Source organism: Desulfosporosinus sp. BICA1-9 (genome assembly GCF_000802135.1).
The window spans coordinates 1-57671 of sequence record NZ_JUEE01000249.1 but is presented as its reverse complement, the minus strand read 5'-3'; the positions used below and the strand labels follow the sequence as shown (position 1 = coordinate 57671).

Annotated in this window: 65 protein-coding genes (1 of these 65 running past the window's edge); all 65 read left to right on the top strand. The window is 44.2% G+C overall.

Annotation, left to right across the window (positions count from 1 at the left end; genetic code table 11):
* On the top strand, window positions 1-1202 hold the 3' portion of the coding sequence (locus JL57_RS30985; RefSeq protein ID WP_034145721.1) for a GspE/PulE family protein. It extends 511 nt beyond the left edge of the window; 1202 of the gene's 1713 nt are visible here — the last part of the coding sequence; its start codon lies beyond the left edge, outside the window; the stop codon is at window positions 1200-1202.
* Window positions 1203-1221: 19 nt separating this feature from the next.
* Window positions 1222-2436 carry a type II secretion system F family protein gene (locus JL57_RS30980; RefSeq protein ID WP_034145720.1) on the top strand — a complete coding sequence of 405 codons (1215 nt, stop codon included), beginning with the start codon at window positions 1222-1224 and terminating at the stop codon, window positions 2434-2436.
* A 53-nt stretch (window positions 2437-2489) separates the two neighbouring features.
* Entirely contained in the window at window positions 2490-2963 is a 474-nt protein-coding gene (locus tag JL57_RS30975; protein WP_034145719.1) for a prepilin-type N-terminal cleavage/methylation domain-containing protein, read from the top strand.
* Between the two features lie 34 nt (window positions 2964-2997).
* The gene (locus JL57_RS30970) at window positions 2998-3339 is read left to right on the top strand and encodes a prepilin-type N-terminal cleavage/methylation domain-containing protein (protein ID WP_291300801.1); all 342 of its coding nucleotides are present in this window, start codon (window positions 2998-3000) and stop codon (window positions 3337-3339) included.
* A gap of 19 nt (window positions 3340-3358) precedes the next feature.
* Window positions 3359-3928, top strand: a complete 570-nt coding sequence (locus tag JL57_RS30965; protein WP_034145718.1) for a type II secretion system protein J — start codon at window positions 3359-3361, stop codon at window positions 3926-3928.
* Between the two features lie 12 nt (window positions 3929-3940).
* Window positions 3941-4891 (top strand): pilus assembly PilX N-terminal domain-containing protein, encoded by a 951-nt coding sequence (locus tag JL57_RS30960; protein ID WP_034145717.1) that lies wholly within the window; start codon window positions 3941-3943, stop codon window positions 4889-4891.
* Between the two features lie 40 nt (window positions 4892-4931).
* Window positions 4932-6089 carry a type IV pilus biogenesis protein PilM gene (gene pilM, locus JL57_RS30955; protein ID WP_034145716.1) on the top strand — a complete coding sequence of 386 codons (1158 nt, stop codon included), beginning with the start codon at window positions 4932-4934 and terminating at the stop codon, window positions 6087-6089.
* Window positions 6090-6632 (top strand): PilN domain-containing protein, encoded by a 543-nt coding sequence (locus tag JL57_RS30950; RefSeq protein ID WP_034145715.1) that lies wholly within the window; start codon window positions 6090-6092, stop codon window positions 6630-6632.
* 49 nt (window positions 6633-6681) lie between these two features.
* Window positions 6682-7293: a type 4a pilus biogenesis protein PilO gene (gene pilO / locus JL57_RS30945; RefSeq protein WP_034145714.1), complete on the top strand. Its 612-nt coding sequence runs from the start codon at window positions 6682-6684 to the stop codon at window positions 7291-7293.
* 156 nt (window positions 7294-7449) lie between these two features.
* The gene (locus JL57_RS30940; protein ID WP_034145713.1) at window positions 7450-8148 is read left to right on the top strand and encodes a PilZ domain-containing protein; all 699 of its coding nucleotides are present in this window, start codon (window positions 7450-7452) and stop codon (window positions 8146-8148) included.
* 115 nt (window positions 8149-8263) lie between these two features.
* Window positions 8264-9007 carry an RNA polymerase sporulation sigma factor SigK gene (gene sigK, locus JL57_RS30935; protein ID WP_034145712.1) on the top strand — a complete coding sequence of 248 codons (744 nt, stop codon included), beginning with the start codon at window positions 8264-8266 and terminating at the stop codon, window positions 9005-9007.
* Between the two features lie 71 nt (window positions 9008-9078).
* Complete coding sequence (locus tag JL57_RS30930; RefSeq protein ID WP_034145711.1) at window positions 9079-9609, top strand: YqeG family HAD IIIA-type phosphatase; 531 nt, start codon at window positions 9079-9081, stop codon at window positions 9607-9609.
* Between the two features lie 169 nt (window positions 9610-9778).
* A complete protein-coding gene (gene aroE / locus JL57_RS30925) occupies window positions 9779-10618 on the top strand; it encodes a shikimate dehydrogenase (RefSeq protein WP_034145730.1) in 840 nt (279 codons plus the stop codon).
* Window positions 10619-10643: 25 nt separating this feature from the next.
* Window positions 10644-11078, top strand: coding sequence for a type II secretion system protein (locus JL57_RS30920; RefSeq protein WP_034145710.1), 435 nt, complete (start codon window positions 10644-10646; stop codon window positions 11076-11078).
* A 119-nt stretch (window positions 11079-11197) separates the two neighbouring features.
* Window positions 11198-12346: a chorismate synthase gene (gene aroC / locus JL57_RS30915; RefSeq protein WP_034145709.1), complete on the top strand. Its 1149-nt coding sequence runs from the start codon at window positions 11198-11200 to the stop codon at window positions 12344-12346.
* Between the two features lie 112 nt (window positions 12347-12458).
* Window positions 12459-12992: a shikimate kinase gene (locus tag JL57_RS30910; protein WP_034145708.1), complete on the top strand. Its 534-nt coding sequence runs from the start codon at window positions 12459-12461 to the stop codon at window positions 12990-12992.
* Window positions 12964-14067, top strand: coding sequence for a 3-dehydroquinate synthase (aroB, locus tag JL57_RS30905; RefSeq protein ID WP_034145707.1), 1104 nt, complete (start codon window positions 12964-12966; stop codon window positions 14065-14067). Before JL57_RS30910 ends, aroB begins: the two co-directional genes overlap by 29 nt.
* 299 nt (window positions 14068-14366) lie before the next feature.
* Window positions 14367-14717: a type II secretion system protein GspG gene (locus JL57_RS30900; RefSeq protein WP_034145706.1), complete on the top strand. Its 351-nt coding sequence runs from the start codon at window positions 14367-14369 to the stop codon at window positions 14715-14717.
* A gap of 63 nt (window positions 14718-14780) precedes the next feature.
* Window positions 14781-15176: a hypothetical protein gene (locus JL57_RS30895; RefSeq protein WP_291300800.1), complete on the top strand. Its 396-nt coding sequence runs from the start codon at window positions 14781-14783 to the stop codon at window positions 15174-15176.
* The gene (locus JL57_RS30890) at window positions 15163-15819 is read left to right on the top strand and encodes a type II secretion system protein J (protein ID WP_291300799.1); all 657 of its coding nucleotides are present in this window, start codon (window positions 15163-15165) and stop codon (window positions 15817-15819) included. Before JL57_RS30895 ends, JL57_RS30890 begins: the two co-directional genes overlap by 14 nt.
* A gap of 68 nt (window positions 15820-15887) precedes the next feature.
* On the top strand, window positions 15888-16199 hold the full coding sequence (locus tag JL57_RS30885) for a hypothetical protein (RefSeq protein WP_034145704.1): 312 nt from the start codon (window positions 15888-15890) through the stop codon (window positions 16197-16199).
* Window positions 16163-17893: a GspE/PulE family protein gene (locus JL57_RS30880; RefSeq protein ID WP_045691099.1), complete on the top strand. Its 1731-nt coding sequence runs from the start codon at window positions 16163-16165 to the stop codon at window positions 17891-17893. Before JL57_RS30885 ends, JL57_RS30880 begins: the two co-directional genes overlap by 37 nt.
* Window positions 17894-17917: 24 nt before the next feature.
* A complete protein-coding gene (locus JL57_RS30875) occupies window positions 17918-18964 on the top strand; it encodes a type IV pilus twitching motility protein PilT (RefSeq protein ID WP_034145702.1) in 1047 nt (348 codons plus the stop codon).
* Window positions 18961-20163 carry a type II secretion system F family protein gene (locus JL57_RS30870; protein WP_034145701.1) on the top strand — a complete coding sequence of 401 codons (1203 nt, stop codon included), beginning with the start codon at window positions 18961-18963 and terminating at the stop codon, window positions 20161-20163. Before JL57_RS30875 ends, JL57_RS30870 begins: the two co-directional genes overlap by 4 nt.
* A 142-nt stretch (window positions 20164-20305) precedes the next feature.
* On the top strand, window positions 20306-20794 hold the full coding sequence (locus JL57_RS30865; RefSeq protein ID WP_034145700.1) for a type II secretion system protein: 489 nt from the start codon (window positions 20306-20308) through the stop codon (window positions 20792-20794).
* Between the two features lie 72 nt (window positions 20795-20866).
* On the top strand, window positions 20867-21631 hold the full coding sequence (locus JL57_RS30860) for an A24 family peptidase (RefSeq protein WP_034145699.1): 765 nt from the start codon (window positions 20867-20869) through the stop codon (window positions 21629-21631).
* Window positions 21632-21635: 4 nt separating this feature from the next.
* Complete coding sequence (locus JL57_RS30855; RefSeq protein WP_034145728.1) at window positions 21636-23114, top strand: competence protein ComA; 1479 nt, start codon at window positions 21636-21638, stop codon at window positions 23112-23114.
* Between the two features lie 41 nt (window positions 23115-23155).
* Window positions 23156-23731, top strand: a complete 576-nt coding sequence (locus tag JL57_RS30850) for a hypothetical protein (protein WP_045691100.1) — start codon at window positions 23156-23158, stop codon at window positions 23729-23731.
* Window positions 23732-23904: 173 nt separating this feature from the next.
* A complete protein-coding gene (locus JL57_RS36010; protein ID WP_291300798.1) occupies window positions 23905-24600 on the top strand; it encodes a LysM domain-containing protein in 696 nt (231 codons plus the stop codon).
* A 216-nt stretch (window positions 24601-24816) separates the two neighbouring features.
* Entirely contained in the window at window positions 24817-25263 is a 447-nt protein-coding gene (gene aroQ, locus JL57_RS30840; RefSeq protein ID WP_034145698.1) for a type II 3-dehydroquinate dehydratase, read from the top strand.
* 56 nt (window positions 25264-25319) lie between these two features.
* Complete coding sequence (locus JL57_RS30835; protein WP_291300802.1) at window positions 25320-26381, top strand: Xaa-Pro peptidase family protein; 1062 nt, start codon at window positions 25320-25322, stop codon at window positions 26379-26381.
* Window positions 26382-26458: 77 nt separating this feature from the next.
* Window positions 26459-27019, top strand: a complete 561-nt coding sequence (gene efp / locus JL57_RS30830) for an elongation factor P (protein WP_034145696.1) — start codon at window positions 26459-26461, stop codon at window positions 27017-27019.
* A 119-nt stretch (window positions 27020-27138) separates the two neighbouring features.
* The gene (locus tag JL57_RS30825) at window positions 27139-28815 is read left to right on the top strand and encodes a ribonuclease J (RefSeq protein WP_034145695.1); all 1677 of its coding nucleotides are present in this window, start codon (window positions 27139-27141) and stop codon (window positions 28813-28815) included.
* A gap of 30 nt (window positions 28816-28845) precedes the next feature.
* Window positions 28846-28971, top strand: a complete 126-nt coding sequence (locus JL57_RS36005) for a hypothetical protein (protein ID WP_291300797.1) — start codon at window positions 28846-28848, stop codon at window positions 28969-28971.
* 41 nt (window positions 28972-29012) lie between these two features.
* On the top strand, window positions 29013-31322 hold the full coding sequence (locus tag JL57_RS30820; protein WP_034145694.1) for a bifunctional diguanylate cyclase/phosphodiesterase: 2310 nt from the start codon (window positions 29013-29015) through the stop codon (window positions 31320-31322).
* Window positions 31323-31463: 141 nt separating this feature from the next.
* Window positions 31464-31706: a hypothetical protein gene (locus JL57_RS36000; RefSeq protein ID WP_291300796.1), complete on the top strand. Its 243-nt coding sequence runs from the start codon at window positions 31464-31466 to the stop codon at window positions 31704-31706.
* Window positions 31707-31892: 186 nt separating this feature from the next.
* On the top strand, window positions 31893-32996 hold the full coding sequence (gene spoIIIAA, locus JL57_RS30815) for a stage III sporulation protein AA (protein ID WP_034145693.1): 1104 nt from the start codon (window positions 31893-31895) through the stop codon (window positions 32994-32996).
* Window positions 32969-33478, top strand: coding sequence for a stage III sporulation protein AB (locus JL57_RS30810; RefSeq protein WP_034145692.1), 510 nt, complete (start codon window positions 32969-32971; stop codon window positions 33476-33478). Before spoIIIAA ends, JL57_RS30810 begins: the two co-directional genes overlap by 28 nt.
* Before the next feature lie 20 nt (window positions 33479-33498).
* Window positions 33499-33696, top strand: coding sequence for a stage III sporulation protein AC (gene spoIIIAC, locus JL57_RS30805; RefSeq protein WP_034145691.1), 198 nt, complete (start codon window positions 33499-33501; stop codon window positions 33694-33696).
* A gap of 11 nt (window positions 33697-33707) precedes the next feature.
* Window positions 33708-34094 (top strand): stage III sporulation protein AD, encoded by a 387-nt coding sequence (gene spoIIIAD / locus JL57_RS30800; RefSeq protein ID WP_034145690.1) that lies wholly within the window; start codon window positions 33708-33710, stop codon window positions 34092-34094.
* 10 nt (window positions 34095-34104) lie between these two features.
* Complete coding sequence (gene spoIIIAE / locus JL57_RS30795; RefSeq protein WP_034145689.1) at window positions 34105-35277, top strand: stage III sporulation protein AE; 1173 nt, start codon at window positions 34105-34107, stop codon at window positions 35275-35277.
* Between the two features lie 13 nt (window positions 35278-35290).
* Window positions 35291-35872 (top strand): stage III sporulation protein AF, encoded by a 582-nt coding sequence (locus JL57_RS30790; protein WP_034145688.1) that lies wholly within the window; start codon window positions 35291-35293, stop codon window positions 35870-35872.
* 35 nt (window positions 35873-35907) lie between these two features.
* Window positions 35908-36471: a stage III sporulation protein AH gene (locus tag JL57_RS30785; RefSeq protein ID WP_034145687.1), complete on the top strand. Its 564-nt coding sequence runs from the start codon at window positions 35908-35910 to the stop codon at window positions 36469-36471.
* Window positions 36471-37049: a SpoIIIAH-like family protein gene (locus tag JL57_RS30780; RefSeq protein WP_034145686.1), complete on the top strand. Its 579-nt coding sequence runs from the start codon at window positions 36471-36473 to the stop codon at window positions 37047-37049. Before JL57_RS30785 ends, JL57_RS30780 begins: the two co-directional genes overlap by 1 nt.
* 161 nt (window positions 37050-37210) lie before the next feature.
* Window positions 37211-37570, top strand: coding sequence for a response regulator (locus tag JL57_RS30775; protein ID WP_034145685.1), 360 nt, complete (start codon window positions 37211-37213; stop codon window positions 37568-37570).
* Between the two features lie 256 nt (window positions 37571-37826).
* Window positions 37827-39713: an acetyl-CoA carboxylase biotin carboxyl carrier protein gene (gene accB / locus JL57_RS30770; RefSeq protein ID WP_034145684.1), complete on the top strand. Its 1887-nt coding sequence runs from the start codon at window positions 37827-37829 to the stop codon at window positions 39711-39713.
* A 12-nt stretch (window positions 39714-39725) separates the two neighbouring features.
* The gene (gene accC / locus JL57_RS30765) at window positions 39726-41072 is read left to right on the top strand and encodes an acetyl-CoA carboxylase biotin carboxylase subunit (protein WP_034145683.1); all 1347 of its coding nucleotides are present in this window, start codon (window positions 39726-39728) and stop codon (window positions 41070-41072) included.
* Between the two features lie 286 nt (window positions 41073-41358).
* Window positions 41359-41754, top strand: a complete 396-nt coding sequence (locus JL57_RS30760) for an Asp23/Gls24 family envelope stress response protein (protein WP_034145682.1) — start codon at window positions 41359-41361, stop codon at window positions 41752-41754.
* A gap of 51 nt (window positions 41755-41805) precedes the next feature.
* On the top strand, window positions 41806-42321 hold the full coding sequence (gene amaP, locus JL57_RS30755) for an alkaline shock response membrane anchor protein AmaP (RefSeq protein WP_034145681.1): 516 nt from the start codon (window positions 41806-41808) through the stop codon (window positions 42319-42321).
* 32 nt (window positions 42322-42353) lie between these two features.
* Window positions 42354-42566 carry a DUF2273 domain-containing protein gene (locus JL57_RS30750; protein ID WP_366557141.1) on the top strand — a complete coding sequence of 71 codons (213 nt, stop codon included), beginning with the start codon at window positions 42354-42356 and terminating at the stop codon, window positions 42564-42566.
* Between the two features lie 72 nt (window positions 42567-42638).
* Window positions 42639-43070 (top strand): transcription antitermination factor NusB, encoded by a 432-nt coding sequence (gene nusB / locus JL57_RS30745; RefSeq protein WP_034145679.1) that lies wholly within the window; start codon window positions 42639-42641, stop codon window positions 43068-43070.
* Window positions 43071-43341: 271 nt separating this feature from the next.
* Complete coding sequence (locus JL57_RS30740) at window positions 43342-44184, top strand: sulfide/dihydroorotate dehydrogenase-like FAD/NAD-binding protein (protein ID WP_034145678.1); 843 nt, start codon at window positions 43342-43344, stop codon at window positions 44182-44184.
* Complete coding sequence (gltA, locus tag JL57_RS30735; protein WP_034145677.1) at window positions 44184-45596, top strand: NADPH-dependent glutamate synthase; 1413 nt, start codon at window positions 44184-44186, stop codon at window positions 45594-45596. Before JL57_RS30740 ends, gltA begins: the two co-directional genes overlap by 1 nt.
* Window positions 45597-45609: 13 nt before the next feature.
* Window positions 45610-46461, top strand: coding sequence for a bifunctional 5,10-methylenetetrahydrofolate dehydrogenase/5,10-methenyltetrahydrofolate cyclohydrolase (locus JL57_RS30730; protein WP_034145676.1), 852 nt, complete (start codon window positions 45610-45612; stop codon window positions 46459-46461).
* Window positions 46461-47096, top strand: a complete 636-nt coding sequence (locus tag JL57_RS30725; protein WP_034145675.1) for a cyclodeaminase/cyclohydrolase family protein — start codon at window positions 46461-46463, stop codon at window positions 47094-47096. Before JL57_RS30730 ends, JL57_RS30725 begins: the two co-directional genes overlap by 1 nt.
* A gap of 220 nt (window positions 47097-47316) precedes the next feature.
* A complete protein-coding gene (gene xseA, locus JL57_RS30720) occupies window positions 47317-48519 on the top strand; it encodes an exodeoxyribonuclease VII large subunit (RefSeq protein WP_034145674.1) in 1203 nt (400 codons plus the stop codon).
* Window positions 48520-48523: 4 nt separating this feature from the next.
* Window positions 48524-48868 carry an exodeoxyribonuclease VII small subunit gene (xseB, locus tag JL57_RS30715; protein WP_366557140.1) on the top strand — a complete coding sequence of 115 codons (345 nt, stop codon included), beginning with the start codon at window positions 48524-48526 and terminating at the stop codon, window positions 48866-48868.
* Between the two features lie 5 nt (window positions 48869-48873).
* The gene (locus tag JL57_RS30710) at window positions 48874-49740 is read left to right on the top strand and encodes a polyprenyl synthetase family protein (RefSeq protein WP_034145673.1); all 867 of its coding nucleotides are present in this window, start codon (window positions 48874-48876) and stop codon (window positions 49738-49740) included.
* 14 nt (window positions 49741-49754) lie between these two features.
* Complete coding sequence (locus tag JL57_RS30705; RefSeq protein ID WP_034145672.1) at window positions 49755-50195, top strand: divergent PAP2 family protein; 441 nt, start codon at window positions 49755-49757, stop codon at window positions 50193-50195.
* A 44-nt stretch (window positions 50196-50239) separates the two neighbouring features.
* A complete protein-coding gene (dxs, locus tag JL57_RS30700) occupies window positions 50240-52126 on the top strand; it encodes a 1-deoxy-D-xylulose-5-phosphate synthase (protein ID WP_034145671.1) in 1887 nt (628 codons plus the stop codon).
* Window positions 52127-52158: 32 nt separating this feature from the next.
* Entirely contained in the window at window positions 52159-52968 is an 810-nt protein-coding gene (locus JL57_RS30695) for a TlyA family RNA methyltransferase (RefSeq protein ID WP_034145670.1), read from the top strand.
* Window positions 52969-52972: 4 nt separating this feature from the next.
* Window positions 52973-53791, top strand: coding sequence for an NAD(+)/NADH kinase (locus JL57_RS30690; RefSeq protein ID WP_034145669.1), 819 nt, complete (start codon window positions 52973-52975; stop codon window positions 53789-53791).
* Window positions 53792-53931: 140 nt separating this feature from the next.
* Window positions 53932-54384, top strand: a complete 453-nt coding sequence (argR, locus tag JL57_RS30685) for an arginine repressor (protein WP_034145668.1) — start codon at window positions 53932-53934, stop codon at window positions 54382-54384.
* A 10-nt stretch (window positions 54385-54394) separates the two neighbouring features.
* The gene (gene recN, locus JL57_RS30680) at window positions 54395-56065 is read left to right on the top strand and encodes a DNA repair protein RecN (RefSeq protein WP_034145667.1); all 1671 of its coding nucleotides are present in this window, start codon (window positions 54395-54397) and stop codon (window positions 56063-56065) included.
* 464 nt (window positions 56066-56529) lie between these two features.
* The coding region (gene spoIVB, locus JL57_RS30675; RefSeq protein ID WP_034145724.1) for a SpoIVB peptidase at window positions 56530-57671 on the top strand (1142 nt) is incomplete at its 3' end.

Sequence of the window (57671 nt, the reverse complement as noted above, 5' to 3'; positions counted from 1 at the left end):
CGTCCTTAAGCGTTTCTGAGGGGGAAGATATCGATGAAGAAGCAACACCGATCATTCGATTCTTAAACACGATTATCGAGAATGCGGTCAATAACCGGGCCAGTGATATTCACATTGAACCCATCGAAGAAGAACTTCGGGTGCGCTTTAGAATTGACGGTGTGTTACGAGAGATTATGCTTACCCCTATCAGTATGGCCAATCCCGTGGTTAGCCGGGTGAAAATTATGGCTGACCTGAATATTACGGAACGTCGTCTGCCCCAAGATGGCCGAATTTCCTATCTTGTCGGGGGGAAGATGATCGACCTGCGGGTGTCAACCACTCCTACCATGTATGGTGAAAAAGTTGTTTTGCGTATTTTGGATAAAGCCAGTGTTATTCTAGAGAAGGAAGCTTTGGGGCTGGTCGGGAAAGATTTAAAAACATTTGAGGAATTAATTTCTAGGCCTTATGGAATCGTACTGGTTACGGGTCCAACGGGAAGTGGCAAGACGACCACCCTTTATACAGCCCTGCAACAATTAAATGTGCCGGAAAAGAATATTGTGACCCTGGAAGACCCCGTTGAGTTTAACTTTAAAGGGGTCAATCAAATGCAGGTCAACCCTAAAGCGGGGCTTACATTTGCCGCAGGACTGCGTTCAATTTTGAGGCAAGATCCGGACATTATCATGGTGGGGGAGATGCGGGACAATGAGACAGCTCAAATTGCAGTGCGCTCAGCTTTAACGGGTCATTTAGTGTTATCGACCATTCATACCAATGACGCAGCCAGTTCTATTACCCGTCTCATAGATATGGAGATTGAGCCTTTTCTGCTTTCTGCTTCTATTTTAGGAATTATCTCGCAACGGCTTGTTCGACGCATCTGTCCCCAATGTACGCTTAAGTATGAGGCGAGCCCCATAGAACGTACTTTACTTGAGATTCCTCAAGAAACTAAGGTTGCCATAAAAAAAGGGCAGGGCTGCACTTACTGCAATAAGAGCGGCTATAAAGGGCGGATTGCGATTTTTGAGATTATGCCGATTTCGGGAGGGCACAGACAACTGATTGACAGGAGGGCAACGGCGGACGAATTAAGAAACTATGCGATTGAACAGGGAATGTCAACCCTTAAACATGCGGCAATAAGACTGGTTTTAGAAGGAGTCACAACTGTGGATGAACTCCTGCGGGTTACTTATGTGAATGAATAGGTTGAGGTGAACGGCAGGAATGCAATTTCGCTATCGAGTGATCAATGAAGAAATGCGCGTGACAAATGGCGTACTGGAAGCTGTTGATTTGGAGGCCGCCAGGCGACAAATTGTGGAAAACAAATGGCAAATTATTTCTCTAGAGAAAGAATCCGGACTCAGTAGTTTGCTCACGATAACATTTAACAGTAAAGTTAAGTATGAATCCATTGCCGCTTTTTGCTCACAAATGGCGATGATGATCCGATCTGGAGCTAATTTAGTGAGGGGATTGGAGATTCTTCGAACTCAGATGGAGGATAAACGGCTACAAGAAGTTGTGGGTACGATTCACCGAGGTGTGAGCCGTGGAGATTCTTTGTCAGCGGCCATGAGAGAATGCCAAGGGGCTTTGCCCGAGCTGCTGATAAATTTGGTCAGCGTCGGTGAGGAAAGTGGAAATTTGGACTCTGTCCTGGTGAGTATGGCAGAGTATTATGAACGAGAGAATTTCATTCGCAAGAAAATTACTAGTGCGTCAATTTACCCAATAATTCTGACCGTCGTTCTGATCGGTCTGGTGATCTTGTTTATGAATTTTATTCTGCCGGAAATCACGGATCTTATGAAGGGCAACGGCCAAAGTTTACCCGCTCCTACTCAGATGATTGTGGATACTGCTGATTATCTTAATAACAACGGACTATATCTTTTACTCAGTATTGCTGCACTAGTAGGTCTGATGATACGGATTTTCAAAATTCCAAAGTACCGCTTTTACCTGCATACGTTTCTGCTAGGTGTCCCTCTTTTGGGTAAAAATACGAAAGACGTGGTTATTGCTCGTTTCTCCAGAACTCTGGCCTTATTCTTACATTCCTCTCTGCCCATCGTACCAATTTTAAATTCCTTAGAGAACATTGTGGGTAATGAAGTCCCTCGTTTAGCGGTTGCCCGAGCTAAAGACCGGATTATTCGTGGAGAAACCATGGCCCTGGCTTTTGGTGTGGAGCCCTTCTTTGATCCACTTGTCATCCAAATGATGTCCATTGGGGAAGAAACTGGTCGTATGGAGGAATTAATGGTCGAAGTGGCGAAACACTATGATAAACGGGTGGAGATTGGACTGGCACGTTTAGTGGCCTTGGTGGAACCGTTCTTTACGGTCATTATCGGGATTTTTGCCGGGGGTTTAATTATTGCTATAGCCTTACCCATCTTCAACATGGCTAGTGGGGTAAGTGGGGCAAGATAAATGGCAAGTCAAGAAAAGTGGTCGATGTATAATAAGATATTGAGTGAGGTAGTATGAAGCAAATTCTCTCTATAGAGGGCAATGATGAAAACCTGGGGTTTACTCTCATCGAAATAATGCTGGTAATCGCAGTCATTGGTATACTGGCTACTGTAACTGTCCCTAAATATCGTTCTTTAACTGATTATTATCATCTTCAGTCTTCGGTCCAGACCACAACGTCCTTTATCCGGTATGCTAAACACCGAGCAATCGAGGGACATACCAGAAATGATGTGCTAATAACTAATTCGTCTTCATCACAGGCGAACACTGTCCAAATTCTTAGTCCTCTTCTAATACAATTGAAATCTCTTGATGCTGGAGTTACTTTAGTTGGTGGAGGTGACTGTGTTATATCCTTTGACAAACGTGGTTATTTAATAAATCCGCCCAGTAATACAGTTAGTTTCACGCTTAAGGGCTCATCCCGTACAGTAAACGTTGACGTTGATTTTCTTGGAAATGTCACAACTGTTTGGAATTAAGAGATATTTGTACAATCGGAAAGAGGGGGAGCTTTTGAGAAAGTCTGATCAAGGAATGACTATACTAGAAGTTGTATTTGCGATAACAATCCTGCTCATAGGAGCAGGATTTGTGGCTCAAAGTAATGCAGTCACCTTTAAATATAGAGCTCAAAGTACTGAGTATAAACAAATGCTTTTTTATGTTGCTGGCCAAATGGACGCGGCTATCGCCAAACAGACTGTTTCAGAGAGTATCTATATGCCCTTTAAATCCTATGATGATTTTACGACTACTGATGTTACTGTTGAAGATGATTATCTTGAGAAAGTGAAAGTTGAAATGTCAATTCCCGGTGGAAGATCTATCGTATTATACTCATATCGATTAAAATGAGAGTTGTAGGACAAAGCAAATGTTGACAAACCCAAAAGCGGATAAATTAAGATTTAACAAGCCTTCATGCTGCGGTTTTACACTTTTGGAAGTAATGATTGCCGTGTCGATTTTTGGTTTTTTAATGATCTATGTAAGTCAATTTATGCGTCTTGAAACCCGGGTATTTGATAAAGCAACTCGTGAAGATGACCTTGAGCATGCAGCTCGTTTTGCCATGCTGCACACAATCGATCAGATTCGAGTGATCCCTAATCCAATTCTTAAACTCAATCAAGAAAATGCCGGGATTTATTCGGGTGAAACGTGTAAGATTAATCTAAATCCCCCGGATCCAGCGACTCTGCCTGATGGAACGATCTATTATGATGAAGCTCAAAGCAAGCTAATGCTGAAGGAGACCGATCATTATCTAATTGCAGATCACATTGAGTGGATTAAGTTCGAATCAGCCGGGACTCGTCTCTTGAAAATCAATATTTTAGCTAAGAATTATGATCCTTCCAATCCAAACGATTCGAATAACCCCGATGATCCAGAATTTCTAGCAGTTAATGTATTCCAGTTAATCACCTGGGTGCGTTTCTAGTGAGGAGGAAAAATGCGCGAACGTGGTTCTGCTTTGCTAGTAGCTATAGTGTCAGTAATGATTCTGCTGTTAATCTCGGGAATGTTCTTTTTCTTAATCACTGATCAGATGCAATCTAATGATTACGAAGAGAGAGCGATTAAGGCATATTATTTGGCTCAAGCTGGGATATTCGATGGAGTAGCGAAGATAAAAGCTAATCTTGTTCCAGCGCCCGATGCGACGGGTAAAAGCATACAACCTGTTATCCCAGATCCTTTTGATGTTGATGATAGTGGTCAGTATTATCTAGAATGGCAAAAGAATGACTTGTATTATACCATTACTAGTACGGGGTCATATGGAAGTGGTACAGGAAAAGTTGTTCGGATTCTACAGGCTTATTATAAAGCTGGTTCCGGTGGTGGATCGGAAGAAGAGATTCCAGAAGAATATATAATCCAAGAGCTTATAGTGGGTGGTGTCTATGGGAATGGATATGGGAACGGAAACTCGAGGTTTTTTTTTAGTAATGATATGAATTTAGATGATACTACTTCGCCAGTAGACTTAAACCACGGTATTTATATATTTATACTCAAGAAAAATTTAAGTGATCGGGAAAATAAGTATCCTCACAATGTACTGCTTAGTCTACAGAATAGGGAGAATAACCAGACCATCGATTTGACAGGCAAGATTACATTGAATGGTGTTAGTTTACCAAGATTTGAGGATGACCCGGAAGATCCGGAAGATAACGAATATAAGTATTTGATCGACTTTAATGATTATGATGGTGATGAGAGTAGGTCAGAAGAAATTATTATTTCTTACACTGGTAATGAGCCACTTCGTTTAGTGGTGGACGGCTACCTTAGCAATAAAGTTGATAGTTATAAGGATGATCATAGGACAGCGACTATTTCCAATATTTACGTTATATCAACAGATGATGGTTTAATCTGGCAAATTGAGAATTAAGTTTGGAATAGTTTATAAATAAGCTTGAGGAGATTACAACGTGTTCAAACAAAAACAATGGCTGGCCGTAGTACGGGGGGACCACTGGGTTGTTGCCAAAGTGGCCCGCCGTAAATTAAAACTAGATATTCTTCACTTGTCTGAATTTCGCGTTGTACCTGAACCTGAACCTGTATTTGAATTCGAAGACGGTCAAGAACAACCTGAGGAGAATTTACTCGTTCAGAAAGAAGGTCTCCAAGAAGACAAGCGCTTGACTGGTGGGAAAAGGTCGGACTTACTGAAAGCCTGGTTACATAAAAACCATGTGCCTCTCAAAAAACTTCAGCTTGCAGTCTCTTGCCCGGGAGTGATTACCCGGATGATCACTCTTCCAATTATGGCTTCCAAAGATCTTGATAAACTTTTAACAGAACAAGTGGAACAGTATTTTACCTTGAATATTTCGGATTACGTGGTAGATTATAGGGTGTTGGATCGATTAGTAGAAGACGGGGAAATACGTCAACGGGTTCTGCTGGCTGCCCTGCCAAAGTACCAATGGGAGACTCTGTGGTCGGAGTGGGAAGAGATAGGATTTAAACCGCAAGTGGTGGATTTAGCCGCAGATGGTTTGGCACGGTTATACTCGAAATTGACACCGAATACTTCGAAGGGAAAAAGTACAACGGAGTTGGAGGCTCCGCTGGATTTGGCGATTATCGAATTGAGTGCAGACCGGGTGGAATTTATTCTCCTTGAGCAGGGCGTGTTTTTCTTGTATTCTGACCTAGAGGTTTCTTTGGACGTCTTGGACCAAGTTAGGATTGCCGTGAATAGTACTTCCAAAGGTGTTGGGGATGGACAACCGGAAGAAAAAGAAGAAACGGAAGCTATGGATCTGCAGACCGCAAAATTACATGCTTGGGCTAAAACGGAGGTTGAAGCGAGTTTGGGAAATGTTCTCCAGTCGCTTTCTGAATTCTTCGGCTTTTTTGCGGCACGACATTTTGGTAAATCCATTGATCGCATTTATCTCACTGGGGACTATGCAGATCTTCCTTTTATTCAAGAGATTATCCAGTCTAATTTAGAAATATTTACCCAGGTAGGCTTCCCGAATGCTTGGCGTCCTCGTTTTAGCAGTAGGGCCAAACCACTACAGAAAAACTGGATGAAATATGGCAGCCTTTATGGTTTGGCAATGCGGGAGGGCTAAATGAAAGAAAAGAGAGAGTTTAATTTTGCCCAACGCTGGATTGAAGGACAGGCTAGAGAGAGTGAGAGTCCTTCGAAATTGAAAACTCAAGCCTTAACCTGGGGAATAGGCGGTCTAGTGTTCTTGGGAGTTATCGGCAGTACTCCCTGGCTTTGGGAATATAAACTAAGTAGAGACCTCATCGTGGTTGAGGATAAAATCTCCTTGCTTAGAGAAATCTCAAATCAGGTTAGCCAATTAAAGACCCTAAAGTCTAAAGTAGAAGAACAAGAAAAGTTACAAAATCTCATGAAAACAAGTACGCGCGATCCTGGTCCTATTTTAGAAAAACTGAAAAATACCTTGCCGATTGGGGCGGTAGTCAATTCGTTTTCGTTACAGGAAAATAATGTATCCCTAAGTGTTAGCCTTCCGACACCGGTCGATGTGGCGCGCTTATGGGTTAGTTTGCGCGATTCGGGGATGTTCTTGGTGGTTGATATTCAAACGGTTTCGTTAAAAGATCAAACACAGACTATGAATTTTAATCTGACATTAAAATAGATGCTCTTCTGCCAAGGATATGCTAGAGGAGTTAAGGAGTAGAAAGGGTATGAAAAAGGAGAAATCACAAATAATCATACTTGTTTTGGTTATAATGTTTGGACTTAGTTATGCTTATGCTAAATTCCTTTTTCTACCCCAGTGGACGGTCATTCAAGATACTAAGAATCAGCTGCTCTCTCGGAACAATTATCATCAGGAATTGCTGAGCTACCAAAAGAATCAAAGCGGACTTCAACAGGATATTAAACGGTTGGAAACAAAAGTCCTTGAATTAAATGCTCAGCTTCCAACCCAGCTTGATAAACCCCAACTCATGGTTGGGCTCTACACCTTGGCTAAACAACACAAAGTTAATCCTCAATCGGTCTCCTTTGAGCAAGTTCAGACTAAAGGTACCTATCAAGAGATGGGGATGAGCTTTAGCTGTTCTGGTAAAGCGGTGGATTTACTCGCCCTGATTCATGCTTTGCAATTCGGAGGGAGTCAACGATTAGCGATCAATAGTATAAAGCTTACAGGTTCGCAAAGGGACATGCGAGCAGAGTTAAAGTTGACGGCTAATGCCAGCCTGGGAACTTCAAATGTCGCAACTCAGAAACCAGCCTTTATGAATTTCCCCTTCGGCGTGGATTCTCCTGAGAAAATGTTTCAACCCTAAACAAATCCGCCTCCCAAAGACAACCGGGAGAGCGGATTGTTGTTTAGTGGCGAAAAATGGCTTATAATAACCAAAATATTTGAGTCGCCGAGGTAGGAGAAATGGAGATCCATCTAGAAAGTCTTATAGACAGAAAGATATTTTGGGAGTAAAGAAATGCAGAAAAAAAATAAAAGACAACACTTCCGGGTGGATTTATTAAAAGAAGTCTCGGCTTTTGCTAAGATTCACTCAGTCTACAATCAATCTATAGACGTCGATAAAACCATGCCTGTTTCCATACTTGATCTTAGTGCCGGGGGCATGCGGGTACGAATGGCTTATAATTTGCCCACCGAGATTATGATACTCAACGTGAAATTCGAATTTGAAAATGAGCAATATGATTTACGGGCTCAAGTACTACGAAAGATATCTAAAGGGGATTATTATGAATATGGCTTAAAATTCCTTTCAACCCGAGATCAAACCAGCATGATACACTGTTTGAATATGTACAAAATAAAAAATACTAAATTTAGAAAAGTTGAGTTGGATTTAAAAGTTCAAAAATATATTGGCTGCTTTGTTAAATTTTTAGAACTCATTGAAGAACCAGCTTATCTTATTACTGATAACAGACTAGTGGTAGCTTCAAATTTCCAGGCACAAGCCAAAGGGGTTAAATTGGGCGAGCGTTGTTACAAGACAATATCTAAAGAAAATAAAATTTGCTCACATTGTAAATTGGAAATAGCTATCAAGGAAAATCAAGTTATTGAAGCGGATGCCTTCGTATCCGGTAAAAAATGTACTGCACGATGGCTCTACACTGAAGAAGGACTGATCATTCATTATCATAAAAGATTAAGTTAGCGATATCCGTCTCCCAAAAACAATCGGGATGACGGATTTTTTATTATAATGTGGATAAGCAAAATTCCCTCCTCTGAAGCATAGGTATTAGAACAGTGCGAAAGGGGTGGAGAAGATGTTCGTGGAACTTTTTTTTGTCAGTATGGCCCTCTCTGTTCTGAAGGGAGTTTCATTACTAGTCTCCTATATTAACAACAATGCCTTTCCTCAGCCCTTAAATGAGCAGGAAGAAGCGCGTTATTTGAAAATTCTTAGTGAAAGTAAAACAGAGTCCTTTACCTTAACCCCTGAAGTAGAGAACGCCCGCAATACCTTAGTAGAGCATAATTTACGGTTGGTAGCTCATCTTGTCAAGAAGTTTGACGGAACAGGGGAAGATGGTGATGATTTAATTTCCATTGGCACGATTGGTTTAATCAAGGGGATTAATACCTTTGATCCGGGGAAAGGGACGAAGTTGGCCACCTACGCTGCCCGTTGTATTGAAAACGAGATCTTAATGCATTTGCGATCTTTGAAAAAATCTCGCGGCGAGGTTTCAATTTACGATCCCATCGGAATGGATAAAGAGGGCAATGAAATTTCTCTGATCGATGTACTAGGGTCGAACGAAGAGGATATCTCGTTGAAGGTCGAAAATGAATCCGAACAAAAGGCCTTGCTGGAACTCGTTAAAAAACTGACTAAAAGAGAAAAATTAGTACTCCAATTGCGTTATGGGTTGATGAACAGTCCGAAACGCACTCAAAGGGAAATTGCAAAAGCTTTGGAAATCTCCCGATCGTATGTGTCTCGGATCGAGAAGAAAGCTATTCAAAAATTGATGGAAGAGATGGGGAAAATTGATTCAAATAGATAAGTCCTTTACTTGCTCTCATGGCATCCTCTAGGGTATAATATATAATAAACTTTAGCACTTTGGAGGATTCAATGTTTGAGTATTTTCGACCCACACTTCAAGCTACCTCACTAGATCTCATTTCAGTAGAACAACTTGTTCAAGATGGGATCCGAGGGCTAATTATCGATTTAGATAATACCATGACTCCATGGAACAATGTCGAAGTAGGTCCTAAAGTGGAAGCATGGTTTATAAAAGTCAAGGCAGCAGGAATTGGCGCCTGCGTGGTGTCCAACAATAGTAAGCGACAGCGTGTTGCGGTGGTCGCCGACCGTTTGGGTATACCCTTTATTTTCGGGGCGACAAAGCCACGTCGAAGAGCTTTTCGAGCGGGAATGGATCTTTTAAAGACAGGGCAGAAGGATACGGCTGTGATTGGAGATCAGTTGTTTACGGATATACTGGGTGGAAATCGGCTTGGTCTTTATACGATTTTGGTTACACCCATCAATGACCAAGAGTTTATCGGAACCCGGATTATGCGTCAGTTGGAGAAAGTGCTTGTCTGGCTGATGAAACATTTTGCTTCGGCGAAACCGTTTAGCCCTAAAATTCATTGAGCATCTAGGAATGGCTTAGCCATTCCTTTTCGTTATACGCACGAAACTCCGTAGTGTGCCTATAGGCAACTTGGCTGTACTAAAGCAAATCGGGGGTATCAATTAAACGTTTATGATATCTTTGACCAGAATGCAAGAGGAGTAAAAAATGGAAAAACAACATAATGACTTGGAAAAACATTATGCAGTACTCGGTGACCCGATTCAGCATTCCCTTTCCCCTGGGATGCACAATGCTGGGTACAAGGCTCTAGGAATAAAAGCGGAGTACCATCGTTTTCGAGTTAAGCCCGGTCAGTTGGCGCAGGCCGTGGACGGACTTTGTGCTCTGGGGTTTTCGGGCTGGAACGTCACGATTCCCCACAAGGAACCCATCGTTTCCCTGCTTGATAGTTTGACTTCGGAAGCCCGCCGCGCTGGTGCTGTTAATACAGTTAAAATCCATGAGGGGCAGCGAATTGGGCACAATACAGATGGGGCTGGGTTTGTGCGTTCTGTAGAAGCGGAATTAAACGGTTTTCAGGCAAAAAAGGCGGTCCTTCTCGGCGCTGGCGGGGCAGCAAAAGGAATTGCCTTGGCGCTGGCAGAGCAAGGGATGGAGTTACATATTCTTAATCGGACTCCTGAAAAGGCCAAGGAATTAGTTCAGGTAATTCAACGCTGGGGAGGAACAGCGACAGCAGGGGAGTTTGCTCCCGGAGCGTGGTTAGAGGATGTAGACCTTTTAGTTCAGACAACCTCCCTTGGGTTACTTAATGAGTCTTTTCCATTTTCTATTCAAGGGATCTCCAAGGGGGCCCTCGTGGTTGATATTATCGTTAATCAGAGGGAGACAGCTATTTTAAGAGAAGCTAAAGGTCTGGGTTGTCGTACGCAAAACGGACTAGGGATGCTGCTTTATCAAGGGGCTTTGGCTTGGGAATTTTGGCTCGGTGGACAGGCTCCTGTCGAGGAGATGAGTCAAGCCTTGAAAGGTCAATTCTTTGAGCGGCTGTTTGCTAAAGGATAACTAAGAGTTAAAGAGGACGAAGAAAATGCCAAATCAGCAGGGTAAGGATTTCGGATTTACACTTCTGGAAATGATCCTTGTATTAACGCTCTTAGCTGGTGCGGGGTTTGTGCTGCTTATTAAGCTTCCTATAAATTTCGAAAAACAACATTTAGCCTTGGCGACAACCCAATTGTTAGAGGAAATTCGTGATACTCGCCAGGCGGCACTTGCGGAAAATAACTGGTATGCCATTAAGTTTTACTATCAAACGAACCATCATTATCAGATTTTTCGTCAAGGGACCAGGGTAAAGGACGTTTATTTCCAAGATGGGGTCCGATTTTTAGGCAGCCCGCCAGAATTACAATTTAATGCTTCTGGTCGAAGTGTCGGTTCAACGATTATCTTGACGACCCCTTCGGGTAAGCAAAGCCGCGTTATCGTGGCTCCTGTAGGGATGCGAATAAGGGAAGAATGACCTTCGGTGCAAGTCGTGTACCAAACAAAAACTATTGATTAGTTTTGCGCTGACCAAAATTTATGGTCTATACAATAGATCAATTTTTACGAATACGGAATAGAGAGAAGGGACATGAGATGCGCTTTTTAACGGCAGGAGAATCACATGGTCAAAAGTTAGTCGGTATCATCGAAGGACTTCCGTCTGGAATGAAGATTTCCAGAGATAGTATTGATATTGCCTTAAGGCAACGTCAACAAGGACCTGGCCGTGGTGGACGAATGGCTATTGAACAAGATGAGATACAAATTATATCCGGGGTACGAGGAGGATTAAGTACGGGCGCTCCAATCGCCTTAGAGATCCTCAACCGTGATTGGGAAAATTGGCAGAAAATCATGGCTTGGGGAGAAGAGGCTGACTTAGAAAGCCGAAAAGTGCTAACCCCTCGGCCGGGGCATGCGGATTTAACGGGTTCTCTTAAATATCGAACAGAAGTCCGGAATATCCTCGAACGGGCGAGTGCCCGAGAGACTGCCATGCGGGTAGGGATAGGAAATCTAGTAAGGCAAGCTTTGGCCGCCCTCGGAGTGGAAATCAGAGGGCATGTCCTGGCGGTGGGCGGCGTTCATGCGGAGCGTTCAGACAAGGAAGAGTATTGGCAACATGTAAAAAAATCCGAGTGGTCTGTAGGAGATCCTCTTGCTGAACAAAAGATGGAGGATCAACTCCTGATTGCTCGGAATCAGGGAGAATCCTTGGGAGGACTATTAGAGGTACAAGTGTATAATATTCCGGCAGGATTAGGCTCCCATGTGCACTGGGACCGCAAGTTAGATGGAAAGCTGGCCCAAGCAGTTCTCTCAGTGCAAGCGATCAAAGGGGTTTCCTTTGGGCTAGGCTTCGAGGCAGGGGAACGCATGGGTTCGCTAGTTCATGATCCGATCACTTATCGTCAGGGGCAAGGCTTTGCTAGGGCTTCCAACCATGCGGGAGGAATTGAAGGGGGAATGAGCAATGGGGAACCCATTATCCTTCAAGCGGTTATGAAACCCATCCCGACCCTCTATCAACCTTTAGATACGGTGCATCTGGAAACCAAAGAGGTGGTCAAGGCCAGTGTGGAGCGTTCAGATGTTTGTGCCGTGCCAGCCGCCTTAGTCGTTTTGGAACATGTGGTAGCTTGGGTGATTGCTGAAGCGGTCCTGGAAAAGTTCCCCGCAGATAACTTTGCCGAATTAAAAAGCAGCTGGGAAGCTTATCAAGAAAATTTGCGTATGATGTAGCTTTTACCTAATCTAGGTATAGCGGACTTACTTATAACTAGGGATATTTGTGCGAATTGCGGTACTCGGAACGATTGTAATTATTACTTTATCATCGAGAGGATTGATCACCATGCAAAACATCGTTCTCATTGGATTCATGGGAACTGGCAAAAGCACGGTTGGTAAGCGGTTAGCCCAGGCGCTCGCTTGGGATTTTGTCGATACTGATAACGAAATAGGAGAAATCACCAACCTAAGTGTGACAGAAATTTTCCGTCGTCATGGAGAGACGCGTTTTCGTTCAGAAGAAAGCATTGTGGTCGCTAGGCTCAGTCAATTAGACCATATCGTCATAGCGACAGGCGGCGGTACAGTCTTGAATCCCCTCAATTGGAAGGCGCTGGCTCATAAGGGGACTGTAATCGGTCTTCATGCTTCGCTGGAAGAGATTCTTAATCGGATTGGCCATAAAAATGATCGTCCGCTTCTCAAGGGCTCAAAAGAGGAGATTGAGAAGTTATGGTCGGAGCGTCAAGGCTGCTACGCTCAGGCTGACTATATGATTGATACATCTCAAAAAAATATTGATGAAGTGGTAAGTGAGATTCTTACCATACTTAGGAGGCTTAATAACAATGAGTTTAGCGGAATTGCAAACGATTGAAGTCAGCTCTGATAAACCGTATCCGGTATTTTTAGGAGCGCCACTCGAAGCGCTAGGGGAGTATCTTCATTCTCAAATAAGCGATGTGGAGCACATCCTGATTATTACTAATAGGGAAGTCGGAGAGCTCTATGCGGAACGTCTCCAAAAAGGCCTTGTTGACTATCGTGTCAATCTACTGACAGTCCCTGCTGGAGAAGCAGAAAAATCGCTGGAACGTTTAAGTCAGCTCACGACAGCGGCACTACGTTGTGGTGCAGACCGCAAAACTCTCGTTATTGCTCTGGGAGGCGGGGTAATTGGGGATTTGGCCGGTTTTTTTGCCAGTGTCTTTATGCGGGGAATTCGCTTTATACAAGTTCCGACAACCCTGTTAGCGCAAGTTGATAGTAGTATAGGTGGAAAAGCGGCCGTCAATCATCCGGCTGGGAAAAATATTCTGGGTACCTTTACTCCACCGTTGGCAGTCTGGACAGATTTCAAGACACTAGATAGTCTGCCTTGGCAAGAAGTTGAAAACGGGTTAGCAGAAAGCATAAAGCATGCCATAATTGCGGATTTAGACCTATTTGAGTTTTTCGAACAACAAGAACTTAAGATTAAACAACGAGATCCCCTGATTTGGAGCGAAATGGTAACACGGTCTTCGGCGGTAAAGATAGGTATAGTTTCCCAAGATGAACACGAGCAAGGGATACGTGGTCTGTTGAATCTAGGACATAGCTTCGGGCACGCCTTAGAGACTGAGATGAACTATCGCGGAGTGACTCATGGGCAAGGGGTTAGTATTGGTCTCGTGGCAGCTTCATATTTAGCAAAGACTAAAGGGCTAATGACTTCCGTAGAAGTTAGTAGAGTTGAGCAGTTACTGACTAAATTTGGTTTACCGACCGCGGTCGATGTAAAGCAAGACCCTCTGGCCTTGTTACAGCGCATGCAAGCCGATAAGAAAAACCAAGGGGGACGAAAAATCCTAATTCTCCCCAAAGGAATCGGACAGGCGGTTATTTCTAAGGAATGTACCGACCAAGAAATATTAAGTGCCTGGGAAGAGGTAATTACATCAGACAAGTAAACTAACACTGGGATTAAATAATCTGGCATAGATCGAGAGATCTTTGTCAGATTTCTTGTTTTAAGAGGAGAAATCGCAAGTGTTTGCGCGATATACTGCGAATTAATAAGAGAGAATGACAATCGAAGGTATTTATAAGAAAGATATGTCGAGTCGAAAGGTATTTAATAATGGATGGAGAAATCAACAGGAATTAGTTGAAATAATCTGATCTATGTTGAGATCGTGAATTTGTGAATCGTAAATAGCGTTTTGTAATTTGTGCATTTTATAGGATTTTAGTGGAAAGGAGTGAGGCCTTGAAAAGAGGGGAAAACACGCAAAGAGGTTTTACATTGTGGGAACTTCTGCTTGTACTTTCATTGATAGGAATTCTCCTAGTCCTAACACCTCACTTCGGTTCAGCTGTGAGTCAGGTTCAGAACCGCGTGGATCTCGCGAATGTACTAAAGATCGAAGGGGCAGTCCAGCTTTATCGGATTGATGTGGGAACGTTTCCCAGGAGGGTTTCGGATTTGGTTCACTCTCCGATCGGCGTGAGTGGATGGCGCGGTCCATATTTAGAGGAGATTCCAGAAGATCCTTTCAATCCAGTCTTGAGTTATCAGCTCGATGCCTTGGGACGGGTCAAAGCACGAACAGCTTTATAGATCAAGAAAGAAAATACGAAAAATATTCAATAAGATTATTAAGCGCTTGAAGAAATTCAAGGAGTGATTAGAACGAAACTAGTAAACGCTTCTTTGGGTTATGTATTGTTTGATGTGTTACTCGCCTTGTTTCTTTTTTCCCTCGGGTTTGCTGTTCTCTTTGGCTTGACGGAGAGCGCTGTTACCCAGTCCCGTCAAGCCACTACCCTTATGGAGGGAGCGAATCTTGCTCAGAGAATCATGGATCGGTTAGCGAACCATGATTGGAGGGATAATCTTGCCCGACAAGCCTGCATACCGGGTGGGATCCTAGAAGGAAACGAAGGGAAATTCCAGTATATTATTCGTGCGGATTGGTACGATATGCCGCAGCTTCTGAGAGTTAGTGTGGAAGTCTTCTGGAGAGGCAAGGGGAGTGATCCCCAATATAAACTGGAGAGTCTTTATGCTGTTGAATAGTCGTAATGCTAATCGTAATCGTAATCGTAATAGTAGTACTGCTGGACTAACGCTCATGGAAGTTTTATTTGCCCTATTAATCACCGGAATTTTTTTAATCATAGCCCTGCGATTTTTAACGGATCAGTGGCGGGGAGCGCGTTCTCTCAAAAATCATTTAGAAGCTCACTATTTCGTGATGACTGCTGGGACAACTGTCTCTGATGTGATTCGCACGGCTCAAACTGTAGAATGGGTTCCGGATCCTGGGGTATTAAAAGTTTTGCCCTTACCGGATGACGTAAATCTCGCACCGTCTCTTGATATCTATTTCGTCGGTGATTTAGATCATGACGAGACGCGAGACCTTTATTGGAGACACTTAGGTGCTTCGCAGCCAGTGGCGAGCTATGTAACTGGATGGGAATGTAGGGAGGTGGAACCGGGACTGTGGGAGATCTTCTTGCAAGCAAGTGTAGAGGAGCAGACGGTTATTTGGCAGAGTATGATCCGACAACGTGCGCATTCTACAATATCTCACGGCTCAAGGCCTACTTCAGGGGTTGCATTTACTACGTTAAATGCAGAACCTCCCCTAGTTGCAGTAAATACAGCAATAACTTCAATAACTTCAATAACTCCTATAACTCCTATAACGACTTAAAGCACAGATCAACCGGGTATGTCAGTCTGCTTATCCTCCTTTTATTTACGACTTTAGCCGGACTAGGGATGGAAGTCTATCTGAAGGCTAATGCAGAAAATCGTATGGTAAAACGGGAAACCCAGAGCAGGCAGGCTCTCTACGTTGCTGAGGGAGGAATTGAGTGGGCGAAAGCTCATCTACTAGTGAATCCAGGACTTAGTGAGGGTAACGTTTCTTTGGCAACCGGACGTGCTATTATTGTTATTGAGTTAAATGGAGGAGGGTATAAAGTGATTTCTGAGGGACAGTCAGGCTTAGCCATTCGAAAAATTGAACAAACACTGCAGTTGGACGCGGGAAAGTGGGTCATGACGAGTTATCAGGAACTACACCGCTAACCATGGAAAAGCAGCTTGAATTTAGTCAGTTTTTGCTGGTTAAGGGGTATATTGACGAAAAGGGCTTGGCAGAGGGGTTAGATTTTGCCTTGGAAAGAAGAGAGCCCATCGGTGATATTCTTGTGCGGATGGGTGTGTTGTCCAAAGCCAAGTTATCAGAAGCCGTACGTAGATATTTGGGCATCCCGGAAGTTTCTCTGACCAGGGTCATAATTGACCCAGAAATTGCAGGGCAAATTCCCGAAGCAATGGCTCGCCGCTATACCCTTATACCATTTGAGCGACGATCGGGAGTCTTAAGAGTAGCCATGTTAGAACCCACCCATGAACGAGCTCTACGGGATGTTCGAATGTTTACAGGCTTAGAGGTTGAGCCAGTATTCGCTAAGGCTGAGGAAATCCAGGCTGCAATCCGCCAGTACTTAACCGTGGAACAGTCCGTCGCCCGAATTACGCATTTTGAAGATCATTTCTTTGAGGATCAGGGCGTTTGGTCGAAGGAATCTCTTGAATCTGTTGAATTCGATTCCTTAGTAGACGATTCGCCCACGCTCAAATTAGTTTACTCAATTTTGCATGAGGCCGTTTTGCAAGGCGTAAGCGATATTCATTGGGAACCCCGTAAGAATGATTTCGTCGTGCGTTATCGCATAGATGGTAAACTTCTGAAGAAACACGTGCTCTCTGCAAAAACTGCCCGAAGTATAGTTTCTTGTTTAAAAGTCATGGCCCAAATGGATGTTGCAGAACGACGAATCCCTCAAGATGGTCGAATGGCGTTCAACGCAGGGGTGCGACAGGTCGATTTTCGCATGTCTTCAATGCCCATTGTTTATGGAGAAAAGGTTGTTGTGCGTATTTTAGACCAAGAAATGGCACAGCGTTCGCTTAATGGCTTAGGTATGCGTTCAGAGGTAGAAGCAGGGGTCAAATCCTTATTGACACGTCCGAATGGCTTAATATTGGTAGTAGGACCGACGGGAAGTGGCAAGACCACAACCCTTTATGCACTGCTGAGGGAATTGAAGGCTGAAGAGCAGAACATTATATCCATTGAAGAACCGGTTGAATATCAACTTTCAGGGGTAAACCAAGTACAAGTCAATCTTCCGGCAGGACTCAGTTTCGCTGTTGGGTTGAAACATATCTTACGACAAGACCCGGATGTGATTATGGTTGGGGAAATCCGAGATGAAGAAACAGCGAGAATTGCCATAACAGCTGCACTTACAGGTCATTTAGTTTTATCAACCCTTCATACTAATACGGCGGCAGAGGCCTTAACTCGGCTTGTAGATATGGGGATAGAACCTTATCTTTTAGCGGCAGCAGTCAGTGGGGTTTTGTCCCAACGCCTGGTACGCCGGTTATGCGAACATTGTAAGACAACGTATAGGTTAACGGAAACCGAAAAACGGGCCCTCCGCTTACCTGCATCGATTAATTTGTTCTATCGCTCAACTGGATGTCCGGAATGTTTTGGCTCCGGGTTTCGAGGTAGGATTGGGATTCATGAATTTTTGCTTTATAATCAAGAAATTAAAGACCTTGTGTTGACGCGACATAATTCCAGAGACATTGAGCGACAAGCGTTAGTTTCTGGTATGCTTACAGTATTCGAAGATGGTCTGTTAAAAGTAACCCAAGGATTAACCACCATGGAGGAATTACTCCATGCGGCATCTGGTATTTGAGGGTAAGAGGGGAAGTTAAAACACTTGCTAACACTTAAAGAATTATTAATCATAGCTGGGGAAAGAAAATCCTCGGATATTCACTTAACTGTAGAGAGTCCGCCCGTCTTGCGTATTGACGGTTCCATGGTTCAACTTCAAGCGGATAAACTGTCCCAATCTGATTTAGAAACCTTCGCCCTTTCCCTGATGAATGAGACACAAGCCAAACGGTTTGCCGAATCCGGTGAACTCGATTTATCCTACAGTTTGCCGGGAATCGGACGATATCGGGTTAATGTTTTTCGCCAGCGAGGCTCGATTGGCGTAGTCATTCGCTTGATACCCTTTGTTATTCCTAGTCCTGAGAGTTTGGGTTTGCCAGCTGTAAGTATCGAGTTAGCACGCTTACACAAAGGGTTGGTGCTAGTGACCGGGCCAACCGGAAGTGGAAAATCGACGACTCTTGCTTCATTAGTGGACTATATTAATCGTACGCGGTCTTGTCACATTGTCACGATTGAAGACCCTATTGAATATTTGCACCGACATAATTTAAGTTTGGTCAATCAACGAGAAGTTGGTAATGATACCATGTCATTTACCAATGCCTTACGCGCGGTCTTGCGGCAAGATCCCGATGTTATTTTAGTCGGAGAGATGCGAGACTTAGAAACCATTGCCACGGCTGTTACAGCGGCTGAAACAGGACACTTAGTTTTTAGCACGCTTCACACAAATGATGCGACCCAATCAGTGGATCGGATGATCGATGTTTTTCCACCTCATCAACAACAACAAATTCGAGTGCAGCTGGCAGCCGTTTTACAAGGGATAATGTCTCAACAATTATTCCCTAGGGCAGATAAAAAAGGGCGCGTGGCCGCCATAGAGGTCATGTTGGCAACCCCAGCAGTTCGCAGTCTTATTCGTGAGGGTAAAACTCATCAACTGCCGACAGTCATTCAAACCAATGTTAAGCTTGGCATGCAGACCATGGATAAAGCTATACTTGACTTAGTTCAAAAGGGTCTGATCTCAGCTGAGGTCGCCCAGGGGAAACTGCAGAGTCCTGATAGTCTGAGAAGATGAAGCAGCAGCGTTTTGTCTGGAAAGCGGTTGATTTGAATGGAATTCTTAAGCGCGGAGTTTGGGAAGGGGCTGGAATAACTGAAGTTCAAGCTCGCTTAAGGAAAGAAGGATACTTTCCAGTCTGGGTTCGAGCTAAAAAGATTTGGAAAATGCCTCTGTTGCCCTTCGGTGGCATCCAATGGAGTCCCTTCGTTCGCCGACTTGGGACGCTGCTGGAGGCTGGGATCCCGTTGCTTCAAGCCTTGGAGATCATGACTTTCCACGGGGAAAAGTTATCCTTGGAGCAAGAATTATGGAAAAGGGTTAAAGATCGAGTGGAATCAGGAAGTGATTTATCAGAGGCCTTAGCCCTTTTAAATCCATGTCCCAACTCATTTGTGCTTTCGATGATTAAAGCTGGGGAATACACAGGGACGTTAGGGAAAGTTCTAAGTGAAGTGGCTGAAGAATTAGAACAGGAACATGAATTACATAAAAAAATCAAAGCAGCACTTGCCTATCCCCTACTTCTGTCTTCAGGGGTAGTGGTCGTGCTATACGTTCTCTCTGTCTGGGTGCTCCCTATGTATGAAAAACTCTTTCTGAGTATGGGCAGTACAGAATTACCGATTGTGACTAAAGTCATTTTTGCCAGTGGTCGAGCACTTCCAGCCTTTTTATGGGGTATGCTGGGATTGGTCACAATTCTTATGATAATTGTCAGAGTTTCAAGAACTTATGATTGGAAGTTACGCTTAGAGCATTTACTGGGACGGGTACCCATCATCGGAAGGGTTTATCGTCTCCGCGATTTGGTTCAATTTAGTCGGATGTTGGGTCGTTTAATAGCGGTCGGAATCCCTTTACTAGAAGCGTTGCGTTTAACGGCAGGAACGCTACGCAGTCCTGTGATGCTAGAGTTGACAAACCAGCTTGTGCTATCTGTTCGGCAGGGAAAACCTATGGCTCCCCTACTCCGCTCGAGTCGCATCTTTCCCAAAGAGGGGGCAGAAATGATCGCGATTGCTGAGGAAACCGGACAATTGGATCGAATGTTAAACTATGTTACCGAACTGTTTCGTCGAGAACTCGAGGATCAGCTTGTGCGATTACTGCGTATGATCGAGCCAACACTTATTCTTGCTTTAGCAGGGCTAATCGGCCTAGTTGCCAGCGGGGTAATGATTCCTATTTTTGATCTTAGTTCACATCTAGAATGAACGGTTTGGACTAAAGCGGAACATCCACTAATAGAATTAGGGTATTTTGAAAGTGATCTAGTGGAGAACTTATGGCTTCAGGCCAAGAATGGCTAAAAAACAGAGAGGTTAAAGAATATGAGGAAAGGAAAGGAGAATTGAGATGAATCATCTCAAGGAAAAGAACGGGTTTACGCTCATTGAGGTCATGGCAGTGATTATTATACTAGGTGTCTTGGGTGCTATCGTAATTCCTAAATTGACATCAAGCACAACAAACGCACGGCGAAAAGCGGACATCGCAACTGCACACGAGGTAAAAGCCGCCCTTGATCGTTATCAGATGGAAAAGGGAACCTATCCTAAAAATACAGAGTTGACAGCCTCTGAAGGTACGGTGACAAGTTCAAGTCTCATACCTAAATATATTAGTAAATTGGACAAATCAACGACCCAGCAAATCGTCGCTGAGGGAAACAAAGGATTTGGAGTGGTTAATATTGTGGCAGATGCTACAGATCCCACGAAATTTACTATTCCAGACACGAAGACCAATACGATCATGATTTATTTATTTGGAGATGGTTTGGGAGCGGAAGTTCGAGTGTATGATGAAGGTCTCAAGGATTTTCTGTGGACGTCCGCAAATTAGCAAAAAAACTCTAAGCAGAAAAATCATGTCTAACATTTGTAGTGCAGGAGAGTACTGAAAGGGGAAAGACCATTGTACCTAATAAGTATAATTAGCGGATTTTTTGGAATCTTGATCGGGAGTTTTTTGAATGTGGTCATTTGTCGTGTCCCACGTGGGGAGTCCATTGTTTCGCCTGGTTCATATTGCTATACTTGTGGACACTCCTTACGAGCTTGGGAACTCATTCCTATAGTTAGCTTTCTAATCCAAAAAGGACAGTGTAGTAACTGCGAGGCTCGGATCTCATGGCGTTATCCAGCAGTTGAAGCTCTGACAGGGATTCTCTTCTTTCTTACTACTTTATTGAGCTTCGATTCTGGGATGCACCCTGCACGAATACTCTTGAACCTTTCTTTTGTAGCAACGCTTGTGGCATTATCTTTTATTGACCTTGATACATTCCGTTTGCCAGATGTGCTTACCCTTCCTCTCTTGGGAATAGGACTTATAGGAGCTTTTCTCATCCCAGGGAATCCTAGTGGATGGGAAAGTGTGCTTAGTGCCTTGGGTGCGGGAGGAGTATTCTGGATTATCGCCCGAGTTTACCCGCAAGGAATGGGTCTGGGGGATGTAAAGTTGGTTGCGGCAATGGGCGCATTTTTGGGGTTCCCTGCTATCTTCATCTCTATTTTTGTAGGAAGTTTTGTCGGCGCAGTAGTGGGAATCTTCCTTCTCCGTACGGGCAAAAAAAGCCTTGGTCAACAGATCCCCTTTGGACCCTACTTGGCGTTGGGGGCGATACTTACCTTATTATGGGGAATCCAAATCTTTGAATGGTATTGGGCGTGGATATAATTCGATGCGAAATGGTACGGTAGTCTTCGAATTGACTGATGGAGAAATCCGGGCGCTTTGGTTTTCTGTTCCCATTTTTTCCTCAGTTATCAAGCCAAAAAATAGATCAAGATTAGTCAAATTTGACCGCATTCCAATACCGACTGGTATTATCGAACAGGGCAATGTAAGGAATGAAGGTCTATTAATTGATCTTTTGTCAAGGTATCGCTCACAACTCCCTAAGAGCAGGCCAAATGCCTATTTAACGATTTCACTGCAACAAGGCTTTATTCGGGCTTATCCGTTACCGTGGCTCCCAAAACGCGACAGAACTTCGGCTTTGGCTCTGTTAGTCGATGAAGAAATTTCGATTGCTAGATCGGATTTGCTGTATGATTTCCTAATTATTTCCGAAGAAAAGCCCAAAAGTTTACGCGTTTTACTGGGCGCAACTCGTCAGAGTATACTCGAAGGGTATGTATTTATCTTTGAAAAAGCGGGGTTTAAAGTAAAAGGTGTTGATTTCTCGTTCTCTGTCTTAGGGCAAACACTTGGGTTTGATCCTAACGAGGATGTTCTTTATCTACAAGGGGAAGCTGGCTGTTTTCAAGTAGCTTTATTTCGTGGAGAGGTTCCGGAAAGTGTGCGAATATTGCCTCCTCTGCCTTCGATTGACGGTTGTGATTGTTGCGAAAGCGAGCAGATCGAAGAAGGGGTAAAAGAGATCCAACGCTTTCTTTTATATTATAAAACACAACAGGCAGATCTAAACTTGAAACGCTTAGTTTGGAGTGGTGATTCAGTTACAGAGAAGCTGGCACAGAGGTTACTAGCGTCAAGTCATGTTTCAACAGGTGACCAAGCCACTTTAAAATGTGTTCCAGATTCCTGGCAGGAGATTCTTAAGGCACATGTGGGTCGGAGCGAGGTAGTGGTAGGGTATGCACAGAGGATCTTGGCGCATGATCCTGTGCTCAACCTTTGGTACCAACCAGCCCGGGCGGAAAAGATTAGGCGGAGGTACCTTGGGCTGGCATCTTTCCTCGGGTCGCTTTTAGTGATGGGAATAATCTTATGCTTTTCACTCCAGCGAATAACGATGTCTTTACAACAAGAGGTACAAGTACTTTCACCTCAAGGCGTTGAGATTGAGGGGCAGGCCAAATATGAGCAAGCCCTTGAAACAGCTTGGAAGGGGGCACTGATTCGTACCGAAAAGGTTGGAGAAGCATTAGCCGAAGTGCAGGCCTTGTCGGGGAACGGGCTGAGGATAGAACAGGTGGTGTATAAGCAAGGCAGCATGTCTTTAAGCGGAATAGCTGAAGATGCCAGCAGTGTTCAAACGCTAATCCATACGCTGCGGACCAAGGGGTGGGAACAACCCGCTTTGACGAGTTACAAATTGACAACCCTTAACAATGTCGAATTCTCTATGAGTGCTAGACATCGAAGAATTGGCAGGCAACCTGTGAAGGCGAGTGAAGCTAATCAAGTGAACTAGCAAGGAATAGGGTGGACTTATCAAGGAAGGAGTGGATATATTTGGCTTTCTTCTCAAGTGAGATAAGGGACAAAACTATCCTGGATTCTTTGAAAATTTCCCTATTACCTCTTTCGCTGCGCGGTATAAAAGGAATTGCAGCGGGTTTAATTGCCTGTATAGTCCTGGCGTTTCTTCTTCTCTGGCAACCGGCATATATAAAGTATCAATCCTTACAAAAGGAAAAAGACTATTGGTTACTGATGAGCTCTGAGATGAAACACACACAACCGAACTTAAAGCTGTCCGTCATTCCAACCCTTGATCAGTTACCCGATATGATCGAGAGGTGTCGTAGTACCTTTGAAAAGGAGGGTATAGACGTGGCTGCCTTCAATGTTGAACGGTTTGGGGAGAAACAAGAAACGGGAAAAGTAGCAAGTTTGGATTATGCTCTAGTTCGTTTGAATCTACATGGCCAATGGAATGGAATAGTATCGTCTCTCAAAGCGCTTGAGGAAGTGCAGGAGGCCGGCATTCATGTTAAGGAAGTCGTTTTAGCATCCCAAGGTGGAGAGGTGCTTCTCCAGATTTATCTACGTCAGCAAAATAAGCCTGACTTCAAAACACCTCAGTGATTAAGAGGGTTATCCGCATCTTCGCCAGTGGCTTAAGCGTCCTTAACCGGGCCATATGATGGCTTAAACCAACCCTCTTAAGAGTGATCAAGTAAATGATGGCTGGTTATGATAAATTTGGGTAACAGGACATTCCCGTTCTTCCATAATCTAAGGAGAGGAGGGGATATGTAATGGGTGGTAAGGAGTATTGTATTCAACCTGGTGATAATTTTCATGACCTTGCTCAGCGTTGGGGAGGAACTTGTGAAGACTTCCTTTTGGTCAATCCCAGCGTTGATCCCATGAAACTTCAAATAGGGCAAAAGATTGTTCTTCCCGAATTTAAAAGCGCTCTCCAAGGGCAAGAGCAATTTGCAGATATACGTAAAGATCAGGGACAAGGGTTTGTTGGGGATTATCTAGATGAAGTCGAAATGGAAGTCGAGGGAGTTCGTGTTCGGTTACGACGGATTGGTGAACCAAGAGTCCCTCATGAAATTCACTTTATTCTCCCTAGAACCGAGATCCGTAAAATCCAACCCGCAGGGGAATGTGGGCCGACTGATGTACAAATTATGTTAAGTAATCTGGATGTTGTACTCTCCCCTCGATTAGTGAGCGGTAACGGAGACCGCGCGGAACAGGGCAAACTAGTTGTATCGCCAGATGGTCAGACTCAAGCTCAACCGCAAATCCAGGCACAGCCTCAAGCTCAAGCCCAGTCTCCAACTCAAAAGACGGTCCAAGGTGAGAACGAGTCTCCACAGTTACAATTTGGTGCAACCCCTCCCTATGATCTGAGTGCGCAAACTGCGACGCAACCCTCTCAAGGACTTATGCAGGGCAAAAATCAACCGCGATGGCGCATGTCCTTCCCCTTTAATTAATGTATCTGACTATCGGAGTTATAAATAGAACGTTCAAATGAGGAAGAGCTTTTTTGATTATGAAGGCTCTTTCTTAATTGTGATTTACCACTTGTAGCTAATTTCAATAAGTAGTTTTATATATTGAAATTTCAGATAAGAATTCCTTCAGCTGAAAATACTATGCTATAGTACAAAATTGTGTTAAAATTTCAAGGTAGTTAAGGAAGTGATAAATTGGCAAGTATATGGGTATTTCATGGTCCTAATATAAATTTATTAGGTCTACGTGAACCGGAACATTATGGATCGCGCACCTTGGCAGAGATCAATAAAGAAGCGTTAGAGACTGCGAATCTAGCAGGAATGAAGGCTGAATGTCGGCAAACTAATCACGAAGGGGAGCTCTTGGATTGGATTCAAGGGTTATCACCTGACGACTTCTTAATTTTAAATCCTGGGGCTTGGACACATACAAGTTACGCGATCAGGGACGCTATTAGTGCTGTGAAAGTTCCGACGGTAGAAGTCCATCTTTCAAACATCCATGCCCGTGAAGCATTTCGCACCAATTCTCTTATCGCACCGGTCTGTATAGGACAAGTATCAGGTCTGGGGGCAGACGGTTATGTATTAGCGATGCGTTATGCTGTCGACTACCAAGGCCGTAAGGCAAAGGCATGAATTCGATATTCAAACCACGCACCATGTACTACGTACAACGATAGGGGGGATACATCATCAATCGCATCGAACGAATGCGTCAACGCATGCATGAGGAAAGAATTGATGCTTATATTGTTATTCGTCCGGAAAATGGACGATATCTGAGCGGGTTTACAGGTGGAGAAGCAACTCTGTATATCACCTCAGAAAAAGCTCTTTTATTAACTGATTTTCGTTACATAGCACAAGCAAAGGCCCAGTCTCCAGATTTTGAAATCATTGATGCGGGTCAGGACCACTTTGCTTCTTTAGCAGAAATCGGGGAACATGTCCAGCAAGTGGGTTTTGAAGGAGACTATGTCACTTACGTGGACCACGGAAAACTGCAAGCTGCTTTATCCCAAGCGGAACTTTTGTCTCTGCCCAACCTTATCGGATATTTGCGTTCGGTGAAAGATGATTCAGAGCTCAAGCTAATTCGTGAAGCAGTAAAAATCGCAGATCTTGCTTTTGCCGATGTGTTAAAGACGATCAAAATCGGGCAAACAGAAGAAGAGATTGGTTTAAACTTGGACTTTTCCATGAGACATGCCGGAGCAAGTGGAGGTTCTTTTGATTTTATTGTAGCCTCTGGTGTGCGTTCTGCGTTGCCTCATGGAACGGCCAGCTCAAAGATCGTTCAATCAGGGGAGTTTCTGACGATGGACTTCGGTGCAATCTATCAGGGTTATTGCTCAGATATCACGCGGACGGTTTTTTTAGGCGAACCAGAGGACAAGCAGCGCGAAGTGTATGAAATTGTCCTAGCTGCGCAGAGAGCAGGAATTGAAGCAGTTGCCCCGGGAAGAACTGGCAAAGAAGTGGATGCGGTAGCCCGTAAACTAATTGAAGAAACAGGTTATGGTGAATACTTTGGACATGGACTAGGACATTCCGTAGGTCTGGCGATCCATGAGGGACCAAATCTTAATAAGCGGGAAGATCGTGTGCTTGAACCGGGCATGGTCGTTACCGTGGAACCGGGTATTTATATCCCGGATTGGGGTGGCGTTCGAATTGAGGATATGGTTTTGGTGACCGAAAATGGTTGCGAAGTATTGACCCAGGCACCAAAAGATTTCATAATCATAAAGTGACGTTTTAGAATTTCTTAGTATATAGCTTTAGAAACGGACAAACTAAATAAAAGGATTTTAGGGGGAAAGTGGTAGTTATGATTTCAACGAATGATTTTAAGACAGGTCTAACCATTCAATTAGACGGTGATGTTTTCTCAGTGGTTGAGTTTCAACATGTTAAACCCGGTAAAGGAGCCGCTTTTGTTCGAACAAAATTGAAAAATGTGAAGACGGGTGGAGTCGTTGAGCGTAGGTTCAATGCCGGAGAAAAAGTGGAAAAGGCCCATGTGGAGCGTCGTGAAATGGACTATCTCTATAAAGATGGAGAACATTACGTGGTCATGGATAAGGAAACCTACGAGCAGACCTCTTTGACTCAGGGGCAAATTGGAGACGGTGTGAAATGGCTGAAAGAAAACATGACCTTAGGTGTGCTTTTCTATGATATAGAGGTTATTGGAGTGGATGTGCCTAATACCGTTCATCTGGCTGTTACAGCAACAGAACCCGGCGTGAAAGGGGATACGGCTACCGGTGGGACAAAGCCTGCAACCTTAGAAACGGGTGCAGTCGTGCAGGTGCCTTTCTTTGTCAATGAAGGAGATATGCTGATCATTGATACTCGGACAGGAAGCTATGTTCAACGGGCCCAGTAAAGTCAGAGTTCAGAGGTCAGAAGCTGGAAATAGCAGATTTTAAGTAATATCCTAAATAACATGAAAACATCTCTTATGGGGCAAACTTAATTTTAATTGCGACCATAGGAGGTGTTATTTTGTTATCTCAACAGACTTCAAAGCTTAGCGTGATTCCGCTTGGGGGAACTGGAGAAATCGGAAAAAATTTGCTGGTTTTTGAATATGAAGATTCAATTGTAATCATTGATGGTGGGGTAAAGTTCCCAGACGAAGAACTACTGGGTATCGATTTGGTGATTCCTGACATCGCCTATTTGGAGAAAAACCGCGAGCGAATTAAAGGGCTCTTCATTACACATGGGCATGAGGATCATATCGGTGGACTCCCATTCATTTTACCAAAATTGAATATTCCTATTTATGGTACAAAATTGGCCTTGGGATTGGTTCGAGCGAAGTTTCAGGAGCGAACTGCTTATCCTGAATCTTTAGTGCACATGTTAGAACCTGGTGAACGTATACAGGCAGGGGCTTTTGAAGTAGAGGCATTTCGAGTTACACATAGTATTCCGGATGCTGTCGGATATTCTCTGCTTTCTCCGGTTGGACGCGTAGTCTATACAGGGGACTTTAAGGTCGACTATACCCCCATTGATGGTCAGAACATGGATTTGAGAAAACTGGCAGCTTGGGGTGAGGAAGGAATCTTAGCCTTAATTTGCGACTCCACAAATGCTGAACGGCCAGGGGTTACCATGTCAGAAGGGGCAGTCGGGAAAGCTTTGCGAGACAATTTCGAACGGGCTAAAGGAAAAATCATTATGGCATCGTTTGCTTCTAATGTACATCGAATCCAGCAAGCGATCGATGGTGCTTCTGAGGTTGGTAGAAAGGTTTGTGTCGTCGGAAGAAGCATGGAGAACGTGGTGCGCACTGCACTGGAGTTAGGCTACTTAAAACTGCCCAAAGAGGATATCATTATTGACAGTACAGAAGTAGGAAACACACCTTCTACACAATTGTTGGTTCTGACCACTGGGAGTCAAGGTGAGCCACTAGCTGCTTTGACACGGATGGCCACTCGAAGTCATCGTCAGATTAACGTTCTCGCCGGGGATATGGTCATTATCGCGGCAACCCCAATACCTGGAAACGAGAAGCTTGTGGGAAAGACGATTAATCATCTTTATCAGATAGGTGCGGAAGTTGTAACCAAAGAAATGGGGCAAGTACATGTATCCGGACACGCCAATCAAGAAGAGATTAAGCTTGTGATACGCCTTACCAACCCGCGTTTTCTTATTCCACATCACGGAGAAGTTCGTCATCAAGTTGCTCTGAAAAGGATCGGACATTCGCTTGGTTACTCGGATCCAGACATTGCTTTAACTCAACTGGGCTCACGTGTTGAGATATCCCCGGATCGCATGGAATTCGGAGAACGAGTGGAAGCCGGAAGTATTTACATTGATGGACTGGGTGTAGGGGATGTAGGGCAGATTGTTTTGAAAGATCGTCAACAATTGGCGCAAGACGGTGTGGTTGTAGTGGTAGCTGCACTTTCGAAAGGAAAGCCATACAGAATTTTGTCTGGACCGGATATTATCTCTCGAGGATTTACGTTTATGAAGGAAGCAGAGATATTGGTAGATGGGGCTAGAAAAGTGGTGGAAGCTACCTTAGAAAACCAGATCCAGAAGGAGCAAATGGAATGGGGCCCTCTAAAATCCAATATCCGTGACAGTCTAAGCAAATACTTATGGGATAAGACCCGGAGACGACCCATGATCTTACCTGTGCTACTACATCATTAGATCATATTACAAATTTTAGGTTGGAGCGCTGTGGTCTGTTATAAAACGACCGAAGCGCTCTACATCGTTTCAGGAGCTATTCCTGAAGTCAGGATGTACAATCAGCCGTTAAATGGTTTTTTTGCAGAACTAAAGTTTGATTTGCAGGAATATTGATTAAAATTGGAGAATACAGCCACTAGGAAGGAGGCCTGAAAATGAAATTCGGTAGAAAATGGAAATGGAACCAGGTCACTCCTTTGCGTATAACTATGCTATACGCGCTGACTGGTGGGCTCTGGATTCTCTTCTCAGATCATCTATTAGGCCTGATCGTGTCGGATCATAGCGTGCTGCTTTATTTGTCAACCGTAAAGGGCTGGCTCTATGTTACAGTGACGTCAGTGCTTCTCTATGCCCTTATTCAATGGGGATTCACCTCCCTTCAAAAAAATGAAAAAGTTTTAAAAAAAGATCGAGAACATTTAGAGCGCTATCAGCTTTTGGCGGAGCATGTTCTTGATTTAATATTATTTATCCGCCCGGATGGACAGATTATCGATGCCAACGAGGCAGCGGTGCAACGTTATGGTTATACCCGTGAGGAATTAACGAACATGCCTGTTCATCAGTTGCGTTTGCCAGAGGACCAATTATCAGTGTCCACCTTTTTAGAAAAGGCTCCCAAGGGGATACAGTTTGAACTCAAACACGTTTGTAAAGATGGCAGTGTCTTTCCAATCGATATCAGTGCTAAGGGTGCAACGATCAACGGGAAACCAATTATTGTTAGTCTCATTCGCGATATTACAAAACGTAAAGATGTAGAAACCGAGGTTTGGCTGGCGAAGGAACGAGCCCAAGTCACGTTAGAGTCCATTGGGGATGCGGTGATCACGACCGATGTACAGGCGAACGTTGAGTACCTCAATCCGGTCGCTGAGGCTTTAACTGGTTGGACGAATGCTGAAGCAGTAGGCCTCTCCTTAGAGCAAGTTTTTCAGATTGTCAATGAAGAAACGGGTAAGAAGGTTGAAAGTCCAATTATCCGATGTCTTCAAGAAGGAAAGGTTGTCGGCTTGGCAAACCATATCGTCTTAATCAATAAAGCGGGATCGAGAATTGCGATTGAAGATTCAGCTGCACCCATTCGAGACCGTAGTGAAACGATTATAGGGGCAGTTTTAGTGTTTCATGATGTCAGTTATAAACGAAATCTTATTAAAGAGTTGGCCCATCAAGCACAACATGATGCTCTAACTGGACTCCCCAACCGCTACCTTTTCAATGAACATTTAAAGCAAGCATTAGCACGAGCAAAGCGTAAACAGGGTAAGTTAGCGGTTATGTTTTTGGATTTAGATCGCTTCAAACTGATTAATGATACGATGGGCCACAACCTGGGTGATCGACTTCTATATCACGTAGCAGAACGCGTTCGTCGATCGTTGCGCGAAGGGGATACAATCGCAAGACAGGGCGGAGATGAATTTTTAGTCTTACTTCCGGAGATAATGGATGACCATGAGGTAGTCACCGTATCTGAACGAATTTTAGGAGTTTTTGCTCAACCGATTATCCTAGATGGCAATGAAGTCTACGTGAGTACGAGTATTGGAATCAGTCTTTATCCAAATGATGGCACTGATTTAGAAACTTTAGTGAAACAGGCGGATACAGCAATGTATTATGCCAAGGAAAAGGGTCGAAATAATTGTCAGTTTTTCACTTCAGGACTTAATATAAAGGCCAATCAACGACTTGCGACAGAGAACAGTCTGCGTAAGGCCTTAGTGCGTGGCGAGTTTGTCCTGCATTATCAGCCCCAAGTTGATTTTGAAAGTGGCTCGATTGTAGGCCTGGAAGCCCTCATTCGCTGGAATTCTGTCGAACTGGGAATGGTTTCCCCTGCCGCCTTTATTCCTATAGCAGAGGAAACGGGGTTGATTGTGCCGATAGGAGAATGGGTTTTATGGACCGCCTGTGCACAGAATAAGAGTTGGCAAGAACAAAGCTACCCGCCTTTGCGCATAGCCGTTAACATTTCAGCTCGGCAATTTAGAGAACCGGATTTTATTAAGATAGTGGACAGAATTCTTCAAAAAACCGGATTAGAACCCCGGTGGCTGGAATTGGAGATCACAGAGAGTATTGCTATGGAAAATGGTCAAACATCTCTTGAAATGTTGAACGGCTTTAAAGAGTTAGGAGTACGGATTTCCATTGATGATTTCGGAACTGGTTTCTCTTCACTGAATTACTTACGGCGCATGCCGATAGACACCCTGAAAATTGATCAATGCTTTATTCAAGATATCAGTTCGGGCGAAAATGGAGAGGAAGTAGTAGCAGCTATTATTCAGCTCGCTAAAAACCTTAACTTAAAAGTTATTGCCGAAGGAGTAGAGACAAATACCCAACGGTCCTTTCTCAAGGATAAATTGTGCGATGAAATGCAAGGTTACCTCTATAGTAAGGCGGTTTCGTCGCAAGATGTTGAAAAGTTGTTCGTACAACCGAAGAAGTAAATGTGTTCAGCTCAAAGCTGAACTTTGATAAATTAATAGTGGTCCCTTTTGAGGCTGGGTGCATGCTCTGTAGTGTGTTACCCGGCTTTTAACATTCAGACTATCGTGTTCGCATGCGATGTTTAGATGAAGTGGGCTCAAGTGAAGCGGGGGTCGAGTACAAGCAGTGCAAGTGCAACTCGAGAACCGTCCCTAACTGTACTGACTTGCATGTCTGATTTGCACGACTTGCACGGTTCTAACCCCGTCGACCCAAGCCAGAGGAAGTTTCTTAGCTTAGAGAGCACGATTAGTGGAATTGCGTCAATGAGCGCAGTCGATCAGGCGTTAAGAACCGCAACTGTTCACATGCAGAAAGCCCAGAAGTTTTGCGGTTTAGCCTGAGCGACAAGCGAATAGCAATGGATCACGATAGTCTCCGGTGGAGAGTATCGCCGAAGCCGTGATCCCTAAAGGAATACCCACCGGCGTAGGATGTGCGAAGGTGCTAAGCCTCTTCCTTCACTTTTTTTCCGAACGATGTCTAAAATTAGAAAGCTGGACATACCTTCTATCAAGGGGGGCAATAAGGTGTCGCTACATTACAAACTATCTGTCGTTCAAGCACCGAAACTGATGCACAATAAGCCTGCTATGTTAGCTAAGTCTTTGACTCCTCAAGCGAAGGAGAGCTATTCTGAGCCGAATCAAAGTGCGGTGTTATGGCTGGATATCTCTAGATGGTTTAGTGAGGGGATTCGTTCGATTTTAAGCAAGATAAACGATGTAGGCTTTCAAGAGGTTGAAGAGCTCCGCTTGAGGATTGGTCAGCCACTCTTGCTTCGAACGTCAGACAAGGACTGCTTTATTAATCAGGAAGGTAGGGTAACGAGTCCGGATAAGGCTTATTGGGTGAATCGGGAAGATCTTGTCGGTACTTTAGAACGGATGACCCATAGCTCGGTTTACGCTGCCGAAGAAGATCTTAAACAGGGTTTTTTGACTCTTCCTGGAGGGAACCGGGTTGGGGTAACCGGAGAGGCAGTCTTACAACACGGAAAAATTCAGACGATGAAGCATGTATCTTCCTTGAATATTCGTATTGCTCGAGATATGAAAGGAAGAGGTTTAAAGATTTTGCCCTTACTTTTAGGTGCTGACGGAAAAGTATGTCATACACTCTTGATTTCTCCTCCCCGTGCTGGTAAAACAACCCTCTTACGGGATTTGATTCGTTTAATTAGTAACGGTGTTCCTCACTTGGGATTAAATGGACAGACTGTTGGAGTTGTAGACGAACGAGGCGAGCTTGCTGGGATGTGGCAAGGGGTACCGACCTACGACTTAGGATATCGTACGGACGTTTTAGATCGGTGCCCAAAAGCTTCCGGGATGAGCATGGTGGTTCGCTCTATGGCGCCTCAAGTTATGGCCATGGATGAGCTTGGTCATACAGACGATGTCTCCGCCCTGTTGGATGCTTTACGCACGGGAGTACAAATCCTAAGCACGGCCCATGCCAGCTCATTAGAAGAAGCACAAAACAGGCCGGTTCTGGCTGATTTGCTGAATCAAGGAGTGTTTGAACGTTTGGTCGTCTTGAGTAGGCAGAATGGACCAGGAACCATTAAGGGAGTTTATAATCTTAAAACTGGGAGGATCCTGCAATGCTCATCCTCGGTTGTATTGTCCTGATCGCCGGTTGTGGTTCTTCTGGTCTGTGGTTGGCTAATCGAATCAGGCGGCGACCGTCCGAATTGCGAGAGCTTTTAATGGCCTTGGCTCTTTTAGACACAGAAATTGTTTGGGGGGCAACCCCTTTGCCAGAGGCCTTTGGGATTGTGAAGGAACGAACGGATACGCCTTGGCAAGAATTTTATAAGGAACTTCAGGATCGTTTGCAGCGGGGAGAGTCAGCAGGTATTGCTTGGAAAGAGACAATATTGGCTCAAAAAGCTAATTTCTGTTTAAAGCCAGAAGATTGGCAAGTGATTCGTGATGTTGGGAAGGGCTTAGGTCGATCAGATCGTACCGAGCAACATAAACAATTAGAACTTGTCTTACGTCAACTTACAATGATCAAGGAACAAGCAGATGTTTGGTCCGTTAAACAAGCTAAAATGTGGTCCTATTTAGGCTTTCTGGGTGGGATCGCAGGAGTGCTCATTCTGATTTAAGCAGGGGAGGAGTCGGGAAGATGAGCTTCAATCTAATCATTACCGTCGCTGGAATTGGAATTCTAGTCGGAATATTGGCAACCGTACTTACTCAATCCGGGCGCAGTGAAATGGCACAGGGTGTTACAATTATGGGCGTTATTGTGGTTCTCTATATCGTAGTTCAGTCGATTGCGGAATTATTTACACTGGTTAAGAGTGTTTTCAACCTTTATTAGGGGGCTAAAGCGTGGAGATATGGCAAATCGTAGGACTAGCCCTGATTGTTACAATTATGAGTGTTGTTCTCAAGCAGATTCGACCAGAAATTGCCTTGCAACTTACGATTCTCGCAGGAGCCTCAATCTTTATCATTATTTTAAGTAAAATCAAAGTTATTGTTGACTTACTTCAAACTCTTGCTGATCAAGCTAATATCAGTTCCTATTATTTACTGATAATTTTAAAGATTGTGGGGGTGGCTTATTTAGCAGAGTTCGGTGCTCAGATCTGCCGTGACGCTGGAGAGAACTCGTTGGCAACCAAAATCGAGCTGGCAGCTAAGGTTGGGGTTATCGTCTTAGCGATCCCTATTATTGTAGCCATTACAGAGTCGCTGGTACGACTCGTTCCGTGAGGTGATGTGTTTGCGGAGATTCTTCCTAAGTTTAGTCTTATTAATCATCTTGTTGAGTGGGACAACTTCTCCGGTCTATGCTGAAGAGGCGGCATCTCCAAGCGCTGGAAAGGTAGAATTATCCCAAAAGGTCGATCTGAGTCAAATGAGAGGTTTTTTGGACCAACTGGATGGAGATGTTCAGAAGGCAATGCCAGGTTTTTCTCTAGTGCGCATGTTTGAAGATCTTAAGAGTGGAAAACTGAGTTTGCGACCGGAAAACATCGGACAAACGTTATTAACGCTCCTGGGCCATCAAGTTTTAGGAACGGCTCCCTTAATTGGCAAGCTACTCATTTTGGCAGTATTAGGGGCAGTTTTAGGTCAACTTCAAGTTGCGTTTGGTGGAAGCGTGGGAAAAACTGCTCAAGTGATGACGTATTTAGTGCTTTTGAGTTTAGCCATTACCTCATTTAGGGAGGCTTTGACCGTCGCTACGGGGGCAATTGATCAAATGGTCGGTCTCATGCAGACGATCTTCCCGGTTATCCTAACCTTATTAATCACGATGGGGAATCTGACCAGCGCTGCACTTTTTAAACCTCTGATTATGGGTAGCCTGACTGTGTTAGCTACGCTCATCAAAACCACTATTTTACCGCTATTTTTTCTCGCTGCCGTCCTTAAACTTCTCAATAATATCTCAGAACAGTTTAAACTTAGCAAGCTCGCTGGACTTTTCGAATTTGCAGGGAAACTTTGCTTGGGAGTTATCATGACAGTCTTTATCGGAGTCATGACTGTTCAAGGGGTAACCGGAGGGGTTGCGGATAGTGTAGTTTTTCGTACCGCCAAGTATTCAGCAGATCTTATTCCTGTCGTGGGCAAATTTTTTAAAGACGCCGTTGAATTAGTGATCACGTCTGGGTTACTGCTCAAAAATGCCGTTGGAATTATTGCCTTAATAGCTATTATCATCATCTGCTTAGGTCCTTTAGTTAAGATTCTAGCGATGATCTTCGTTTTTCGGATCTCTGCAGCCTTGATTGAACCTCTCGGTGAAAAGGCCCTTGCGGAAAGTCTACAGGATATGTCAAAAAGTTTAATTTTAGTTTTGGTCACTGTCTCGTCAGTGGCGATCATGTTTTTTATGTCCGTCGCCGTGGTCGTTGGCACGGGAACTTTTTCGGTGATGTTGCACTAAGGAGGAGACCATTGTGCAGACGTTGCAAACACTCGTACGTAATTTGGCTGTGATTCTACTCTTGGCCACATTTCTAGAAATGCTCCTGCCCAATAAATCAATGCGTGGTTTTGTCCAAATGGTCATGGGATTGTTCGTGATATCGGCAGTTCTTGCCCCTATTACTACATTCTTACATACCCCATTATCCCTGGAGATTCCTGCTTGGACGGCCACAACCCCTCAGGAGTTACCCGCGCTAGCTTTAGAAGGTCAAGGGGTTAAAGTTGGTCGGGATGCTATCCAAGAGCAATACCGCCTGATTTTGATCAACCAGATCAAAGCACTGGCCTTGAGCACACAAGGAATCGAAACGGCGGAGGTCAATGTTGAATTTGAGGAGGGAGCGGGAGGGTTTACTGATCAGCCAAATATTACTAAGGTTGAGGTTATCTTAACAGCCACTAAGGATGAGATTAAAACTGTGCAACCCATTATTATCGAAAGATCTACTTCGTCTGTGAAAACTCAGTCTCAGAGAGCGGAAGAAGTTCAAGTGCGCATAGCCACATTTATGAACTTGTCTAAAGAGCTAGTTTTTGTTCATGAAAGTTAGAAAAAAGAAAGTGCTTGAAAGGAGGAAGAGGATACGTGAATTGGATGAGGCAGATTTCATCAGATAAAATATTGGTTGGGTTAGTGGCCGTCATTGTTGTTGGAATGTCTTTTATTTACCTTGGCAAAGGACCCGTGGACCCTGCTCAAAGTATGCAAGCTAAATCCGACCAAACCAACGTTCCAGTCACGAGTACTAAAATTGGCATGTTAGAAAAGGAATTAGAAAGTAAACTCCAAACAAATATTTTAATGATGACTGGGGTAGGTAAAGTTCAAGTTTCGGTAAGCTTTATGACAGGACTAAGAAATGAGTATGCGCGGAATAATAACGTGACGAAAAGAACCAATAAAGAAACCGACAAGACTGGTGGAACCCGAGAAACGACGGAAATTACCGAGAATAACCAAGTAGTTATGCCCAGCGGTTCCTCTCAACCAGTTATGGTGCTGGAGGATCGTCCAGAGATTGCGGGTGTTTTGGTGATTGCTGAAGGAGCAAGGGATCCAAAGGTGAGAGAGGGGATTCATTCAGCGGTGCAAACGCTCTTGAATATTCCGAGCGCGAGAATCACTGTTGTTCCCATGGGTGAAGGATAATGGCTTTTCCAAACAAGAAACGATCACCTATTATATTTGTAGGGCATAAATCTTGGTTATGGATCGCCAGCCTAGTCGGATTGGCAGTTATCATGGGGATTATAGGAATTAAGTCAACAACCGCTGAGCCAAAAGCTTATTTTTCAAGCCAAGTGGATTTTTGGGTAAATGCACCAGTGGAGGGGCCTGGAATTCAATTTCAAGTTGAAATGGTTAAGCAAAGCGATTCAGGAGAAAACTATTTCGTAAATTATCGTTTGAAGCGAGAACAGTTTCGTCAAGAAGCTAAAGCTATGCTCTCTGAATTGCTAAATTCAAGTGTGGAAAAAAGTAAGGCCCAAGCGCAAGAAAAATGGCTGGAACTTAGTACGAAAATACAACGAGAAAGCGAAATAGAGAACCTCCTAAAAATAAAGGGGTTTCAGGATGCTGTGGTAGATGTTTTTCAGGATAGCGTTACGGTGATCGTTTATGCTCAAATGCTAACCCCAAATGAAGTGAATCTTATTCAAGAGATTGTTGTACGAGTAACGAATGTTCGCTTAGATAAGATTACTGTAACGGCAAAAAATAGCTAAGCTTAAGCAGCGCTTGGAGCCAGCCGAGTTTCTATAAAAGTATTGTATAAATCTTGCAGGAATATGGAGATATCAGCGCGAATTGACTAATAATAGTGGTGGGACTAAAATAACAGTTGAATAGGACGAAAGACCCAATCGAGAGGGCGAGGAACACGGTAATGAACAAAATTCTTATTGCAGATGACGCAAGTTTCATGCGCTTGATGATTACACAGATTCTTGCCCGCAAGGATTTGAGGAACACTATAGAAGCCGAAGATGGGCGGCAGGCTGTAGAACGGTTTAAATCTGATCATCCAGACTTGACACTCATGGATATTACTATGCCGGAACTGAATGGGTTGGATGCGCTTAAAGAGATTCTAGAAATCAATCCCTTAGCCAAAGTGATTATTTGTAGTGCAGTTGCCAATGAAAGTATGGTTGTTGAAGCTTTGAAACTAGGTGCTGTCGACTTTTTGGCAAAACCTTTTCGACCTGATGAACTCATACGGACGGTACAAAAACACCTCACTTAGTGATTGAACATCTTTAACTCACTAAGTAATCCGAAGCCGTTGCCTGTAAGGTGATGGCTTTTTTGCTATAGGGGTGACCTAATGTGGGTTTAATACAGTGAATTTACGGATAATATATTGTATACTTAAACTCACTTCGTTGAAAAAGGCAAACTACCCTCATATAATGATACATGTATGTTATGGTGATTCACTTGATAATTGGCTGTTGTAGGTCTATAAAATTATTGAGAGACAATAGAGAGGGGTGAAGGCTATGATACCAGTTAAGATTACGGATACAACTTTGAGGGACGCGCATCAAAGCCTTTGGGCCACTCGGATGCGTACTGAAGACATGGTGCCAATCCTTGCTGACATGGATGATATGGGATTCTTCTCCATGGAAGTGTGGGGAGGAGCTACTTTTGATGTCTGTATGCGCTTCTTAGGTGAGGATCCTTGGGAACGTTTAAGAGAGATCAAACGACATGTCCATAAAACTCCTTTGCAAATGCTCTTAAGAGCCCAGTCTTTAGTCGGATATCAACATTATCCCGATGATGTAGTACGGGAATTTGTTGCGCTCAGTGTTAAGAATGGGATTGACATCATTCGAATTTTTGATTCCTTGAATGATGTGCGAAATATGGTTGTGCCTATGCAAGCGGCCAAAATGGCAGGTGCCCATGTTCAGGCGTCCGTGGTTTATACAATAAGTCCGGTTCACACGACAAAACACTATTTGGAAACAGCCACTGCCTTAGCTGATCTTGGAGCTGATTCCCTCTGTATTAAAGATATGGCCGGCTTGTTGACGCCGTTTAAGGCTTACGAATTGGTTTCCTTATTGAAAAAGGAATTAGGGATTATGATCCATTTGCACAGCCATTATATTGGCGGAATGGCTGTAGGGACTTATTTGAAGGCTGTCGAAGCAGGGGCAGATGTCATAGATACAGCCAGTGTTCCTTTAGCCTTTGGGGCCAGTCAACCTCCTGTCGAAACAGTGGTACGGGCTTTTCAAGACACTGGCTATGATTCGGGCTTGAGTTTACGTAAATTATTCCGTATCGCAAAGTATTTTGAATCACTGCGTAAGAGTCGAGGCTTTGAACGGGGGATCACCCGGATTTCGGATATGAGGGTTTTTGAACACCAGGTTCCTGGGGGTATGATCTCTAACCTTGTTTCCCAATTGGAAGAACAAGGTGCCTTGGAGCGAATACACGAGGTGTTGGAGGAGATCCCAAAAGTTAGAGCGGAATTAGGGTTTCCACCTTTGGTCACACCTACAAGTCAAATCGTTGGAACCCAAGCGGTATTAAATGTCTTGAGCGGGTCAAGATATAAGTTAATACCAGGGGAAGTGAAGGCCTATGTGCGGGGGTTATATGGACGTCCTCCAGCTCCAATTAATACTGATATTCAAAAGAAAATTATTGGGGACGAAGAACCTATGACGGTTCGTCCGGCTGATAAATTAGAACCTGGACTGCCAAAAGCCGTGAAAGATAGTGAGGGTTTAACTCGTTCTCCTGAAGATGTCATCAGTTATGCACTATTCCCCCAAATAGCTAAAAAGTTTTTTGAAGAGCGAAACCAAGGCGTTAGAGCGAAAGAAGAACTGAAGAACGTAGAAGAAACAAAGACAACCTGGTTGTCTAAGGAGGATCCGAATTTGAACTTGCAAGAAATTAAAGAATTAATCCAGATCATTGATGCAACCGAAATTAGTGAATTAAATCTTGAAAGTGATGGTGTCAAAATATCCATCCGCAAAGGACCAAGTATGGTCGCTAGTGTTCCAGTCACCGCTACTGCGCGACAAGAACATAGGGCGTTGGTTGCAGCAGATTCTGTTCAAGTCTCTCCGAGTGTTGAAGCAGAGACAGCTAAAGCTCCAGAACCTGTGGTTAAAGCAAATACTGAAATAATCTCAGCTCCCATGGTGGGGACCTTTTATAGCTCACAGTCTCCAGATGCAGAGGCTTTTATAAAAGTTGGCCAAATGGTTGAAGTAGGGCAAACAGTATGTATTGTGGAGGCCATGAAACTGATGAATGAGATTGAGTCGGAATTCAAAGGCAAAGTGATCCAAATTCTTGTCGAAAACGGGCAGCCCGTAGAATATGGGCAACCGTTATTCGTCATTGAAAAATAAGGAGAAGAGAGCATGTTTAAAAAAATCCTGATCGCGAATCGTGGAGAAATTGCCTTGCGCATCATTCGGGCATGTCGCGAGCTTGAGATTGAGACGGTCGCAGTTTTTTCAGAGGGAGATCGGGAGGCTCTGCACGTTAAAGCCGCTGACGAAGCAGTCTGCATCGGTCCTGTAGCAAGTGCCAAGAGTTACCTAAATATCCCGAACATTATCAGTGCAGCTGAATTGACCGGTGTTGATGCAATTCATCCTGGCTATGGTTTTTTATCCGAGAACGCTCGATTTGCTGAGATATGTGAATCATGTGGAATCGCTTTTATTGGCCCATCCCCACATGTCATTGAAACCATGGGAGACAAGGCTACGGCAAGAAAAACAATGATTGAGTGTGGCGTTCCTGTAGTGCCCGGTTCCAAAGATATTATTGAAGATGAAGAGACAGCCGCTGCAGTTGCTAAAGAAATTGGGTATCCGGTGTTAATCAAAGCCTCAGCAGGTGGCGGTGGCAAGGGAATGCGGGTTGCCCAAAATTCTAAAGAATTAAGCAAATCGATTCAAGCAGCCCAAAACGAGGCTCAGGCTTCCTTTGGCAACGCTGAGGTTTATCTAGAGAAATACGTTGAAGAACCTCGACACATTGAGATTCAAATCCTAGGAGATAACTATGGGAATGTAGTTCATCTGGGAGAACGAGATTGTTCTTTACAGCGTCGTCACCAAAAACTATTAGAAGAATCTCCTTCAAGTGCTTTAACTCCCGAGTTAAGAGCGGAAATGGGTGAGATGGCGGTCAAAGCAGCTAAGTCAGCGAATTATTCGAACGCCGGAACCATTGAGTTTTTGTTGGATCGTCACGGCAAATTTTATTTTATTGAAATGAACACACGCATCCAGGTTGAGCATCCTGTCACTGAGCTAGTAACTGGCATTGACTTAGTCAAAGAACAAATTCGCTTAGCGGCCGGAGAACCATTGGGGTATACTCAAGAGGATATTCAGCTGCGAGGTTGGGCAATAGAATGTAGGATAAACGCCGAAAATCCAGAGAAGAATTTTATGCCTTCACCCGGACTGATTACAAGCTATCATGTTCCTGGGGGCCCTGGAGTTCGAGTTGACAGTGCGGCGTACCAAGGATATATGGTTTCGCCCTACTATGACTCAATGGTCGGAAAACTGATTGTTTGGGGCGCCACCAGGCAGGAGGCCATAGCACGTATGAAGCGAGCCCTTGAGGAATTCGTGATTGAAGGGATCCATACTACAATTCCCTTCCACTTGGTCGTCTTGGAAAATGCCTTCTACCGACGTGGAGAAGTCTACACAAATTTTATTCAGCGCCGAATTTTAGGTGAGTAAAATTCGTGGTTCGATATTCGATATTCGATGTTCGAAGTACGAACCTGAACCTTGAAAATAATAGTCTTTGCTACATCAGGCTAAATTTGGTATAATAACAACGTTATATTGGATATAGAAAACTTCCTCAGCGGAGTTTTTCAAGGGCTGCGTCGAAAGTTTAAGCAGTACTTATCCAAGGCAAATGTGTGATGGTGTAATACGATGCGGTGTTCGATGTTTGATATGTTTAATATTTTCGACATTCGAACCACGAACATCGAACATCGATTTAGGGGGTGAGTGCATGGAAAGTTTAGGAACGGATAATTCCCTCGGGTCTATACGAATTGCTGATGAGGTTGTTGAGGTTATCGCCGGTTTAGCAGCTTCTGAAGTAGAAGGTGTAGTTGGAATGAGTGGGGGTCTTGTGGGAGATCTTGCACACATGTTAGGGAGAAATAAAAACCTAACCAAAGGGGTTAAGGTTGAAGTCGGGGAACATGAGGTAGCGGTAGATCTCTATATCGTCGTTGAGTATGGTGTATCGATACCTGATGTCGCTTTAAGCGTGCAGGAATCAGTGAAGGAAGCCATAGAAAGCATGACTGGGCTCAAGGTTGTGGAAGCAAATGTACATATACAAGGGGTAAATTTTAAACCAGTTTCTGAAATCAAAGAAGAAGATCTTCGTCTGAAGTAGAGTTGGCCCCCCCTGGAAATGCCAGGGGGGGTTTTAAAAGGGGGGCGACAAATGTTGGCCTACGTTTTAGGACTCCTTCTGATCCTTGGCGCGCTATGGATATTAGCCATCGCCACGGGGTGGGGGCTTCCTTATTTTCTAATAGCTGAAGGGCTTGAATGGTTAAAGGTCAACCCTTGGGAAAGTACTGTTGTGGCGGGGGTTTTACTCTTGCTGGGATTACTATTATTTATGCGACCGCGCGAAAGTACAGTTCGTGCGTTTCGAACCCCTGCCAAAGGAGGGGATGTTCGAATTTCTCAGGAAGCCTTGCAGGAGATTATTCTGCGCAGTACCACTGCCTTGCCAGGTGTGATTGCGGTTCAATCTAGTTTGAGTGAGCGTGAAACAGGACTTGAAATTATTGTTTTTTGCCAATTTGAACAAGGAGTTCTCATTCCCCAGACCTCTGGAGAGCTTCAAACGAAGGTTAAGCAGGATGTCGAACTTTATACTGGAATTCCAGTTTCAGAGGTGAAAGTGTTGGTACGTCGTCTACAAAAGACGCGTTCAGCACGCGTCCGATGAGTGAGTTCTGGTCGAAAATTGGAAACAAGCTTATGAATTTTTTGGTTTGGGCCATTGACAATCATCCGGGCAAATTTATCGGAACAGCTATCGGGTCTTTAGTGGGGTTATTATTTGTCACGCTTGGTTTTTGGCAGACCCTAGTCTTAGTGCTGTTTGCTACCGTGGGATTCATCATTGGCAAACGCCAGGATGATCATAAAGATATCTCAACTTGGCTAGAAAGAATTTTGAATAAGTATTAAGTATTCGAGGATACTGATGATGACTTACTATTCGTAGTTTTGAATGAAATTTATTGGGGAGGGGAATTATCCTTGAGTCGAAGATTAGCCCGTGAAACGGCATTGCAAGTGCTTTTTCAAAGGGACCTGACTAAAGAACCGCTGCTGACAGCGCAAGAAGTCCAGCGTTGGGCTGAGGAATTTGAGGTTCCTGAGCCCAGCAGAGCCTTTGCTCAACAACTTGTCGAAGGTACGATTGAACATCTCCCTGAAATCGATCAAAAGATTGCTTCATTTACCCAAGATTGGTCTCTTAGCCGCATGGCGAATGTGGATCGGAATGTAATGCGCTTGGCTACCTATGAGGTGCTTTTCTGTTCGGACATACCAGGCCGAGTTAGTCTTAACGAAGCGATTGAATTAGCAAAGCGCTTTGGTGGAGAGGAATCGGCAAAATTCGTGAACGGAATTTTAGATCGAATTGTGGATAGTGTCACGAAATCTGAACGAAAAGGTTCCGATTAAAGCTAACTTGTAAAAAACATGAGTTCTTAGTTTTTGTGCATACAATATTAGTTGTTCTTTGTTTTCTGAATAGTCTGATAACCATAAGAAGTGAAAAACAATAACTAGAGTTTGGCGCTTCTTATTATATTTAGATCTAAAAGTTAGTTACTTAATAGTTTATTCTGTATTTTTTTTATTTTACAGTAGAAGCTTTGAAGGAAAACGTATAAACATCTCGAATAAACTAACAAGTATGAGAGAAATTATATTCACATTGAGGAGGAGTTAAATGTACCGCGTCGTTAGAAAAAGACTACTAGCAACGGGCATTGCTTTGCTAGATGTCGATGCACCGGCTGTGGCCGCGAAAGTGGAGCCAGGCCAATTTGTGATTGTCAGAGTTGATGAGTCGGGTGAGCGCATACCGCTTACTGTGATGGACTTTGATCGGGAAAAGGGTACAATCACGATCGTTATTCAAGATGTGGGATACTCATCAGCAATCATTACGCGCATGAATGAGGGGTCTGAATTCCTAGATTTCGTCGGACCCTTAGGAGTTGCCTCTGAAGTTGAAAACCATGGTACTGTAGTGTGTATTGGAGGGGGCCTTGGCATTGCTCCGATTTTCCCAATCGCACGGGCCCTTAAAGAAGCAGGTAATCATGTGATTTCTGTTTTAGGATCCCGCAGTGCGGATCTGCTAATTCTCGAAGAAGAAATGCGTGCTGTCAGTAGCGAAGTTGTTATTGCCACGAACGACGGAAGTTTAGGGGTTAAGGGTTTTGTAACAGATGGACTTGCACAAGTTTTGGCTCAAGGACATGATGTGAAAGTTATTTGGGCAATTGGTCCCATGGTCATGATGAAGGCCGTCGTGGAATATACTCGTCCTTTGGGTATCAAAACGATTGTCAGCATGAATCCAATCATGGTGGATGGAACAGGTATGTGCGGAGCTTGTCGGATCAGTGTCGGTAATGAAACTAAATTTGCCTGTGTCGATGGACCGGAATTCGATGGGCACTTGGTGGATTTTGATTTAGCGATCAAGCGTTTAGCTTATTTTAAAGACGAAGAAAATCGGGCCAAAGCTCGGCTGGAATGTGATCATGAAGGGGGGCATCATTAATGGCAGAGAAAGTGGAGAGCACAAAAAAAGTCAAAATTCCGCGTCATGAAATGCCTTGCCAAGATCCTCTGGTTAGGGCACATAATTTTGAAGAAGTGGCTTTAGGATACACTCATGAAACGGCGATAGAGGAAGCAAAACGATGCTTGCAATGTAAAAAGCCGTTATGCATGGCGGGCTGCCCTGTCGAAGTACTCATTCCTGATTTCATCAAGCAAATTGCTGAAGGGGATTTCCAAGAAGCGGGTAGGGTCCTGAAAATTAAAAATTCCTTGCCGGCTGTTTGTGGACGGGTTTGTCCTCAGGAATCCCAATGTGAAAGTAAATGTATTCTGGGAATCAAAGGGGAGTCTGTAGCAATTGGACGACTTGAGCGTTTTGCAGCGGATTTTGGCATGAAGTCAGAAGAAGCAGAGTTCGAGAAACCAGTACAAAGCGGTAAACGTGTCGCTATCATCGGAGCAGGACCTGCTGGTTTAGCGTGTGCCGGGGATTTAGCGAAAGCTGGTCATATGGTGACAATTTTAGAAGCACTGCATGTTGCCGGGGGGGTTCTGATGTATGGAATTCCTCAGTTCCGTTTGCCAAAGGAGATTGTGCAGACTGAGATTACAAACCTCAAAAAAATGGGGGTAGAAATACTCACGAATCAAGTGGTGGGTAAAGTCACGTCTGTGGATGAACTTATGGAAAATGGCTATGATGCCGTATTTATCGGTACTGGTGCTGGACTGCCGTACTTTATGGATGTTCCGGGATTAAATCTCAACGGAGTCTATTCTGCCAATGAATTCTTAACCCGTACTAATTTGATGAAGGGTTATAAGTTCCCTGAGTATGCTACTCCTGTAAAAGTTGGCAAGAATGTTGCTGTTCTCGGTGCAGGGAACGTTGCGATGGACTCTGCTCGTACAGCTTTACGTTTAGGCGCAGAAAATGTTTATATTGTCTATCGAAGGTCCCGTGATGAAATGCCCGCAAGGAAAGAAGAACTTGAACACGCAGAAGAAGAAGGCATTCAATTCCGGTTGTTAACCAATCCTGTTTCCATTGATGGAGATGAGCGCGGTTGGGTTACAGGCTTGACTTGTCTACGTTATGAACTAGGAGAACCAGACGCTTCAGGTAGGCGTTCGCCAGTGGCTATTCCGGGGTCTGAATTTGAGATCCCTATGGATACTGTCGTCGTGGCCATTGGACAAGGCCCGAACCCCTTGGTAACAACCTCTACTCCTGGTTTGGAATTGAACAAGCGAGGGAACATTGTTGTAAATTCTGAAACGATGATGACCTCGAAGCCTGGTGTTTTTGCGGGTGGAGATATTGTAACGGGTGCTGCTACAGTTATTTTGGCAATGGGTGCTGGAAAAGTAGCTGCAGCAGGCATTGATCAATATCTTAAATCAAAATAAAGGAGTGTGTCGATTGTCCCAACTATTAGATGGTAAAGCGGTCTCCAAAATCCTAAAAGAAGAAATTCGCGAGGAAATTGCACAGTGGAGTGCTAAAGGAGTGCAACCTAAACTTTCGGTAATCTTAGTAGGAGATGACCCAGCATCTGTGGTATATGCACGTTCAAAGCAGAAAGTCTGTGAAGGAATAGGAATGGCTTTCGAACTCTTCACCATGCCAGGCTCAACTCCTGAAGCAGATGTCTTGGCACGCATTGAAAGCCTTAATAATGATCAGGATGTTCACGGTATCATGATTGAACTCCCGCTGCCTAAAGGAATGAGCAAAGAAAAGATTATGGCTGCCGTCCGTCCAGATAAGGACGTAGACGGAGTTCATCCCATTAATCGTGGCTACATTTTAAGCGGCGAGGAAGGGCTTTTCCCTGCCACTCCACAGAGCTGTATCGAGCTGCTTCTGCGTTCGGGAGTCGAAATTTCTGGGAAGCATGTGGTTATTGTTGGACGGGGAGAAACCGTTGGCAAACCGTTAGTTTTCTTAATTCTTAAGCACAATGCAACAGTGACTATTTGTCACTCCAAAACACCTGATTTAGGGGCATTCACCCGTCAAGCTGATATTTTGATTGCTGCTGTGGGTCGTGCTAAGTTAATCAAAAAGGATATGGTTAAAGCAGGCGCGATCGTCGTCGATGCCGGCATTAACGAAATTCCAGAGGGAATCTGTGGAGACGTTGATTTCCAGGCAGTTCAAGAAGTGGCCTCATTAATTTCTCCAGTTCCAGGTGGAGTCGGTTCCCTAACCACCGCCTTAATTATGCGCAATGTTCTCAAAGGAATCGTTCTGCAGGGGGGAGCGCGTTAATGGATACGAATAAGATTTGGGAGTGGACAACGGAAGAGTTTTTGACGGTGTCGGCCAGTTCTTCACCAACACCAGGCGGTGGCAGTGTTTCCGCCTATGTTGGAGCACTAGCGGCGTCGATGACCTGTATGGTGGCCAACCTCACAGTTGGTAAAGAAAAGTATAAAGAAGTTGAACCTGAAGTAAAAGAGATTTTGGCTGAGGCGGAAACAGTCTTAGGTTTGTTAAAGACTGGTTTAAGTCAGGATATCGCTGAGTTCTCCAATTTTATGGATGTTCTAAAATTACCAAAAGGCACGGACGAGGAAAAAGCTGTACGCACTGAGAAAATGCAAGCGGTCTTAGTCTCGGCGACAGATACTCCCCTCGGGATTTCCCAAAACTGCTTTAGAGTATTGCAATTGGCTCAGAAACTAGCTCCCATCGGGAACAAAGGTGCCATCAGTGATGTTGGCGTATCCGCTTATTTAGCAGAGAGTGCGCTCAAGTCTGCTATGCTCAGCGTCGATATTAACCTTCCTGGAATTAAAGACGCAGGATATCAAGAGCGAGTTAAAGCTGAACGTGCTCGACTCTTCGAACAAGCCGCTATTATTTGTGCTGAGACCGTAGCAGTTGTGCAGAGTCGAATGTAAACTCGTGGTTCGTGGTTCGAACCTTGGACTTTGAACATAGGATATCGAACGTCAAATAAGGGGTGAGGAAAAATATTTCCTTGCCTCTTATTTCTATTTTCCTTCAAAGCCCCCCCCCGCCTAACTCGTGGTTCGGACTTCGAACATCGATCATCGAATATCGAATATCGATTAGCTCCCCACTTTTCTTTATGTTATGATAGGCATTGAGGTGAAGTTTGTGCCAAAGATATGGACGGTATCTGAGATCGTCAGCCAGATTGGCTGGGTTCTACAGGACCGAGTGGATCTGCAAAATTGTTGGATCAGTGGTGAACTTTCCAACTATAAAAACCATCGCGCCTCCGGTCATTGGTATTTTACCCTAAAAGACGAGTCGTCAAGTCTTAAGGCGGTGATGTTTAAAAGCCGATCTGAACGCGTGCGTTTTGTCCCATCGGATGGCTTAAAAGTGATGATTCGCGGAAATATCCGTATGTACGAGCGCGAAGGCACGATTCAATTCTATGCAGAAGAGATGGAACCGAGTGGATTAGGCCAACTTTACTTAGCGTTTGAGCAACTTAAAATAAAGCTTGCTGGGGAAGGGCTATTCGATCCCCTTCGCAAAAAAAAGATCCCTCGTTATCCTCAACGAATTGGGATCGTTACGAGTCCGACGGGAGCGGCGATTCGAGATATTTTAAACATTATGGAACGTCGGCATCCCAAGATGTCTTGGGTCTTAGCGCCTGCAGCCGTACAGGGAGAAGCAGCGCCTCGAGAAGTGGCTCAGGCGATCGCCCGACTTAACCGCTCTAGGACAGTGGATGTTATCATTGTCGGTCGAGGTGGGGGATCACTGGAAGAGTTGTGGGCTTTTAATACTGAAGTAGTGGCCCGCGCCATTGCCGAGTCGGTGATACCCGTTATTTCTGCAGTAGGACACGAAACGGATGTGACCATCGCAGACTATGTGGCAGACCTGCGTGCGCCAACTCCTTCAGCTGCCGCTGAGCTGTCTGTGCCTATTTTGCAGGATTTGCAGTCTCAAGTCAACCAACTCTGTGTTCAACTTCAAAGCGCAATGGGAACCCTAATCGAGGGAAAACGTCAGACTCTGGAAAGGATCTCTAATAAGGGGCCACTTAAAGATCCCTTATGGCGAATTGATCAAAACCGGCAACGCTTGGATACACTACAGATGCGCCTTCAGGAAGGCATGACTAGATTTGTGGCGGATAAAAATGGTATACTAAACCTATTCGCTGCCAAGCTGAACCTCCTGAGTCCCTTGGCTATCTTAGGTCGAGGATACTCTTTGACTTATGATCAAACAGGGAACCTCCTGCGTTCAGTGGAGCAGGTTGAGTGTCATCAGCAGATACGGGTTCGCCTAGGAGAAGGAAGTTTGCGCTGCGAAGTGTTAGAGAAGGAGTTTTAAATCCATGAGCAAAGACAAATGGCTCGATGACCTCTTTAATGAACCCTCAGAGGAAATAGTTCTCAAAGAGGTACTGGTCTTTGAGGAAACGCCGACAGATAGCAAAGGGCAGGAAGTTGAAGCCCTAACCTTGGAGAAAGGGCTTCAAAATTTAGAAATAATCGTTAAGACTCTTGAACAAAAGGACCTTCCCTTGGAAAAAGCCTTAAGCCTATTCAAGGAGGGGGTTGGCCTTGTTCAGTATTGTTCTAATGTTTTGGATCTAGCGGAAAAACAGATGGAAATTCTGCTTGAAGGTCCAGACGGAAAGTTGCAGATAAGACCTGCCAGTTTTGATATGGAAGGATGAACCGCGTGTTTAAGGAAACCTTTCAACGCTATCTCAGCATGATTGAACAAACCCTCGCTCAATTACCCTGGGAAAAGGATGTCTTGAATCAAAGCATGTACTATTCCTTGATTGGGGGAGGTAAACGGATTCGACCTGTTTTAGCATTAGCTTCTGCAGAGGCTGTGGGCAGTAATCCAGAAAGCATAGTACCTGCTGCTATCGCGCTGGAACTCATTCATACATACTCCCTAATTCACGATGATTTACCGGCCATGGATAATGATGACTATCGGAGGGGAAGATTATCCAATCATAAGGTTTTCGGAGAGGCCAACGCCATTCTTGCTGGTGACGCGTTATTAACCTATGCTTTTGAATTATTGGCTAATCCTAAACTCGGTCAACCTGAGAGGCAGCTGAGAGTTATTCGAGAAGTTGCGCTTGCCGCCGGAAAAGTCGGGATGGTTGGCGGGCAGGTAGCGGATGTTGCTGCTGAAGGAAAATCCCTAACCTTACTCGAGATTGAAGAGATTCATAAAGCTAAGACAGGTGCTTTACTCACGGCTTCTGCACGGCTTGGCGGGATTTTGGCTGGGGGCACGGAGGATCAGCTTAAGGCCTTGACTAGCTATGCTCAGGCCTTGGGGTTAGCGTTTCAAATTAAAGATGATATCTTAGATGTGGTCGGAGATAGTGATACTCTCGGGAAACCAGCCGGCAGTGATCTGCGTCAGAATAAGGCGACTTACGTTTCTTTACTAGGACTAGAGGGGGCAGAGTACCAGCTGCATGCCCAAATTAAAGAAGCGTTGTCCGCTTTGCAGCCCTTTGGCGAAGCAGCGAGCTTCCTAAAGGAACTAGCCTATTATATTGAACAACGTAAACATTAAAAAGAGGGTCATTTATGAGTATTATCCCAGGGATTTTAAATAATGCCATTCTAATTTCTGCAGTGACAGCTTGGTTGATAGCCCAGTTGCTCAAGGTTGCAGTGAATTTCATATTGTTAAGAAAACTCAATTTTCAAATGATCATCAGTTCAGGTGGTTTCCCAAGCTCTCACTCCGCGACGGTGAGTGCTTTAGCATTAGGAATTGGAAAATACTATGGCTGTGATTCACCCATCTTTGCGGTTGCAGCTGTTTTTGGTATGATTGTTCTTTATGATGCGGCTGGGGTACGACGTGCAGCGGGTAAACAGGCAGAAGTCTTAAATCAATTAATTGAACGCTTGTACCATGGACCTGTCCCTGCTCAAGAAAAGTTAAAGGAATTAATAGGCCACACACCCTTAGAGGTCTTCGGAGGTGTGATGGTAGGGCTTATAGTAGGGTTCTTAATCTAGTGAATTGGGATTGACTGGACCTAAAAAATGAGGGGGCAAAAAGGATGGGGCTACTCGGGACAATTCATGAGCCAAAGGTCTTGCGCTCGTTAGATTTGACCGAGCTAAAGACTTTGGCGCAAGAAATTCGGCAAGAAATGATTGACGTGGTCTCCAAAAATGGAGGGCATTTGGCGCCAAACCTTGGAGTTGTAGAACTTACCTTGGCTTTACACCGAATATTTGATAGCCCTTACGACAAGATCGTCTGGGATGTTGGTCATCAGACTTATGTGCATAAGCTATTAACAGGCCGTTTGGATCGTTTTAAAACCATTCGTAAATATCAGGGCTTGTCTGGTTTTCCAAAACGGGCGGAGAGCACCCATGATTGTTTTGAAACGGGGCATTCCAGTACATCCATTTCTGCCGCTGTTGGGTTTGCCAAGGCCCGAGATGTTCTTCGGGAGAGCCACCATGTAGTGGCTGTGATCGGAGATGGGGCAATGACGGGTGGCATGGCCTATGAGGCTTTGAACCATGCGGGACATAGTGAAACAAATTTAATCGTGGTTCTGAATGATAACGAAATGTCAATTTCCCCCAATGTTGGGGCCATGTCGACCTACCTTAATCGATTAAGGACAGACCCGCTCTATGATAAACGGAAAGAAGACCTGGAGTATCTCCTAAAACGAATACCGGGTATTGGCACAAAAGTTGCAAAATTGGCGGCTAAAGCAAAAGATAGTTTAAAATATTTGCTGGTTCCAGGTCTTATCTTCGAGGAATTGGGCTTCACTTATTTAGGACCGATTAATGGACATGATCAAGCCTTGCTTGAAGAGGTACTTGATCAAGCTAAAAATAAAAAGGGACCCGTTCTGGTCCACGTCTTAACTCATAAGGGCAAAGGGTACAAACCTGCAGAAGAAAATCCAGATATCTTTCATGGTGTAGGCCCGTTTGAACCAGAGACTGGCAAGGTGACGAAAAAAATTGCACCTCCGACTTACACGGCGGTCTTTGGAGACACCCTTTGTACACTGGCCTGCCAAGATTCGAAGATTGTTGCTATCACAGCTGCTATGCCGAGCGGAACCGGGCTTAATAGTTTTGCCAAGCAATTTCCAGAACGTTTTTTTGATGTGGGAATCGCGGAACAACATGCCGTAACCTTTGCGGCGGGCTTGGCATTTGGGGGACTAAAACCTGTAGTAGCGATTTATTCCACGTTTTATCAGCGAGCCTATGACCAAGTGCTCCATGATGTCTGTTTACAGCAGGCCAATGTAGTCTTAGCGATCGATCGAGCTGGAGTTGTCGGGGATGACGGCCCCACGCATCACGGAGTCTTTGATATTTCCATGTTTAGAATTATTCCGAACCTGATTTTTATGGCACCCAAAGATGAAAACGAGTTACGTCACATGCTCTATACTGCACTACAACAAAGTGGTCCAGTGGCCTTGCGTTACCCAAGGTCAGTCGGTCAAGGGGTGACCTTGGATGAGACGTTAAAGCTTCTGACCATTGGCAAAGCTGAGGTATTGAGGGACGGACGGGATGTGACCTTGATAGGGGTGGGCCCCTTAGTCCAGATCTGTTTACTTGCGGCTCAGGAATTGCGACACCAGGGTGTGGAGGCTGCGGTCATTAACTTACGTTATATTAATCCGCTCGATCGGGAAGTCCTTGCTCACTATGCGCACCTAACAAAAAAATTCATCACCGTCGAAGACCATTCCCTCAAGGGCGGGATGGGAAGTTCTATTCTAGAATTCCTTGAAGAAGAAGGAATCGATGAAGTAACGGTTGAACGGCTAGGCTATCCAGGATTCGTGGATCAAGGGTCGATTCCCCAACTCTTCATGGCCCATGGACTGTCTGTTAAAGGTATAATGCAAGCTGCTGAACGCTTGCAATTGTTTCGTCGTGCGGCGCAATCCTAGGAAGGTTCTTAAAGGCAAAAGGAAGGGATACAGTGGCTAAAGGAAAAGAACGCATTGATATTTTAATGGTCAAAAATGGATTGGCTTCTAGTCGTGAGAAGGCGAAGGCAACAATCATGGCGGGGATCGTGTTTGTTGAGGGTCAGCGAGTGGACAAACCTGGCACTGAATTGCCGGAGAACTCTCTGATTGAACTGAAAGGAGAAATCCTGCCGTTTGTATCACGGGGAGGATTAAAACTCGCTAAAGCGGTGCAAGCCTTCCATATTCCGTTTAAAGATCAAGTCGTAGCTGATATTGGTTCTTCAACTGGAGGCTTTACCGATTGTGCCTTGCAAAATGGAGCAAAACGAGTCTACGCTGTTGATGTCGGATATGGACAGTTGGACTGGAAACTCCGGACAGACCCTCGTGTAGTCTCCATGGAACGGGTGAATGCCCGCTATCTTAATCAAGATTCCCTTCCGGAAAAGGTGGATTGGGTCGTTTCAGACGTAGCATTTATCTCAATTACCAAGATCTTTCCAGCAATGATTGCTATTCTTAAAGACGATGGGCAAGTTATGTCTCTAGTTAAGCCACAATTTGAAGCAGGACGAGAGCATGTCGGGAAAAAAGGCGTCGTTAAAGATGAGAATGTTCATAAACAGGTCTTGAAAACTGTCCTCAGTGAGGCGGAAAAGCTGGGCTTTCATGTCTTAGGTTTAGACTATTCGCCGATTCGAGGTCCTGAAGGAAATATCGAGTATTTAGCTTGGCTGGGATTACAAGCTGAATTGAGCATAGATTGGCATAAAGAGCTAGAACGAGTGGTTCACGCTGCTCGGAAAGAGACGGAATAACCGGATGGATAAAATCGTTGGTTTATGGCGTAATATGACCAAACCAGAGACTCTGACGCTGGCTGAACGCATAAATGATTGGTTTCTAGCCCGGGGGTGGGTTGTTTTAACTGAATGGGAAGATATAATTAGGCAGCAAGCCCAATTTCTTATTTCCTTAGGTGGCGATGGAACTCTTCTTCAAGCAGCTCGAGAAAGTGCATCGTTTGGAATTCCTGTCTTAGGAGTCAACTTTGGACGTTTAGGATTTCTCTGTGAAATAGAGCGGGAAGACGTTTTCGGAGCCTTGGAAAAGATCTTGAATCAAGACTATAAAATTCAAGAGCGTTTGATGTTGAATGCAGTTGTTAATCGGGTAGGTACGGATAATATCTCTCATCTAGTTTTAAATGATGTTGTTTTTTCGAGGGAGAGTAAGGATGGGATAATAACTCTCCAAGTACACCTTTCTGGAGAACTCTCCGTGAGTTATCCAGCCGATGGTTTGATAATTTCGACTCCGACCGGTTCTACAGCTTATTCGCTTTCGGCAGGAGGGCCAATCGTCAGCCCGGATGTTCAAGCAATTTTGCTGACCCCTCTAGCTGCACATTCCCTGTCCGCTCGTCCCATAGTAGTTTCTGAAAAGGAAGAGATTCGTATTCTCCTTGCTAATGGCGAGAAATGTATGGTGACATTTGATGGCCGCCAAAGCGAGATGATCTATTCAGGTGAAACCGTGATTATCGAGACGGATCCAATCAAGGCCTTGTTAATTCGTTTAGGAAGCAGAAGTTTCCCCCAAGTGGTTCGAGAAAAACTGAGAGACCGTTGGCATGAGTAGAATTCGAGGCACGAGATTCGAGATTCGAGGTACGAGCAGGAACGGTTACGCTAGGTACGAGGTAGGGGTAGTTTGCGCTATACGGGAGTTTTCGAATTTCGAACATCGAACATCGAACTTCGAGTAAAGGGAGGCAAGTGATGAAAGCACGTCGTCAGATGAAGGTACAAGAAATAATCACCAGAGAAATCATTCATACCCAAGAGGATCTGGCAGAAAGACTGCGCCTTGCTGGGTTTAATGTCACTCAGGCAACGGTATCTAGAGATATTAAGGAAATGGGTCTGATTAAAGTGCCTAGTGCTGGTGAAGATTATCGTTATGCAGTTCCCACTGAGGCTCATCCCACTAACCTTCAAGATCGCTTAAAGCGTTTGCTGCGGGAAACCATGGTTTCCATAAATGACACAGAAAGTCTTATTGTAATTCGGACCATTCCCGGGAATGCTCATGCCTTAGCAGCAGTCGTGGATAATAGCAATTGGGAAGAGCTCATAGGTACGATAGCTGGAGATGATACGATTCTGCTAGTTATAAAACCAAAAGAGGCAGTACCAACAGTTTTAGACAGGATTAGCACCTTGCTCGGATAGGAGGGACGTCATGCTAACGGAGTTGTACGTAGAGAATTTTGGGTTGATGGAATCTGTGCGTTTAAAGTTTGATCGAGGTTTGACGGTATTTACGGGAGAAACTGGCGCAGGAAAATCCATGCTGATTGACGCTCTAGGGGTTCTTTTAGGTGGACGAGCTAGTGCGGATTTAATACGGCACGAAGAGGCTCAGGCTCGAATTGAAGGGGTGTTAGAAGATCTGACCTCAGAATACACCCTGAGGCTTGAGGAAGCAGGATATCCGATGGAAGAGGGCCAACTTTTTCTCTATCGTGAAATAAACTCCTCGGGAAGAAATGTCTGTCGTGTTCAAGGTCGCACAATCCCGCTGACTCTCTACCGTTCATTGTGTGAAGGGCTCGTAGATATACATGGGCAAATCGAACATTTGTCCCTCTTCCGGGCTGAAACTCATCGGGATCTATTAGATGCTTTAGGTGGAGTTCAAGACGATGTTGACCAGGTCAATGAAGCCGCTAAAGCCTATCAAGCATTGATCCGCAAAGAGCAGGAGTTGTCCATTTCAGTCGAGCAACGCCAAAAGCGTGAGGAAATCTTGAGGTACCAAATCGAAGAAATAGAACAGGTTAACCCTATCCCGGGGGAAGAAGAAGAACTTAACCAGGAAAAGAAACGGCTTAATAATGCAGAACGCATCACCAGTTTGATTTCTGAAGCCTTTACCGCCCTTTATGAGGGTTCTACTAGAGGGTACGCTGCCTGTGATCTTTTAGGACAGACTCGAAAAATACTCCAAGAACTGGCCCGATTGGACGAGACATTTGATGTAATCGAGCAAATTGAGTCCCTTTATTATGCAGCGGAGGACTTAGCTGAACAGATCAGAACGTATCGTGATAGCTTAGAGTTTGAGCCAGGAAGGCTTGATCAAATCGAGAGACGACTTATCGAGTTGACTAAGCTCAGAAAATACGGTCTAGAAGTGGAAGCTATTCTGGAAAAACGCTTGAACATGATTCAAGAGTTAGACAAAATTACCCACGTTCAGGAGCAATTTGAAACCCTACATAAACAGCAAAAATCGACCCTTAAAGCGTATGACAAAGTTGCCAAGCAACTCAGTCAGAAGCGACTGGAAATTGCTCAGCGAATCGAACAAGGTCTGGCCCTTGAACTGTCAGATTTGGGCTTAGAGAGAAGTCGGTTTGAAGTACGCTTCATACCTAATGTAGGACCTACGGTAGGAGGGGCTGAGAGGATTGAATTTTACTTTTCTGCCAATCTCGGTGAACCCCCTAAACCCTTAGCAAAAGTTGCCTCCGGAGGAGAGATGTCTCGTTTAATGTTGGCGTTAAAAAGTCTCTTAGCTAAGGTAGAGCCGGTAGGGACGTTTATTTTTGATGAGGTAGATAGTGGGGTCGGCGGTAGGACGATCCATAAAGTCGGAGAAAAGCTGGCTAAAATCGCCAGCGACAAACAAGTTTTCTGTATCACTCATGCAGCCCAAGTCGCTGCTTTTGCAGATGTTCATTATGGCATTCTCAAAGAAGTTAACGGTACTAGAACACGGACCAGGGTTGACCTTCTTACGGAATCCGATCGTATTGAGGAACTTGCCCGCATGCTGGGGGGCGGGGAAATCGAGATTACTCGTAAACATGCCCAGGAGTTATGGCAGCGATCGGGACGACATCAGTAACGACACCTTGCCATCCATGGCGATGTTCTAACCTTAAACATCCTTGTTTGAGTCATGGTTGTGTTCTAAACTCAAACACCCTTGTTTGAGTCATGGCGGTGTTCTCATCTCGACCATCCTTCTTCGAGTCATGGCTACAGGGACAATCGGCCTCCGCCGGCGTCTGAAGGCTTGCCAAGCATGGTTTTTCTATAAAATTTCGAAGTCATAATGATCTGCTTTAAATATTTTTGGTTATCTTAAGATGGACGAAGACTGCACAATTTATTATGCAGTCTTTTTCTTTTGTCTGTTTTGCCAATGTTTTAGAAAATAGGAACTGATTTTACAGGATGAAAGACTATAGATTTGGATAATTTAACGTTAGATTCAATTTAAAAAATTTCACTTCACTTATTATAGGACGCTCTAAAAAGAGGAAAGGGAAGAAAAATGGGGAGAATAGAGTGGAGGATGATAAGAGAGTGAAAAAAAGAAGCATCTTACTACTAATCAGTCTCTTGTGTTGTACCTTCCTACAATTATTAGTTGAATTGCCTGAACTTCATAAAGCAGAGATTAGTCATACTGAACCTAAATTTAGAGGCATTTGGTCAAATATCATAAAAATTGAGAAGGTCCCCTCTAATCAAATCGTTTCTGTGGCCACAGGATTATCCCGTTCCCAAATGTCTGAGAAATTAGAAATTGCCTACAAATTATTTGGGATTTTTCCCTTAAGGACTAGCGAAATACAAGTGATGAGTCCTGTAAAATTAATTCCAGGTGGACATTCTATTGGAGTTACCTTACAAACTAAAGGAGTCATGGTAGTAGGTCAAGCCCCGGTCGTTGACAAGAATGGAAAAAAAACGTTCCCAGCTAAAGAAGCAGGTATTGAAGTTGGAGATATTCTCCTAAAAGTCAATAATCAAGAAGTTCGAACAGATCAAGAGGTTTCTAATGCAGTCAATTTAGCGGGTGAAAAAAATGGAAGCGCGAACGTGTTATTTAAACATCAGGATCAAATCATAGAAAAAAGTGTTAATCCAATTTATTGTTCGGAAACAGGTCGATATCGTATGGGTTTATTTGTTCGTGATGAAGCAGCAGGTGTGGGTACTCTTTCTTTTTTTGACCCTGTTTCGAAACAATACGGAGCACTTGGGCACGTGATTACTGATGCGGACACCAATCAGAAAATTGAAGTCTATAATGGTAAAATAATAGCCTCGACGATTTATGCCATCGAAAAGGGGAAACGTGGGCATCCAGGCGAAAAAATAGGTTCGTTTATTTCTAATTCGATCTTCAGTGGAACTATTGAAAAAAATACCCTGACCGGGATTTTTGGAACGATGAGCGGTCAAATTGAAAACTCCTTTTTCAAAGAAGCTATTCCAGTCGGCTGGGAATCTGAGATTAAAGTTGGTCCGGCCAAGATTTATACGGTGGTACAAGGAGAAAAAATTGAGGAATTTGAGGTCAACATTGATCGTGTCATGCACAATCGAACCGATAGCAAAAACATGATCGTTCGTGTTACCGACCCTAGGCTGCTAGATATAACAGGCGGTATTATCCAAGGAATGAGTGGTAGTCCCATAATTCAGGACGGCAAACTTAT

Coding starts and splice junctions, on each gene's coding strand:
- JL57_RS30980 (WP_034145720.1), top strand. CDS start 1,222: ATGCAATTTCGCTATCGAGTGATCAATGAAGAAATGCGCGTGACAAAT.
- JL57_RS30975 (WP_034145719.1), top strand. CDS start 2,490: ATGAAGCAAATTCTCTCTATAGAGGGCAATGATGAAAACCTGGGGTTT.
- JL57_RS30965 (WP_034145718.1), top strand. CDS start 3,359: ATGTTGACAAACCCAAAAGCGGATAAATTAAGATTTAACAAGCCTTCA.
- JL57_RS30960 (WP_034145717.1), top strand. CDS start 3,941: ATGCGCGAACGTGGTTCTGCTTTGCTAGTAGCTATAGTGTCAGTAATG.
- JL57_RS30950 (WP_034145715.1), top strand. CDS start 6,090: ATGAAAGAAAAGAGAGAGTTTAATTTTGCCCAACGCTGGATTGAAGGA.
- pilO (WP_034145714.1), top strand. CDS start 6,682: ATGAAAAAGGAGAAATCACAAATAATCATACTTGTTTTGGTTATAATG.
- JL57_RS30940 (WP_034145713.1), top strand. CDS start 7,450: ATGCAGAAAAAAAATAAAAGACAACACTTCCGGGTGGATTTATTAAAA.
- sigK (WP_034145712.1), top strand. CDS start 8,264: ATGTTCGTGGAACTTTTTTTTGTCAGTATGGCCCTCTCTGTTCTGAAG.
- JL57_RS30930 (WP_034145711.1), top strand. CDS start 9,079: ATGTTTGAGTATTTTCGACCCACACTTCAAGCTACCTCACTAGATCTC.
- JL57_RS30920 (WP_034145710.1), top strand. CDS start 10,644: ATGCCAAATCAGCAGGGTAAGGATTTCGGATTTACACTTCTGGAAATG.
- aroC (WP_034145709.1), top strand. CDS start 11,198: ATGCGCTTTTTAACGGCAGGAGAATCACATGGTCAAAAGTTAGTCGGT.
- JL57_RS30910 (WP_034145708.1), top strand. CDS start 12,459: ATGCAAAACATCGTTCTCATTGGATTCATGGGAACTGGCAAAAGCACG.
- aroB (WP_034145707.1), top strand. CDS start 12,964: ATGAGTTTAGCGGAATTGCAAACGATTGAAGTCAGCTCTGATAAACCG.
- JL57_RS30890 (WP_291300799.1), top strand. CDS start 15,163: ATGCTGTTGAATAGTCGTAATGCTAATCGTAATCGTAATCGTAATAGT.
- JL57_RS30885 (WP_034145704.1), top strand. CDS start 15,888: ATGGAAGTCTATCTGAAGGCTAATGCAGAAAATCGTATGGTAAAACGG.
- JL57_RS30870 (WP_034145701.1), top strand. CDS start 18,961: ATGAAGCAGCAGCGTTTTGTCTGGAAAGCGGTTGATTTGAATGGAATT.
- JL57_RS30865 (WP_034145700.1), top strand. CDS start 20,306: ATGAATCATCTCAAGGAAAAGAACGGGTTTACGCTCATTGAGGTCATG.
- JL57_RS30855 (WP_034145728.1), top strand. CDS start 21,636: ATGCGAAATGGTACGGTAGTCTTCGAATTGACTGATGGAGAAATCCGG.
- JL57_RS36010 (WP_291300798.1), top strand. CDS start 23,905: ATGGGTGGTAAGGAGTATTGTATTCAACCTGGTGATAATTTTCATGAC.
- efp (WP_034145696.1), top strand. CDS start 26,459: ATGATTTCAACGAATGATTTTAAGACAGGTCTAACCATTCAATTAGAC.
- JL57_RS30820 (WP_034145694.1), top strand. CDS start 29,013: ATGAAATTCGGTAGAAAATGGAAATGGAACCAGGTCACTCCTTTGCGT.
- JL57_RS30810 (WP_034145692.1), top strand. CDS start 32,969: ATGCTCATCCTCGGTTGTATTGTCCTGATCGCCGGTTGTGGTTCTTCT.
- spoIIIAC (WP_034145691.1), top strand. CDS start 33,499: ATGAGCTTCAATCTAATCATTACCGTCGCTGGAATTGGAATTCTAGTC.
- JL57_RS30780 (WP_034145686.1), top strand. CDS start 36,471: ATGGCTTTTCCAAACAAGAAACGATCACCTATTATATTTGTAGGGCAT.
- JL57_RS30775 (WP_034145685.1), top strand. CDS start 37,211: ATGAACAAAATTCTTATTGCAGATGACGCAAGTTTCATGCGCTTGATG.
- accB (WP_034145684.1), top strand. CDS start 37,827: ATGATACCAGTTAAGATTACGGATACAACTTTGAGGGACGCGCATCAA.
- accC (WP_034145683.1), top strand. CDS start 39,726: ATGTTTAAAAAAATCCTGATCGCGAATCGTGGAGAAATTGCCTTGCGC.
- JL57_RS30760 (WP_034145682.1), top strand. CDS start 41,359: ATGGAAAGTTTAGGAACGGATAATTCCCTCGGGTCTATACGAATTGCT.
- amaP (WP_034145681.1), top strand. CDS start 41,806: ATGTTGGCCTACGTTTTAGGACTCCTTCTGATCCTTGGCGCGCTATGG.
- JL57_RS30750 (WP_366557141.1), top strand. CDS start 42,354: ATGAATTTTTTGGTTTGGGCCATTGACAATCATCCGGGCAAATTTATC.
- JL57_RS30740 (WP_034145678.1), top strand. CDS start 43,342: ATGTACCGCGTCGTTAGAAAAAGACTACTAGCAACGGGCATTGCTTTG.
- gltA (WP_034145677.1), top strand. CDS start 44,184: ATGGCAGAGAAAGTGGAGAGCACAAAAAAAGTCAAAATTCCGCGTCAT.
- JL57_RS30725 (WP_034145675.1), top strand. CDS start 46,461: ATGGATACGAATAAGATTTGGGAGTGGACAACGGAAGAGTTTTTGACG.
- xseB (WP_366557140.1), top strand. CDS start 48,524: ATGAGCAAAGACAAATGGCTCGATGACCTCTTTAATGAACCCTCAGAG.
- JL57_RS30705 (WP_034145672.1), top strand. CDS start 49,755: ATGAGTATTATCCCAGGGATTTTAAATAATGCCATTCTAATTTCTGCA.
- dxs (WP_034145671.1), top strand. CDS start 50,240: ATGGGGCTACTCGGGACAATTCATGAGCCAAAGGTCTTGCGCTCGTTA.
- JL57_RS30690 (WP_034145669.1), top strand. CDS start 52,973: ATGGATAAAATCGTTGGTTTATGGCGTAATATGACCAAACCAGAGACT.
- argR (WP_034145668.1), top strand. CDS start 53,932: ATGAAAGCACGTCGTCAGATGAAGGTACAAGAAATAATCACCAGAGAA.
- recN (WP_034145667.1), top strand. CDS start 54,395: ATGCTAACGGAGTTGTACGTAGAGAATTTTGGGTTGATGGAATCTGTG.